The 41,337-nt window shown below is 66.8% G+C and carries 39 protein-coding genes and 1 riboswitch (1 of these 40 cut by a window edge); of the genes, 17 read left to right on the top strand and 22 right to left on the bottom strand.

Annotated features, from left to right (window positions below; all coding sequences use genetic code 11):
* On the top strand, positions 1–245 hold a 245-nt coding region (locus tag AC07VS_RS18755), incomplete at its 5' end, for a hypothetical protein (protein ID WP_494751696.1).
* On the opposite strand, the gene AC07VS_RS18750 is transcribed toward AC07VS_RS18755, so the two are convergent.
* Together AC07VS_RS18750 and AC07VS_RS18745 are read right to left on the bottom strand one after the other, a co-directional pair.
* A complete protein-coding gene (locus tag AC07VS_RS18750; RefSeq protein WP_494751695.1) occupies positions 242–529 on the bottom strand; it encodes a tyrosine-type recombinase/integrase in 288 nt (95 codons plus the stop codon). The genes AC07VS_RS18755 and AC07VS_RS18750 overlap by 4 nt on opposite strands.
* A gap of 123 nt (positions 530–652) precedes the next feature.
* Entirely contained in the window at positions 653–1,030 is a 378-nt protein-coding gene (locus AC07VS_RS18745) for a glyoxalase superfamily protein (RefSeq protein ID WP_494751694.1), read from the bottom strand.
* A 208-nt stretch (positions 1,031–1,238) separates the two neighbouring features.
* Here AC07VS_RS18745 and AC07VS_RS18740 point away from each other — a divergent pair, with 208 nt between their 5' ends.
* From AC07VS_RS18740 to AC07VS_RS18720, 5 genes are all read left to right on the top strand, one after another.
* Complete coding sequence (locus AC07VS_RS18740) at positions 1,239–1,922, top strand: SDR family NAD(P)-dependent oxidoreductase (RefSeq protein ID WP_494751693.1); 684 nt, start codon at positions 1,239–1,241, stop codon at positions 1,920–1,922.
* 136 nt (positions 1,923–2,058) lie between these two features.
* The gene (locus AC07VS_RS18735; protein WP_492348230.1) at positions 2,059–2,256 is read left to right on the top strand and encodes an IPTL-CTERM sorting domain-containing protein; all 198 of its coding nucleotides are present in this window, start codon (positions 2,059–2,061) and stop codon (positions 2,254–2,256) included.
* A gap of 25 nt (positions 2,257–2,281) precedes the next feature.
* Positions 2,282–3,094, top strand: coding sequence for a sterol desaturase family protein (locus AC07VS_RS18730; protein ID WP_492348229.1), 813 nt, complete (start codon positions 2,282–2,284; stop codon positions 3,092–3,094).
* 118 nt (positions 3,095–3,212) lie between these two features.
* The gene (locus AC07VS_RS18725) at positions 3,213–3,917 is read left to right on the top strand and encodes a hypothetical protein (protein ID WP_492348228.1); all 705 of its coding nucleotides are present in this window, start codon (positions 3,213–3,215) and stop codon (positions 3,915–3,917) included.
* 157 nt (positions 3,918–4,074) lie between these two features.
* A complete protein-coding gene (locus tag AC07VS_RS18720) occupies positions 4,075–4,836 on the top strand; it encodes a hypothetical protein (protein ID WP_494656760.1) in 762 nt (253 codons plus the stop codon).
* A gap of 33 nt (positions 4,837–4,869) precedes the next feature.
* On the opposite strand, the gene AC07VS_RS18715 is transcribed toward AC07VS_RS18720, so the two are convergent.
* From AC07VS_RS18715 to AC07VS_RS18705, 3 genes are read right to left on the bottom strand one after another with little or no spacing between them, the layout of a single operon-like run.
* Positions 4,870–5,838 (bottom strand): tripartite tricarboxylate transporter substrate-binding protein, encoded by a 969-nt coding sequence (locus tag AC07VS_RS18715; RefSeq protein ID WP_492348226.1) that lies wholly within the window; start codon positions 5,836–5,838, stop codon positions 4,870–4,872.
* A 51-nt stretch (positions 5,839–5,889) separates the two neighbouring features.
* The gene (locus AC07VS_RS18710) at positions 5,890–7,035 is read right to left on the bottom strand and encodes a CaiB/BaiF CoA transferase family protein (RefSeq protein ID WP_494751692.1); all 1,146 of its coding nucleotides are present in this window, start codon (positions 7,033–7,035) and stop codon (positions 5,890–5,892) included.
* A gap of 37 nt (positions 7,036–7,072) precedes the next feature.
* Positions 7,073–8,014: a hydroxymethylglutaryl-CoA lyase gene (locus tag AC07VS_RS18705; RefSeq protein WP_494751691.1), complete on the bottom strand. Its 942-nt coding sequence runs from the start codon at positions 8,012–8,014 to the stop codon at positions 7,073–7,075.
* Positions 8,015–8,129: 115 nt separating this feature from the next.
* Here AC07VS_RS18705 and AC07VS_RS18700 point away from each other — a divergent pair, with 115 nt between their 5' ends.
* Positions 8,130–9,056 (top strand): LysR substrate-binding domain-containing protein, encoded by a 927-nt coding sequence (locus AC07VS_RS18700; protein WP_494751690.1) that lies wholly within the window; start codon positions 8,130–8,132, stop codon positions 9,054–9,056.
* A gap of 10 nt (positions 9,057–9,066) precedes the next feature.
* Here the strand turns inward: AC07VS_RS18700 and rocF are convergent, their stop codons facing one another.
* Positions 9,067–10,005, bottom strand: a complete 939-nt coding sequence (rocF, locus tag AC07VS_RS18695; RefSeq protein ID WP_494751689.1) for an arginase — start codon at positions 10,003–10,005, stop codon at positions 9,067–9,069.
* A gap of 107 nt (positions 10,006–10,112) precedes the next feature.
* On the bottom strand, positions 10,113–11,237 hold the full coding sequence (locus AC07VS_RS18690) for a 3-deoxy-7-phosphoheptulonate synthase (RefSeq protein WP_492348221.1): 1,125 nt from the start codon (positions 11,235–11,237) through the stop codon (positions 10,113–10,115).
* A 576-nt stretch (positions 11,238–11,813) separates the two neighbouring features.
* On the opposite strand from AC07VS_RS18690, the gene AC07VS_RS18685 reads away from it, so the two are divergent.
* Positions 11,814–14,159, top strand: coding sequence for a membrane-bound PQQ-dependent dehydrogenase, glucose/quinate/shikimate family (locus AC07VS_RS18685; protein ID WP_494751688.1), 2,346 nt, complete (start codon positions 11,814–11,816; stop codon positions 14,157–14,159).
* Between the two features lie 17 nt (positions 14,160–14,176).
* On the opposite strand, the gene tldD is transcribed toward AC07VS_RS18685, so the two are convergent.
* From tldD to AC07VS_RS18670, 3 genes are all read right to left on the bottom strand, one after another.
* Positions 14,177–15,637 carry a metalloprotease TldD gene (tldD, locus tag AC07VS_RS18680; RefSeq protein ID WP_492348219.1) on the bottom strand — a complete coding sequence of 487 codons (1,461 nt, stop codon included), beginning with the start codon at positions 15,635–15,637 and terminating at the stop codon, positions 14,177–14,179.
* A gap of 300 nt (positions 15,638–15,937) precedes the next feature.
* On the bottom strand, positions 15,938–17,092 hold the full coding sequence (gene rodA, locus AC07VS_RS18675; RefSeq protein ID WP_492348218.1) for a rod shape-determining protein RodA: 1,155 nt from the start codon (positions 17,090–17,092) through the stop codon (positions 15,938–15,940).
* Between the two features lie 85 nt (positions 17,093–17,177).
* Positions 17,178–19,292 carry an HDOD domain-containing protein gene (locus AC07VS_RS18670; RefSeq protein ID WP_494751687.1) on the bottom strand — a complete coding sequence of 705 codons (2,115 nt, stop codon included), beginning with the start codon at positions 19,290–19,292 and terminating at the stop codon, positions 17,178–17,180.
* A gap of 157 nt (positions 19,293–19,449) precedes the next feature.
* On the opposite strand from AC07VS_RS18670, the gene AC07VS_RS18665 reads away from it, so the two are divergent.
* The 5 genes from AC07VS_RS18665 (at position 19,450) to mtgA (ending at position 24,657) form a co-directional block, all read left to right on the top strand.
* Positions 19,450–20,037 carry a YqiA/YcfP family alpha/beta fold hydrolase gene (locus tag AC07VS_RS18665; RefSeq protein ID WP_494751686.1) on the top strand — a complete coding sequence of 196 codons (588 nt, stop codon included), beginning with the start codon at positions 19,450–19,452 and terminating at the stop codon, positions 20,035–20,037.
* A gap of 14 nt (positions 20,038–20,051) precedes the next feature.
* Positions 20,052–22,112: a ribonuclease catalytic domain-containing protein gene (locus tag AC07VS_RS18660; RefSeq protein WP_494656751.1), complete on the top strand. Its 2,061-nt coding sequence runs from the start codon at positions 20,052–20,054 to the stop codon at positions 22,110–22,112.
* A 25-nt stretch (positions 22,113–22,137) separates the two neighbouring features.
* Positions 22,138–22,998, top strand: a complete 861-nt coding sequence (locus tag AC07VS_RS18655; RefSeq protein ID WP_492348215.1) for an energy transducer TonB — start codon at positions 22,138–22,140, stop codon at positions 22,996–22,998.
* An 80-nt stretch (positions 22,999–23,078) separates the two neighbouring features.
* Positions 23,079–23,909, top strand: a complete 831-nt coding sequence (gene aroE, locus AC07VS_RS18650) for a shikimate dehydrogenase (protein ID WP_492348214.1) — start codon at positions 23,079–23,081, stop codon at positions 23,907–23,909.
* A 16-nt stretch (positions 23,910–23,925) separates the two neighbouring features.
* Positions 23,926–24,657, top strand: coding sequence for a monofunctional biosynthetic peptidoglycan transglycosylase (mtgA, locus tag AC07VS_RS18645; RefSeq protein WP_492348213.1), 732 nt, complete (start codon positions 23,926–23,928; stop codon positions 24,655–24,657).
* 9 nt (positions 24,658–24,666) lie between these two features.
* On the opposite strand, the gene AC07VS_RS18640 is transcribed toward mtgA, so the two are convergent.
* Positions 24,667–25,287 (bottom strand): hypothetical protein, encoded by a 621-nt coding sequence (locus tag AC07VS_RS18640; protein ID WP_492348212.1) that lies wholly within the window; start codon positions 25,285–25,287, stop codon positions 24,667–24,669.
* Between the two features lie 134 nt (positions 25,288–25,421).
* Here AC07VS_RS18640 and ruvC point away from each other — a divergent pair, with 134 nt between their 5' ends.
* Entirely contained in the window at positions 25,422–25,973 is a 552-nt protein-coding gene (gene ruvC, locus AC07VS_RS18635; protein WP_494751685.1) for a crossover junction endodeoxyribonuclease RuvC, read from the top strand.
* Positions 25,974–26,108: 135 nt separating this feature from the next.
* Positions 26,109–26,417 (top strand): hypothetical protein, encoded by a 309-nt coding sequence (locus AC07VS_RS18630; protein WP_494751684.1) that lies wholly within the window; start codon positions 26,109–26,111, stop codon positions 26,415–26,417.
* A 60-nt stretch (positions 26,418–26,477) separates the two neighbouring features.
* Here the strand turns inward: AC07VS_RS18630 and thiC are convergent, their stop codons facing one another.
* The 3 genes from thiC to lpxC all read right to left on the bottom strand — a co-directional run bounded on the left by thiC (position 26,478) and on the right by lpxC (position 29,728).
* A complete protein-coding gene (gene thiC, locus AC07VS_RS18625; protein WP_494751683.1) occupies positions 26,478–28,343 on the bottom strand; it encodes a phosphomethylpyrimidine synthase ThiC in 1,866 nt (621 codons plus the stop codon).
* 107 nt (positions 28,344–28,450) lie between these two features.
* Positions 28,451–28,573, bottom strand: a riboswitch (TPP riboswitch).
* Between the two features lie 27 nt (positions 28,574–28,600).
* Positions 28,601–28,777 carry a hypothetical protein gene (locus AC07VS_RS18620; protein WP_492348208.1) on the bottom strand — a complete coding sequence of 59 codons (177 nt, stop codon included), beginning with the start codon at positions 28,775–28,777 and terminating at the stop codon, positions 28,601–28,603.
* Between the two features lie 27 nt (positions 28,778–28,804).
* A complete protein-coding gene (gene lpxC, locus AC07VS_RS18615; RefSeq protein WP_019574093.1) occupies positions 28,805–29,728 on the bottom strand; it encodes a UDP-3-O-acyl-N-acetylglucosamine deacetylase in 924 nt (307 codons plus the stop codon).
* A 310-nt stretch (positions 29,729–30,038) separates the two neighbouring features.
* Here lpxC and AC07VS_RS18610 point away from each other — a divergent pair, with 310 nt between their 5' ends.
* Together AC07VS_RS18610 and AC07VS_RS18605 are read left to right on the top strand one after the other, a co-directional pair.
* Positions 30,039–31,826, top strand: coding sequence for a methyl-accepting chemotaxis protein (locus AC07VS_RS18610; RefSeq protein ID WP_494751682.1), 1,788 nt, complete (start codon positions 30,039–30,041; stop codon positions 31,824–31,826).
* Positions 31,827–31,947: 121 nt separating this feature from the next.
* Positions 31,948–32,964, top strand: a complete 1,017-nt coding sequence (locus tag AC07VS_RS18605) for an SGNH/GDSL hydrolase family protein (protein WP_494751681.1) — start codon at positions 31,948–31,950, stop codon at positions 32,962–32,964.
* Positions 32,965–33,024: 60 nt separating this feature from the next.
* Here AC07VS_RS18605 and ftsZ read toward each other — a convergent pair whose 3' ends face one another.
* The 8 genes from ftsZ to murD form a co-directional block, all read right to left on the bottom strand.
* Positions 33,025–34,260, bottom strand: a complete 1,236-nt coding sequence (ftsZ, locus tag AC07VS_RS18600) for a cell division protein FtsZ (RefSeq protein ID WP_492348205.1) — start codon at positions 34,258–34,260, stop codon at positions 33,025–33,027.
* Between the two features lie 225 nt (positions 34,261–34,485).
* Positions 34,486–35,715 (bottom strand): cell division protein FtsA, encoded by a 1,230-nt coding sequence (gene ftsA, locus AC07VS_RS18595; protein ID WP_492348204.1) that lies wholly within the window; start codon positions 35,713–35,715, stop codon positions 34,486–34,488.
* A 48-nt stretch (positions 35,716–35,763) separates the two neighbouring features.
* Complete coding sequence (locus tag AC07VS_RS18590; RefSeq protein ID WP_492348203.1) at positions 35,764–36,549, bottom strand: cell division protein FtsQ/DivIB; 786 nt, start codon at positions 36,547–36,549, stop codon at positions 35,764–35,766.
* 6 nt (positions 36,550–36,555) lie between these two features.
* Positions 36,556–37,533, bottom strand: a complete 978-nt coding sequence (locus tag AC07VS_RS18585; protein WP_494751680.1) for a D-alanine--D-alanine ligase — start codon at positions 37,531–37,533, stop codon at positions 36,556–36,558.
* The gene (gene murC, locus AC07VS_RS18580; RefSeq protein WP_494656746.1) at positions 37,533–38,993 is read right to left on the bottom strand and encodes a UDP-N-acetylmuramate--L-alanine ligase; all 1,461 of its coding nucleotides are present in this window, start codon (positions 38,991–38,993) and stop codon (positions 37,533–37,535) included. Before murC ends, AC07VS_RS18585 begins: the two co-directional genes overlap by 1 nt.
* A complete protein-coding gene (gene murG / locus AC07VS_RS18575; protein WP_492348200.1) occupies positions 38,990–40,054 on the bottom strand; it encodes an undecaprenyldiphospho-muramoylpentapeptide beta-N-acetylglucosaminyltransferase in 1,065 nt (354 codons plus the stop codon). Before murG ends, murC begins: the two co-directional genes overlap by 4 nt.
* Positions 40,051–41,325 (bottom strand): putative lipid II flippase FtsW, encoded by a 1,275-nt coding sequence (gene ftsW / locus AC07VS_RS18570; protein ID WP_492348199.1) that lies wholly within the window; start codon positions 41,323–41,325, stop codon positions 40,051–40,053. The genes murG and ftsW overlap by 4 nt, the downstream gene beginning before the upstream one ends.
* Positions 41,322–41,337, bottom strand: the end of a protein-coding gene (murD, locus tag AC07VS_RS18565; protein WP_494751679.1) for a UDP-N-acetylmuramoyl-L-alanine--D-glutamate ligase. 1,619 nt of this gene lie beyond the right edge of the window; only the last 16 of its 1,635 coding nucleotides appear in the window; the start codon falls outside the window, past its right edge; it ends in the stop codon at positions 41,322–41,324. The genes ftsW and murD overlap by 4 nt, the downstream gene beginning before the upstream one ends.

Here is a 41,337-nt window from a genome sequence, read left to right as displayed (position 1 = left end):
TATTTAACAGCCTTAGCGATGAAGAGCAAGCAGTAGTAGCTGAGTTTGTGAAGGCCGGTGGTTGCGTCCTCACGTGGGGCCAAACAAATCGTGCTCCCATTTCAAGCGCCGCCATTGAATCATTAATTCAGAGAGAGGTCTTGTCGACATCTGTCACTGCAGACTTAATGCGAGAGACATTCGTCCTCGATCCAGCATTATTTGATATAGGAGTCCAACGTGCCAAAGCACTTTCGAACGCCTAACCAGCCACCCCGACACCTAAATAATCCGCCCACCACTGCATCAACTTGATCCGCTCCGCCATGTAGGTTGTTCGGTGGTACGCGGCCCGAATTTCGTTTTGCTCTTTGTGCGCCAGTTGCCGCTCGATCACATCGGGGTTCCAGCCATGCTCATTTGCCACGGTTGAGAACAGCGCCCTGAACCCGTGGGCAGTGGCAATGCTTTTGTACCCCATGCGAGCAAGTGCTGAATTGAAGGTGTTCTCGCTCAGGGGCTTGCTGGGATATACCGGGCTCGGAAGCACCAGATCACGCCCCCACTGAGGGGCTCCATGGCCTTCACTACCGCAACCGCCTGAGACGACAGCGGCACCCGGTGCTCGGCTCTCATCTTCATGCGCTCCGCAGGTATGCCCCCTCAAGGCATTTCAATGACCGGCGACGTCCATTGTGAATACCAACCTGTTGCCAAATGGGTCGAGCACTTGCATGTCTCGGCTGCCCCATGGCGTCACATTCACCTCTGGAACAAAGTTCCCATAAGGGCGCGTCAGCAACTCTGCATGCAGGGCATCCACGTCGGCCGTGGGAATGCGCAATGCGGCCCCAGGGCAAGCATCGCCATGGTGTTCAGAAAGATGCAAGACGCAGCCCTCACGCGACAGTTGCAGGTACAGAGGCAAGTTCTCGGCAAAGCGGTGCCGCCAATCGATGCGAAAACCAAGCCATTCCACATAGAACGCCAAAGCCTTGGACTCGTCGAAACTTCTCAAGATGGGAATCGAGGCTTGCAGGGTGCTTGGCATGGGCGCGATTGTCTGATGGAAGGGGAAAGCAAGGCAATCGGCTCGGTGGCTATGGCGGTCTGCGGGCATCGGGCAGTTTGAGGTTGGCAGCCCCCTTGGCCCTTGGTTTCAATCCCGTTACCCTCTGCTGGCCGCAGCAGCGATGGACCGCCGCCCGGGCGCGCCATGGGCCGTGCTGCGTGATCGACGCCAAAGGAGATCGATAGCCATGACTTCACAACGCCTGGCCGGGCTTCGGGTGCTGATCACCCAGTCCACCGAATTCATGGGCCCCACGCTGTGCGAGGTGTTTGCCGAGCACGGGGCCGTGGTGCTGGCCGATGAGCGCCCCTTGATGGATCCCGAAGCCCCGGCCCGCCTGGTGGCCGAGCACGGGCCCATTGATGTGCTGGTGGCCAATCTGGCGGTGCCGGCGCCCAGCACGCTGGCGCACCAGGTCAGCGAGCAAGAGTGGCGCGACACCTTTGCCGCCCTGGTCGATCCGCTGCCCCGGCTTTGCCAGGCAGTGCTGCCGGCGATGATGGCCCGGCGCAGCGGCCGGATCCTGGTGATGGGCAGCGCGGCGGCCCTGCGGGGCATGAAGCGCGCCTCGACCTACAGCGCCGCGCGGGGGGCTCAACTGGCCTATGTGCAGGCCCTGGGGGTTGAGGTGGCGCCGCACAACATCCAGGTCAATGCCATTGCCCAGAACCTGGTCGAGAACCCGACCTACTTCCCGCCCGAGGTTCAGGCCGACCCGCGCTTTCAGGAGCGGCTCAAACGCGAGGTGCCGCTGGGCCGCCTGGTGAGTGCGCGCGAAGATGCCGAGTTTGCCGCCTACCTGTGCAGCGCGCCCGCAGCCTGTTTTGTGGGGCAGGTGTTTCCGGTGTGTGGCGGGTGGGTGGGGCGCTGAGGGTGACCAATGCCCGATCGAAGGCCACTGAGCCCGCCACGACAGGCCTGGCGACCGAGCCTCGGCGAAGGTGCCCGTCCGGGCATGACATGAAGCCAGCCCCCACATGCCCCCGCCTCATGCCACAATTTGAAACATGAACACGACACTCCCCCTCCGAGCCCTTGGGGTTCTTTTCGGCCTCCTGCTGGTTCGCACCGCCTGCTGTGCGAATGCCGTCAACACCCAGACCCAGTCTGTGCCCACTCTGGATGAGATCGGGCTCACGGGCCTGGTGACCCTGGTCGGGGTGGTGGCCGGCGTGGTGATCCGGCGGCGTGGAAAAAAGAAGTGAGGCGACCGGCCCCTGAGAGCGCACCATGAGTCCGCAGACCCTTGTCTGGGTGCGCGTGCTGTATGCGGGCAGCCTGCTGGGCCTGCTGGCGTTCTTTCTGTTGTGGGAGGACGGCCAGCCACGCCAGGCCTTTGGCACCGCCCGCGCCCGTTGGCGCCATGTGGGGCGCAACCTGGGTCTGTTTGTCTGGGTGGTGCTGGGGGCCGACTACCTCGCCGGCCAGTGGCTGGTGTCCTCTCAAAGCCTGCTGTTGCGCAGCACGGACTGGGGACTGAACCTGGCACAACACCTGCCGCTGGCCGCGCAATGCGGGCTGGCCTGGTTGGCCTCCGACCTGCTGGATTACGGGGTGCATCGGCTGAGCCACCGGGTCGGCCTGCTGTGGCGCTTTCATGCCGTGCACCACAGCGATTCGCATCTGGACGTCAGCTCCGGCCTGCGCACCCACCCGGTGGACACCGCCGTGCATGTGCTGGCCACCCTGGGCCTTTACGCCGTGTTGGGCCTGCCGCTGTGGATCGAGGGGCTGCGCGCCATCGTCTGCAATGCGCTGAGTCTGGTGCAGCACGCCAACGTGCGCTTTCCAGACTGGGTGGAGAAGCTGAGCCCGGTGCTGGTGACCCCCGCCCAGCACCGTGACCACCACGATGCCGACGCCGACGGCCGCGCCTGTCACTTCGGTCTGTGTCTTTCGGTCTGGGACCACCTGCTGGGCAGCACGCGCCAACCCAGCGCCGAGGGCCCCGCCCGCATAGGCCTGGACAGCCAGAGGGACGAGCGCTGGCAAAGCGTCTGGGGCATGCTGCGAGCGCCGTTCCAGCGGATGCCCGAAGCCTGAGCCCAGATCGCCCATCACCAGGCCTTCCATGCCCTCGACGCCCCTCCCCCAGCCAGGCGGAACGCCAACGTCGAGACGCTCCCTTCGGACCCGCGGCCCAATCTCCTGGGCCCTGGGAATGGCCAGCTTGCTGAGCTGCAGCGCCGCCCAGGCTGACCCCAGCTACTACCTGGTCACGGTCTACGACAACGAGGGCGAGACCAACCTCGACTTTCGCTACTGGACCGTCGAATCCAAGCACCGGCGCCAGATTGTCTGGCCCGAGGTGGGCGTGGGCCATGGCGTCACCAGCCGCTGGTACACCGAGGTGTTTGCCAGCGCGATCGGCCCGGACTTCTGGCAGACACGGGCCGAGGCGCTTCATTGGCAGAACGACTACCTGCTGACCCAAGGGCAGTACCCGTTTGACCTGGCCCTGCACAGCAAGCTGATGTTCAACCACGATGCCGCCGATGGCACCGTGTTCCAGTGGGGGCCGGTGCTGCAGACCGAGGTGGGCCGGCTTCAGCTCAATGGCAATGTGTTCTTTGACCGCACCTTCCGAGCGGCCTCACCGGTGCCGGCCGAGATGAAATACCAGTGGCAGGCCAAGTACCACTGGCGGCCTGGGCTGCAGGTCGGGCTGCAGGGCTTTGGTGAACTGGGCCCCTGGGACCAATGGCTGCCCGCCAGCCGCCAATCCCACCGCGTGGGGCCGGTGCTGACCGGCAGCCTGGGCCTGGGCCGCAAAGAGTCGCTGCGCTACAGCGTGGCCTACCTGGTGGGCAAATCGTATGGGCAGCAGGGGCAGATGGTGTCCGTCAGATTGCAGTACGCGTTCTGACGTTCGGCTGGGCGGCCGGCATGCCTCTGACGCACACGGCGCCAGCCGTATGACGGCCCCGAAAATGATCAAGATCAGATATTCAGTTCTGAATTGCCATTTTGAAGCAACGTATCGAATACGATACATATTGTTTCAAATAGGGAGAGAGACTGAAATGAAGAGCCGTTTCGCCGCACTGGCGTCCATCGTCCTGCTGAGCACCGGATGCTCGTCCATCACGGGTACCACAGGCCAAAGCGTGTCATTGCAGACCCGTGACAAGGCCGGCGCTGAAGTGCCGGGTGCCGCCTGCGAGCTGACCAACAACAAGGGCAAGTGGTTTGTGACCACACCGGGCTCGGTGCAGATCCGCCGCTCCAATGACGACATGCTGGTGCAATGCACCAAGGTCGGCCACGAAACCGGTCAGGCCTCCGTGGTGTCGGACACCAAGGGCTCGATGTTCGGCAACATCATCTTTGGCGGAGGCATCGGGGCCGTGATCGACCACAACACCGGCTCGGCCTACGAGTACCCCACCTTGATCCAGGTGGTCATGGGCCTGGTCACCAAGGTGGAAACCCCCAGAACCGGCACCCCGGGCTCGGGCAGCATCCCGGCAGACGCCGCCCCGTCTCACCCCCAGGGCCTGCCGCAGGCTCAACCGCAGGCCGCCGCCCAGCCGGTAGCTGTGGCCCAACCCCAGCCCCCGGCGCAGGCTCAAGCCCAGGCGCCGGCGGCCACCCCATCCCAGCAGGCCTCGGCCATCGACCTGGCCGCCAGTGCGCCCACACCCGCGGCCTACGCCCAGGTCACGGCCAACAACACCCGTGGGACCGAGGCACGCCTGCTGGAACTCAAGCGCATGCGCGACGCCAACCTGATCAGCCCCGAAATCTACCTGGAACGCCAGCGCAGCATTTTGGACGGCCGCTGAGCCGACTGCGCTGCAGGCCCCGCCCCCACCCACTCAATCCAGTTTCACGTTGGCCTTGGCCACGATGTGGGCAAAGCGCTCTTGCTCGGCCTTCAGGAACTGCCGCGCCGCCTCGGGGGTGCCCGGGTTGATCACGTTGTCTTGCTTGGCCATGGCGGCCTTCACTTCGGGGTCGGCAAAGGCCGCCACCACGGCCTCGTGGATGCGTTTGACCTGAGCCGCCGGCAGCCTGGCCGGGCCCACCACGGCGAACCAGCCCATCACGTCCACCTCGGGGAAGCCCTGCTCGGCAAAGGTGGGCAGCTCAGGCAGCGAGGCCACGCGGCTTTTGCCCAGCACGCCGATGGCGCGCAGGCTGCCGCTTTTGAGCTGGCCCTGCACCGCGGGCACCGCAGCCACCCCCATCTCCAGCTGACCGGCCATGATGTCGGTGATCATGGGGCCCATGCCCTTGTAGGGCACATGACGCACCGGCACGCCCAGGGCGTCGATGACCATCTCGCCGGCCAGGTGGATGACCGTGCCATTGCCGGACGACGCGTAGTTGTGCTCTTCGGGCTTGATCTTCAGAAAGGCCTGCAGCTCTTTGGCGTTGCGGGCGGACACCAGCTTGGGATTGACCACCAACAGAAAGGGTGAACCGCCCACCACGCTGATGGGCGTGATGTCGTTCAGGCTGTCGTAGGGCAGCTTCTTGAACACGCTGGGGTTGACCGCATGGTTGTTCGAGATGAAGGCGATGGTGTTGCCATCGGGTGCCGCCTTGACCAGGGCCGAGGTGCCGGTGATACCGCCGGCGCCCGGCAGGTTCTCGATCACCACAGGCTGGTTCAGGGCCTTGGCCAGGGCCACCTGGGCGGCCCGCACGATGGTGTCGACCCCCGAACCCGGGCCGATGGGCAGGATGACGCGCATGGGCGCCGGGTCGGCCCAGGCCGCACCGGCCAGCATCAGGGCAGCCCCCAGGGCCAGGGAGGCGCGGCGTTTCAGATGGAAGTTCATGGTGTTTGTCTCGATTCTGATTTTTGGCTTCTTGTCGGGGCGAATCCGGTTTCAGCGCTTCAGGGTGGCCAGGACTTCGTCGGTGTGTTCGCCCACCCGGGGCAGGGGGTGGCGCACGCCGGGCCGGCGGCCGCCCATCAACAGGGGCAAGAGCACGGCCTGGGTGCTGCCGCCGTCCTCGGTCTGCATGGGGACCAGCCCACCGCTGGCCAGCAGGTGCTCGTCGTGCACCAGTTGATCAGGGCGCACCACCTTGGCGTAGGGCAGGCCGGCGGCCTTGAGGCGGGCGCACAGGTCTTCGATCTCGCACCCGATGGTGCTCTCGGCCAGGCGGGCGAGCAAGTCGGGGCGCACAGCCACGCGTTGGGCATTGGTGGCCAGGGCCGGGTCGTTGGCCAGGTCGGGGCGGTTCAGCACCGCGCACAGGGCAAGAAACTGCTTGTCGCTCACCGCGCCGATGAACAGCTGTTCGCCATGGGCCACGTCAAAGGTGTCGTACACACTCCAGGCCGACACGCGTGAGGGGAAGGGCGGCGGCACCTCGCCGGTCATCTGGAACTGCTGCATGTGCTGCGAGGCCAGCAGGCAGCAGTTTTCGAACAGGGCACTCTGGATCGCCTGGCCCTGGCCGGTGCGCTCACGCTCGCGCAGCGCGGCCAGCACGCCGATGGCGCCGAACATGCCGCCCATGATGTCGTTGACCGAGGTGCCGGCCCGCAGCGGCCGCCCTTTGGGGCCGGTCATGTAGGTCAGGCCGGCCATGTTCTGCACCACTTCGTCCAGCGCCAGGCGGTCTTCGTAAGGGCCGGGCAGAAAGCCCTTGTGCGACACGTAGATGAGGCCCGGAAACGCGGCCCGCAGCGCCTCGGCCCCCAGGCCCAGCTTGTCCATCAGGCCAGGGCGGAAGTTCTCCAGCAACACGTCGCTCTGGCCGATCAGCTCTTTGGCGGTGGCCAGGCCCTCGGGGGTCTGGATGTCCAGCACCACGCTTTTCTTGTTGCGGTTGAAACTGCGGAAAAAGCCGATGCCCAGGCCGGGCAACTGCCGAGTCTTGTCGCCGCCCGGGGGTTCGATCTTGATGACCTCGGCGCCCAGGTCGGCCAGGATCATGCCGCAGGTGGGGCCCATGACCATGTGGGTGAATTCGATGACGCGGACGCCTTCCAGGGGCAGGCCGGTGCCTTGTGCTGTGTTCATGCCAGTCTCGTTGGGGTGGATATGCAGGGGTGGGGGCTCAGCAGGGCATGGCACCGGCTGGCAGAAAGGTCTTGGGCAGGCCGGCCCGGTGCAGGCTGCCGTGCGTGGCCTCGCCGGCCAGCCAGCCCGTGACCTGGGCCCGCAGGGCCAGCAGGCGCGGCAGGTCGATGCCGGTGGCCACACCGCCGGCTTCGAGCAGAAAGGCCAGGTCTTCGCTGGCGGCATTGCCGCTGGCACCGGGCGCGTGCGGACAGCCGCCAATGCCGGCCAGCGAGGCATCGAAGCGGTTCACTCCCAGCGCCAGCGAGGCGTAGACATTGGCCAGCGCCAGCCCGCGGGTGTCGTGGAAATGACCACACCAGAAGCGCTCGCCCACCAGGCGCAGGGCCTGTTCGAACAGGCGGCTGACCGAGGCCGGGTCGGCATAGCCCACCGTGTCGGCCAGGCTCACGCGGTCGGCACCGGCGTCCAGCAGGGCCTGCATCAGGCGCAGTACTTCGGCGGGCTTCACCTCGCCTTGCAGGGTGCAGCCGAAGGCGGTGCCCACGCCGCCTTCGATCAGGGTCTTGCGGCCCGAGGCATCGCGGGCGGCACGGATGCGGCCCAGTTCGGCCACCACCTCATCGGGGGTCTTGCGCAGGTTGGCCAGGCTGTGCGCATGGCTGGCAGACAACGGCAGCAGCATCAGGTCGGCATCGCCGGCCAGGGCGGCTTCTGCGCCTCGCAGGTTGGGCACCAGCACCGAGGCAAACAGCCCGGGCAAGGTCTTGGCATGGGCCAGCAGCTCGGCGGTGTCGGCCAGTTGGGGCAGCAGGCGGGCCGGCACAAACGAGCCCACCTCGATCTCACGCAGTCCGGCGGCATGGGCCAGATCGATCCAGGCGATCTTCTGCGCCGTGGGCAAAACGGTCTGGATGCTTTGCAGGCCGTCGCGCAGGCCGACCTCGCGGATCACCGCGCGGGGTGGAAGTGGGGTCATGAGGGCTGTCTCCGCGTCTCAAGGACGTGTTTTGAAAGTTCTGAGAGTTTCTAAAATTCCGAATAAAACATCAAATGAAAGATCGGCACCGTTTGAATTCCATAATGGAAACCCTATGAGAGACCTTGACCTGAAAACCCTGCGCCTGCTGGTGGCCGTTTGCGACCTGGGCAACATCAAGGATGCGGCGGCCCAGGAGCTGATCGAGCCCTCGGCCATCAGCAAGCGCATCACCCAACTGGAAGACGCCCTGGGCCTGCAGGTGCTGGTGCGCGGGCGGCGCGGCACCGAGCCCACGCCAGCCGGGCAGGTGCTGCTGGAGCATGCCCGCACGGTGTTGTTCACGATGGAGAAGATCGAAGCCGACATGGCCGGCTTCAAAGGGGGCATTCAAGGGCATGTGCGGGTGGTGGCCAGTGCCTCGGCGATTGCCGAATCGCTGCTGGATGACCTGGCGGGCTTCATGCGCGAGCCCCGGCACCAGAACATCCAGATCGCCATCGAAGAACGGGTCTCCAACGACATCGTGGGCCTGGTGCGCGACGGGGCGGTGTCGCTCGGCGTGTGCTGGAGCCAGGTCGATCTGGGCGGGCTGGAAAGCCGCCCCTACCGCCGCGACGAGCTGGTGCTGGCCGTGCCGCAAGGCCACCCATTGGCCGGGCACCCGGCGCTGCACTTTGAAGACACGCTGGATTTCGAGCACGTGGGGCTGCCGCCGGCCACGGCGGTCTACACCCTGCTGCATCGCTGTGCGGTCAAGGCGGGCAAGCCGCTGAGCTACCGGGCGGTGGTGTCCAACTTTGACGCGGCCTTCCGGGTGGTCAGTGCCGGCCTGGGGGTGAGCGTGGTGCCGCTTGAGATCAGCCGCCTGCACACCGCGGCAGGCCGCATCCAGACCGTGGCCCTGCTGGACGACTGGGCCCACCGCACGTTCTCGATCTGCTTTCGGCGCCAGCAGGACCTGACGCCGGCCGCGCAGCGCCTGCTGGCCTATCTGGTAGAACGGGCTGCTGGCGGGTCGGCGCCGCCGACTGCGGCCTGAGCCCGCCTGCTCAGCGCAGCAGCACCGATTTGCCCAGCAGGCTCTCGATCATGGCCACCAGGCACTCGGCGGTCTGGTTGCGCACATCGCAGGCAGGGTTGAGCTCCACCACATCGAGCGAGCCCAGCCGGCCGGTGTCGGCCACCATTTCCATGCACAGCTGGGCCTCGCGGTAGCCCGGGCCCCCAGGCACCGCAGTGCCCACGCCCGGCGCAATGTCGGGGTCCAGAAAATCGGCGTCCAGGCTCACGTGCAGGTGGGTGTGTTCGTCCAGCCCGGCCAGGGCCCGGCGCAGGGTCTCGGCCATGCCATGTTCGTCGATGAAACGCATGTCGTAGGCCTCGATGCCCAGGTGGCGCAGTTCGAGCTTTTCGGCCGGGTCCACGCTGCGCAGGCCGATCTGGCGCAACTCAGAGGGCTGCAGCGCGGGCATCGGGCCGCCCAGGGTGGTCAGGGCCTCGGGGCCCAGGCCGCACAGGCAGGACACGGGCATGCCGTGCAGGTTGCCACTGGGGGTGGTTTCGCCCACATTGACATCGGCATGGGCATCCAGCCACAGCACCCGCAGGCGCTGGCCCTGCTCACGGCAATGCCGGGCCACGGCGCTGATCGAGCCGATCGCCACGCTGTGGTCGCCGCCCAGCAGCACCGGTAACTGCCCAGCACCCAGGCTGGCCAGCGTGGCCCGGTACACGGCGCGATTCCAGGCGATGACCTCGTCCAGGTGGCGGTAGCCCGCCTGCACGAGGCTCTGCGGGTTGGCCGGCCCAGACAGGTCGCCGCCGTCCAGCACCTGCCGACCCAGGCCTTGCAAGGCCGCCGCCAGGCCCGCCACCCGCAAGGCCTCCGGGCCCATCGAGGCGCCCCGGCGGCTGGCCCCCACATCGGTGGGGGCACCAATCAGGCAGACCGGTGCCAGGGGCGTGCAAGCTGCGGTGGGCGGGTTCATGCGGTGCTCCTGGAGGTGGCTGACTGCCCACTATACAAAGCAAGGCCTTGGCCCGCACCAGCAAAAAGAGCACCGCGAGGGTGCTCTTTTCAAAGGCGCAACAGCGCTCAGGCCTTGCGGGCGCGGCGGGTCTTGACGGCGTCGGACAGCAGGGCCAGCACGTCGGCCGAATCGTCCCAGCCCAGGCAGGCGTCGGTGATGCTCTTGCCGTATTCCAGGGCGCTGACCACGTCCTTGCCCGGCGTGAACTTCTGGGCGCCGGCTTGCAGGTGGCTTTCCACCATCAGGCCGAACACCTGGTGCGAACCGGCTTCGATCTGGGTGGCGATGTCACGCGCCACGTCGATCTGACGCTGGTGTTGCTTGCTGCTGTTGGCATGGCTGCAGTCCACCATCAGGGTGGCGGGCAACTTGGAGGCTTCCAACTCCTTGCAGGCCGCAGCCACGCTCTCGGCGTCGTAGTTGGGGGTTTTGCCGCCGCGCAGGATCACGTGGCAGTCCTTGTTGCCCTGGGTCTGCACGATGGCGACCTGGCCGTTCTTGTGCACCGACAGGAAGTGGTGACCGCGGGCGGCCGCCTGGATGGCGTCGGTGGCGATGCGGATATTGCCGTCGGTACCATTCTTGAAGCCGATCGGAGCCGAAATGCCCGAGGCCAGCTCGCGGTGCACCTGGCTTTCAGTGGTGCGCGCGCCGATGGCGCCCCAGCTGATGAGGTCGCCGATGTACTGGGGCGAGATCACGTCAAGGAACTCGCTGCCGGCCGGCAGGCCCAGGCGGTTGATTTCGATCAGCAGTTGTCGGGCAATGCGCAGACCTTCGTCGATGCGGTAGCTCTCGTCGAGGTAGGGGTCGTTGATCAGGCCCTTCCAGCCGACGGTGGTGCGGGGCTTCTCGAAGTAGACACGCATCACGATCTCCAGCGTGTCGGCGTATTTTTCGCGCTCCACCTTGAGGCGGCGGGCGTATTCGACGGCGGCCGCCGGGTCGTGGATCGAGCAGGGGCCAATCACCACCAGCAGGCGGTCGTCCTTGCCGGCCATGATGTTGTGGATGTTGTGACGGGTTTCGGTGATCAGCGACTCGACTTGCGTGCCGTGGATGGGGAAGAAGCGGATCAGATGTTCGGGCGGGGGAAGCACGGTGATGTCCTTGATGCGTTTGTCGTCGGTCTGGCTGGTCTTGTCGACATTCGCGTACCAGGCATCGGCCTTGGTGCTGGGCTTGTTCATGGCGGGGCTCCTTTGGATTTGAAACAGGTTGGAATCGGTTTTCGGTCAGGCAGAAAAAAACCGCCGGGCTTTTCAGCTTCGGCGGTTCCTGGGAGGGGGTGTTCGGGTGCTTACGCGCTCGCCTCTCGTCCGCCGGGGACAGAGAACCAAAAGTAAAAATAAAAGGCTGCGCGAACTTGCATGGCAGGCAATTTAGCACAGCAAAAGCCAAAGTTGCCGTCTGTCGCTCGCACACCACATCGGTTTTTTTGCGCGATAGGCATCGCCAGCGTGCGCAAAGCGCGCGAATGGCGCGACAAGAACGCACTTTTGCCTCAAAAACAGGCAAAAAGGCCGTCGCAACCGTCCTTTGGCGGCACATAAAAATATTTGCTTTTTTGTGTAGCAAGGGGCCGGACGGTACTCACAACCGTTCATCCACCTGCCAGGGTGGCGGCCCGGGTTCCGCCATCCTGGGTGCGTAGCCCACCCTTGCGCAGCCCAGCCCGACCGCCTGACCGAGCACCCGCGCGATTGCCATCCGACGACCCCAAGTGCCTCAAAGAATGGGTTTTCACCTTGCTGAAGGAGTGCGACATGGGTCTGATCGGACGAGCCTGGGCCTTGCTCGTGGCCTTGATGGCGCTGGGTTTGAGCCTGGGGGGCGGCCAGTTGCTGTGGCTGGGCGGCTCGCCCTATTACCTGGCGGCCGGCCTGGTGCTGCTGGGTGCCGCCGGCCTGATGGGGCGCCGACGGGCCAGCGGGGCCTGGTGGGTGGCCGCACTGGCCGTGCTCAGTGTGCCCTGGGCACTGTGGGAATGCGGCTTCGACTTTTGGGCCCTGTTCCCTCGGCTGATGGCGCCGCTGGCCTTGGCCACCGTGTCGCTGCTGCTGGCGCCCCGCCCGGCCCAGGGGCCGGGTGGCGCAGGCACCGCGCTAGCCGGCCTGGGATTTGGGCTGGCCTTCATGCTGGGGCTGGCGCTGGCCTTTGTGCCGCATGGTGAGGTGCGGCCGGATGCGACGATGGCCTATGACCCGCCGCGCGGCGACAACCGGCCTGCGGATTGGCTGGCCTACGGCCGCACGCCTGAGGGGCGGCGCGATGCCCCTTTCGACCAGATCAACCGCGACACCGTGTACCGCCTGCAACCGGCCTGGACCTACCGCAGTGGCGACACCCAGCCCGGGGTGGACCAGAACACCCCGCTGCAGATCGGCACGCTGGTGTACAGCTGCACCCGGCGCGACCGGGTGATCGCACTGGACGCCGACACCGGCCAGCAGCGCTGGCTGTTCGACCCCCAGGCCAGCGCCCCGTTCTGGCAACGCTGCCGCGGCCTGGGCTACTGGCGGGACACCCAGCCTGGCCCGGACAGCGCCCCCGCGACGGCCGCAGGCGGTGCTGCCCACCGCTGCCGCGAGCGCATCGTGCAAACCACCATGGATGCCCGCCTGATCGCGCTGGACGCGCACAGCGGCCAGCCTTGCGAAGGTTTCGGCCAACAGGGCACGGTGTCGCTGGCCCAGGGCATGGGCCCGGTGCAGCCTGGCTTCTATTTCCAGACCTCGGCCCCGCTGGTGGCACGGGACCTGACCGTGGTGGGCGGCTGGGTGGTGGACAACCAGATGCGCGGCGAGCCCTCGGGCGTGATCCGCGCCTTCAGCGCCCGCACCGGCGACCTGGTGTGGGCCTGGGACCTGGGCCACCCGGCCACCACCCGCCTGCCCCCTGAGGGCCAGAGCTACACCCGGGGCACGCCCAACATGTGGAGCACCGCCGCCTACGACGACGAATTGGGCCTGGTCTACGCGCCCCTGGGCAATGCCACGCCCGACTACTACGGGCGCGACCGGCCGGCCCACTCGGACGAATACAACTCCTCGCTGGTGGCGCTGGACATCCGCACCGGGCGGCCACGCTGGTCATTCCAGACCGTGCACCACGACATCTGGGACTACGACCTGCCCTCGCAACCGGCCCTGATCGATCTGCCCGACGGCCAGGGCGGCCAGGTGCCGGCGGTGCTGCAGACCACCAAGCGCGGCCAGATCTTCTTGCTGAATCGCGCCACCGGCAAACCCCTGGCCGAAGTGGCCGAAAAGCCCGTGCCGCAAAACGGTGCCGTCCCCGAAGAAACACTGTCACCCACACAGCCTTACTCGGTCGGCCTGCCCACCGTCGGGGCCGAACACCTCAGCGAACACAAGATGTGGGGCATGACGATGTTCGACCAGTTGCTGTGCCGCATCGAGTACCGCCAGATGCGCTACGACGGAGACTTCACGCCGCCCGGCCTGCAGCGCGCCATTCAGCAGCCCGGCAATGTCGGCGGCATGAACTGGGGCAGCGTGTCGGTGGACCCCCACAACCAACGGGTGTTTCTGAACGACATCCGCGTGCCCAGCGTGTTCCAGCTGGTGCCACGCGCCGACTATGCCGAGTTCTCAAAAGCCCACCCGCCGGTCAGCGATGGGCATGGGCCCTCGGCCCAGCTGGGCACGCCTTACGGCATCTACACCACGATCTGGCTGTCCAAGTTGGGGGTGCCTTGCGTGCAACCGCCCTTCGGCACGCTGACGGCGATCGACCTGAAAACCCGGCGCGTGGCCTGGCAGGTGCCTGCGGGCACCGCCGGTGAGCAGGGGCCCCTGGGCCTGCGGCTGGGGCTGCCCATGCCCATCGGCATGCCCAGCTACGCAGGCACGCTGAGCACGGCGGGTGGGTTGGTGTTCTACTCAGGCAGCCAGGATTTCTACCTGCGCGCCTACGACGCCCAGACAGGTGCCGAGGTCTGGAAACACCCGCTGCCCGTGGGCAGCAGCGCCACCCCCATGAGCTATGTGTCGCCCAAGACAGGCAAGCAGTACATCGTGGTGACGGCCGGCGGGGCCGCGTACTCCAAGCGCCTGGGCGACTATGTGATGGCTTTTGCCCTGCGCTGAGGGGCAGCAGCGCAGGCTCAGGCGGTGCCGCCCACCGTCATGCCATCGATGCGCAGGGTGGGCTGACCCACCCCCACCGGCACGCTCTGGCCTTCCTTGCCGCAGGTGCCCACACCGCTGTCCAGGCGCATGTCGTTGCCGATCATGGAGACGCGCTTGAGGGCCTCGGGGCCGCTGCCCACCAGGGTGGCGCCCTTGACGGGGTACTGGATCTTGCCGTTTTCCACCCAGTAGGCTTCGCTGGCCGAGAACACGAACTTGCCCGAGGTGATGTCGACCTGGCCGCCACCGAAATTGGTGGCGTACAAGCCTTTCTTGATGCTGGCCACGATCTCTTCGGGGGTTTTGTCACCCCCCAGCATGTAGGTGTTGGTCATGCGCGGCATGGGCACATGGGCGTAGCTTTCGCGGCGGCCGTTGCCGGTGGGTTTCACGCCCATCAGGCGGGCGTTCATCGAATCCTGGATGTAGCCCTTCAAGATACCGTCTTCGATCAGCACGTTGCGCTGGGTGACGTGGCCCTCGTCGTCCACGTTGAGCGAACCACGGCGGTCGGCGATGGTACCGTCGTCGAGCACGGTCACGCCCTTGGCGGCCACACGCTGGCCAATGCGGCCGGTGAAGGCGCTCGAACCCTTGCGGTTGAAATCGCCCTCCAGGCCGTGGCCGATGGCTTCGTGCAACAGCACACCGGGCCAGCCCGGGCCGAGCACCACGGTCAGCTCACCCGCTGGGGCCGGGCGGGCTTCGAGGTTGGTGAGTGCCGCGTTCACCGCGTCGGACACATAGGTGTCGATCACGGCGTCGTCGAAATAAGCCATGCCAAAACGACCACCGCCACCGCCCGAGCCCACCTCGCGGCGGCCATTGTGCTCGGCGATCACGGTGACCGACAGGCGCACCAGCGGGCGCACATCGGCCGCCAGGGTACCGTCGGCACGGGCAATCAGCACCACGTCGTACTCACCGGCCAGGCCGGCCATCACCTGCACCACGCGCGGGTCGCGGGCCCGGGCGCGCTGCTCCACCTTTTCCAGCAGGCGCACCTTGGCGGTGCTGTCCAGGGTGGCGATCGGGTCGAGCCCGGGGTACAGCGAACGGCTGGGCGCCACCTTGCGGGCTGCCGCCCGCACCCTGGCGTTGCCGCCCTGGCCCGAGATGGTGCGCACTGTGTGGGCCGCGTCCAGCAGCGAGGCCAGCGAGATGTCGTCGGAGTAGGCAAAGGCGGTTTTCTCGCCGCTGACGGCGCGCACGCCCACCCCTTGGTCGATGCTGAAAGAGCCTGTCTTGACGATGCCTTCTTCCAGGCTCCAGCCCTCGGCACGGGTGTACTGGAAGTAAAGATCCGCGTCGTCCACCCGGTGCGCCCGGATCTCGTTGAGCGCCTTCGTCAGATGGGTCTCGTCCAGACCAAAGGGTTCAAGCAGCAATTGCCGGGCAATGGCCAGGCGCTCGAGGGTGGGTTCGCGTGAAATCATGCGGCCATTTTAGGGCTCGCCCGCCGCCCGACCGACCTGTGGGGGCAAGGCCCAGGCCGGCGCCGGGCCGCCCCAAGCCGGCCTGCGCCCCCTTGGGGGGCTGAGCCCTGCGGCTCCAGGCCTGCCTGCGCAGGGCTGGACAGGGCGAAGAGCGTCCGCGTCTCGCGGCCGCACGTGGGAGTGACACGAAGTGCACGACCGTGGGGGCCACATCAGCCCGACGCCGGGCCGCCCCAAGGCGGGCTGGGCCCCCTCCGGGGGGCAGCGACCACACGAAGTGAAGGAGCGTGGGGGCCACATTCAGGTGGGTACCAGGCGCTTGGCCCGCGCCACCGACATCAGAATCCCCAGCCCCATGCCCAGTGTGACCATGGCCGTGCCGCCGTAGCTGATGAAGGGCAAAGGCACGCCCACCACGGGCAGGATGCCGCTCACCATGCCCATGTTCACAAAGGCGTAGGTGAAGAAGATGCAGCACACGGCCCCGGCCAGCAGGCGCGAGAACAGGGTGGGCGCCTCCAGCGCGATCATCAGACCGCGCCCGATCAGGAACAGGAACGACACCACCAGGCACAGGTTGCCGATCAGGCCGAACTCCTCGGAGAACGCTGCAAAAATGAAGTCGGTGGTGCGCTCGGGGATGAACTCGAGGTGGGTCTGGGTGCCTGCCATGAAGCCCTTGCCGAACACCCCCCCCGAACCAATCGCGATCATGCCCTGGATGATGTGAAAGCCCTTGCCCAAGGGGTCCCGCGAAGGGTCGAGCAAGGTGCAGATGCGCTGCTGCTGGTAATCATGCAGCACCGGCCAGCGCACGCCATCGGCGCACAGCCGGGGCTCGAACCACACGATCAGGGCCACGCCGATCACGCCGAGCAACACCGGCGGCAGGATCAGGCGCCAACTGAGCCCGGCAAAAAAGATCACCGACAGGCCCGCGGCCAGCACCAGCAGCGAGGTACCCAGGTCGGGTTGCTTCATGATCAGGCCCACCGGCAGCACCAGCAACAGACCGGCCACCAGAAAATCAAGGGGTCGCAGCTGCCCCTCTCGGCGCTGAAACCACCAGGCCAGCATCAGTGGCATGGCAATCTTGAGGATCTCGCTGGGCTGGATGACCACCCCCAGGTTGATCCAGCGGCGCGCGCCCTTCTTGGTCAGGCCGAACAAGGCCACGGCCACCAGCAGCGACACCCCCAGCACATACAGGGGCACGGCGAAGGTCATCAGGCGTTGGGGCGGCACCTGGGCCACCACGAACATGATCATGCCCGCCAGGATCATGTTGCGCCCATGGTCGACAAAGCGCGTGCCATGGTCATAGCCAGAGGAATACATGGTGAGCAAACCTGCGCACACCAGCAGGAAGACGGCAAACGCCAAGGGCCCGTCGAAGCCCTGGAACAGGGGCATCAGACGCTGGCGCAAGGACGGCTTTTCAAAGACGGCGGACATGGCGCGATTATCGGCCCAGCGACAAGTCTGACCGACCGGCCTGGCTACTGAGTGCGCCGCACGCTGGCCGCGGGGCAGGTGCCGCTCAGGCCGCCTTGTCGGGGCGCGCCTGGCGCAGGCGGAACAACTGCACCAGTTGCGCGCCCAGTCTGCGCAGCAGTTCGCGTGAACCCGGGTCCATCAGCAAGGTGCCGGGCGTGGCGGTGTCGGCATACAACAGGGCAAACACGTTGTCGCGGTGCAGCAGGGGCAGCAACCAGTAGGCGGCAGGTGCCGCGGGTTCGCACAACCAGGCCGGCAATTGCCGGCGCAAGGCCGGGTCGGAGGCCACATCGGGCACCACCGTGAGTTCGCCGCTGCGGCAGGCCTGGCCCAGCGCGCCGCCCTGCCCCGGTCCCAACTCGACGCGGAAAACCGCCTGCAGTGGCGCCGCCCCCACCCCAACGGCCAGGCGTGCCGACACGGCAGCGGCCTGGGGGTCGCGCAGGCAAAACACCACCCGATCGGTCTCCAGCGCGCCGTGCAGGCCGGTGACCAGCTTGCGCAAGCCTTCCGCCAATGGCACCTGGCGGGCCGCATCGGGCTCGTCCAGCCAGGACTGCAGGCTGCGCTCCAGCGCGCGCAGGGCCTCGTGCTGACGGCCCAGCCGGCTCGTGCGCGCCTGGGTGGACGAGGACCCGGCTGCCGGCCCCAGGGGTGCGGGCCGCGAATGAGCGACTGCCGGGGCGGGTTCGCCGGCTGGTGGCCGCACCACAGGTGCCGCGGCCATGGCCGCCTTGGGCGCCAGGACCACGGGCGTTGGTGCAGCCCCCTGCGCAGGCGCCGGTGCGGCAAGGGCCCCGGGGGCAGCCGGGGTTGGCCAAGAGGGTGGTCCCCCTTGTGGAGCAGGCTGGGGGGCGGGCTGGGGGGCGGGTTGAGGTACGGGTTGGGTGAGGCTGCGCGTCTGGCTGGCCGGAAAGCCCAGGGCGTCGGCCATGCCCTTGAGGCGGGCCTGGGCCTGGATCACGCCGTCCTGGAAATCTTCGGCCCCCAGGCCCAGTACCCGGGCATAGCGGTCGGTGACGGCCTTGAGGCGCTGCGCCGGCTCAACGCTGTCAGGGCCAGCCAGCGCGGCCGTGAGGTCGTTGGCCGCCACGGCCAGCCAGCGCAGGTACTCGCGCCCGGTCTGCGGGCGGCGGGCCGGGGGGCGGCCGAAAGGTCGGCGCATGCAATACAGCAGGTCGGTGGGCAGGCCCCAGCTGCGCGCCACACCGCAGCCGAAGTCTTCCAGGCTCAGGCCCAGGTAATGGATGGCTGCCGTGACCTCGCCGCCCGAAAAGCGCTCTTCGGCCACGGCCCGCTCCAATTGCACCGCTTCGGCTGGAAAGTAATAGCCCAGCAGCATGCGACCGAGGTTCTGGAACAGCGCAGCCAGAAAAGCGTCTTCGCGCAGGTGCTGTACCGCGCACAGCTCACTGGCCAGCGAGCCCGCCATGAGCGCGCGCAGGAACTGCGTCTTGAGCTGGACCGCGTGCGCCTGGTCGGGCATGCGCTCCAGCAGCTTCAGGCTCAAGGCCAGGTTACGCACCCCATTGAAGCCCACCAGCCCCACGGCCCGCGACACCGTGGTCACCATGCCGCTGACCTGGGCGTACTGCGCGCTGTTGACCAGGCGCAGCAACTGCTGCGTCAGGGCCACATCGCGCAGGATCTCGCGGGCCAGGTCTTCCAGGCTGTGATCGTCGGAGCCGGCCACCTTGAGGATGCGGCCCATGGAGTCGGCCAGGGCCGGAAAGTCGCCCTGGCGGCGCATGCGCGTCAGCAAGGTCTCGAGCGTGCGTGCCGCCGTCGTGCCGGCCCAGGCCGACAGGGCGGCCTGGAACTCGGTGACCTGGGCAAAGCGCAGCTCGGGCTCGGGGTTCAGGGCACGGGTGATCTGGGCCTGCAAAGGCGGGTCGAGGTTGCGCCCCCAGTCTTCGGGCAGGTCCTGGAAGCGGCGCTCCAGCGCGTCGTGCGAGCGGCCCGCCGCACGCTGCTCGGAGGCCGTGCCGGTGAGCATTTCAGCCAGCAGCACCCCCGCGGCAAACACGCCCTCCTCGGGGGTTTCGGCCAGGCCCTGCTCCCAGCGCGCCTGGGGCCAAGCCAGCGCGGCAGCCACTGCCTCGTGGGGCAGCAGGATCCCCGCCTCGGGCGGTGGCGCAGCAGACTTGGGCTCACTCATGTCGCAAAATAGAAGAATCGGGGCGTTTCAGGGCGGGCAGGCATGCGCCCGCCATGCCGCCCAGTTTAGGGCCTGTTGACCGGCCGTGATCTCAACTGCAACCCCAACTTCAGCCTTCCAATTCGCCGTGAATCCGTCCACAGTGCCTATCCAGCCCATGCCCTGCACCACCCACCTGCTGTACCTGCACGGATTCCGATCCTCCCCGCAATCGGCCAAGGCCCGCCAGATGGCCGCAGCAGTGGCCGAACGGCACCCCCAGGTGCACTGGTGGTGTCCCCAGTTGCCCCCCTCGCCCCGTGCCGCCGCCGAACTGCTGAGCGAAGGCCTGCGCGACTGGCCGCAGGCCCGCATGGCCGTGGTGGGCTCGTCGCTGGGTGGGTTTTACGCCTCGTGGGTGGCGCGCCAGACGGGCTGCCGATCGGTGCTCATCAACCCGGCGGTGGATCCAGCACGCGACCTGGCACGCTACATCGGCGAGCAGACCTTCTGGCATCAGCCCGAACAGCGCTTTTATTTCGAGCCCCGTTTTGTCGACGAATTGCAGGTCATGGCCGGGGAAGGCTGCTGCGCTCCAGGCCCCGAACTGGCCCTGATCGCCCAGGGCGACGAGGTGCTGGACTGGCGAGAAATGAGTGCGCGCTACGCCGGTGCGCGCCTGCATGTGCTGGAGGGCGGCGACCATGCGCTCAGTGATTTTCCGGCCCACCTCGATGAGGTGCTGGGTTTTCTGGATCTGGTCTAGGGGACAATCGCGGCATGTACGCACTGTTTGATGAAGCCGGCAAATTTCAGGCCGGACGCATTCTGTCGGAAGCCGATAGCTCCCTGCAGGTGGAACTGGAATCGGGTAAGCGGGTCAAGGTCAAGGCCGCCAACCTGCTGCTCAAATTTGACAAGCCCGCCCCTGGCGAGCTGATCGCCCAGGCCCAGGCTGCAGCCGAAGGCATCGAGCTGGAGCTGGCCTGGGAGTTTGCGCCCGAAGAAGACTTCGGCTTTGCCGAGTTGGCCCGCGACTATTTCAGCGAACAGGCCACCCTGGTGCAGCAGACGGCGGCCCTGTTCCGCCTGCATGAGGCCCCTCACTACTTCCGCCGCGCTGGCAAGGGCCGCTACAAGAAGGCCCCGGCCGAGATCGTGCAGCAGGCGCTGGCCGCGATCGAGAAGAAAAAGCTGTTGCTGCAACAGATCGCCGACTGGGCCGCCGAACTGGGCCAGGGCGCATGCCCGCAGCCGATCCGCGATCAGCTCTACAAGATCCTGTTCCGCCCAGACAAGAACGCGCCCGAGTACAAGGCAGTGGTCGAGGCCTCACGCGCCACCCAGACCGCGCCGCTGGACCTGCTGCGTCAGGCGGGTGCCATCGACTCGGCCTACCAGTTCCACTGGAAGCGCTTTCTGTTCGACAACTTCCCCAAGGGCACGGGGTTTCCGGTCCTGCAAGCGCCCGAAATCACCGACGAGCTGCCGTTGGCCAGCGTGCAGGCCTATTCGATCGACGACTCGCAGACCACCGAGATCGACGACGCGCTGTCGGTTCAGGGCCTGGGCAGTGGCCAGGTGACCCTGGGCGTGCACATTGCAGCGCCCGGCCTGGCACTGCAGACCGGCACACCGATCGACCAGGTGGCCCGGCATCGCCTGTCCACCGTCTACATGCCGGGCTACAAGATCACCATGCTGCCCGACGAGGTGGTGCAGCGCTACACCCTGTCCGAGGGCCGCGCCTGCCCGGCGGTGTCGCTGTACGTGACCTTTGACGAAGCCAGCCTGGAGATCCAGGCCAGCGAAACCCGGCTCGAACGCGTGCCGATCGCGGCCAACCTGCGCCACGACCAGCTCGACAAGGTGGTCACCGAGGCCTGGATGGAGAGCGACAACCCGGGCCAGACCGAACTGCCCGGGGGCATGACCCACGCCACCATGGCCTTTCTGTGGCGCCTGGCCAAAACCCTGAAGGCCCGCCGTGAGGTGGTGCGCGGCAAGCCCGAAACCTTCAACCGACCCGACTACAACTTCCGCCTGGTCGGCAACGACGGCGCGGAGCCCAGCGGACACGAAACCGTGCAGATCAGCGTGCGCCAGCGCGGCGCCCCGCTCGACCTGATCGTGGCCGAGGCGATGATCCTGGCCAACAGCCATTGGGGCCTGTGGCTGGCCGAATGCGGCGTGCCCGGCATCTACCGCAGCCAGGCCAGCCTGGCCCCCGGGGTGAAGGTGCGCATGGGCACCAAGGCCCAGCCGCACGCGGGCATCGGCGTCAAGGCCTACGCCTGGAGCACCTCGCCCCTGCGCCGCTACACCGACCTGGTCAATCAATGGCAGATCATCGCCTGCGCCCGCCACGGCAAGACGGCGGCCCTGGCGGCCCCGTTCAAGCCCAAGGACGCGGAACTGTTCTCGATCATCAGTGGCTTCGATGCGGCCTACAGTGCCTACAACGGCTACCAGGCCGGCATGGAGCGCTTCTGGACGCTGAAGTACGTGCAACAGAACGCCATCACCGAGCTGACCGCGGCCGTGTTCAAGGAAGGCCCCAACGGCAGCGTGCTGGTGCGCGCCGACGAGCTGCCCCTGGTGCTGGCGGCCCACGGCATGAACGGGCTGCCGCGCGGCGCCCGGGTGCGGGTGAAGCTGGGTGAGATCGACGAGATCGCGCTCGACGTCAGTGGCACCATCGTGGAGCGGCTCGATGCCGAACTGCCGCTGGACGCTGGCGACGAGGACGAGGGCGACGACGAGCCCGTGGCCGGCCCGATCGCGATTGCGGTGGATGTGAACGAAGCAGAGCCCGCTGCGGGCGAAGCGAGCACCGCCTGAGTCCCTGACCCGACCCGCTCTCACCGTGCGAGCCCTCGCCTTCCTGCACCACCTCAGCACCCTGCAGATCACGCTGGCCGTGTCAGCGCTGGTGCATGCCGGCCTGCTGACGCTGCGCATCGTCGACCCGGAATCTTTCAACCGGGTGTTCCAGGACACCCCGCTCGAAGTGATTCTGGTGAACGCCAAGTCGGACGCCCGGGCCGAGCGGCCCACGGCCATCGCCCAGGCCAGCCTGGCGGGCGGTGGCGAGGCCAGCCGGGGCCGTGCCACCTCGCCCCTGCCGAGTTCGGCACTCAACAGCGTGGGCGACACCCTCGAAGAAAGCCAGCGCCAGCTGGCTGCACTGGAACAACTGCAGGCCCGCATGCTGACCAGCGTGCACCAGCAACTCGCCAGCCTGCCCCGGCCCGACCCGACCCGCAGCAGCCTGACACCCCAGGAGCAGGCCCAGGAGGAGAAGCGCCGCCAACTGCTCAAGCTGCTGGCCGAGATCGAACGGCGCATCAACGAAGAGAATGCCCGTCCCAAAAAGCGCTACATCAGCCCGGCCACACGCGAAGAGGTGTATGCCACCTACTACGACCAGTTGCGCCACAAGGTGGAAGACAAGGGGACCGAGAACTTCCCCGAGAAAGACGGCAAGAAACTGTATGGCGAGCTGACCATGACGCTGACCATCAATGCCAGCGGGCGCCTGCTGTCCACCGAGATCGTGCAAAGCTCAGGCAATCGCACGCTGGACCGGCGAGCCGAGGCCATTGCGCGCTCGGCCGAGCCTTTTGGCAACTTCAACCCGGCGATGCGTCGCCAGGCCGATCAGATCGTGGTGGTGTCGCGCTTTCGCTTCACCCGCGATGAAACCCTGGAAGCCAACGTCCGATAATCGCGCTGAAATTCTGAGACGACCCGAGACACAACCGAGACAAACCCGGCCTGCGCACCAGGCCCCAGCCAGCCCTCTTCATGAGCCAAGACCACTATTGCGTGTTGGGCAACCCGGTTGAACACAGCCGCTCGCCCTGGATCCACACCCGTTTTGCCGAATTGACCGGCCAGCGCCTGCAGTACGGGCGCCGGCTTGTCGAGCTCGACAAGTTCCACGAAACCCTGCACCAGCTGCAGCTTGAAGACTGCAAGGGCTGCAACGTGACCGTGCCCTTCAAGTTCGAGGCGGCTCAGGCGGCCAAGGTGCGGAGCCCTCGCGCCGAGTTGGCCGGCGCCGCCAATGTGCTGACCCTGCGCGCCGATGGGCTGTACGCCGACAACAGCGACGGCATCGGGCTGGTCAACGACCTGCAGAACAACGCGGGCGTGCCGCTGCGAGGCCAGGATCTGTTGCTGATCGGTGCCGGCGGGGCGGCCGCCGGGGTACTGGGCCCCTTGCTGGAGGCAGGCCCAGCCCGCCTGACCGTGGTCAACCGCACCCACGACAAGGCCATCGCCCTGGTGGCCCGGCATCAGGCCCTGGCCCGCAGCCACGGTGTGGCCCTGGAGGCCCCGGCGCTGGAGACACTGACAGGCAGCTTCGACGTCGTCATCAACGCCACGGCCAGCAGCCTCAGCGGTGCCGGCGTGCCCGTGCCCGCCAGCGTGCTGCGCCCCGGCTGCCTGGCCCTGGACATGATGTACGGCCCGGCGGCCCAGGGCTTCCTCGACTGGGCGCGTGCCCACGGAGCCCAGGGCCGCGACGGTCTGGGCATGCTGGTGGAACAGGCGGCCGAGGCCTTTGCCCTGTGGCGCGGCGTGCGCCCGCCTTCAGCCCAGGTTCTGGCTGAGTTGCGCCAGCAACTGTGAGGCAGCACGCCAGGCCATGAAAGCCCTGCTGCGCTGGAGCGCCTGCCTGTTGCTGGCCTGGTTGGCGCTGGAGCTGTTCTTTGTGCTGCGGGTGGCGACGCTGACGGTTCTGGACCCGGCCTCCACCGCGTTCCAGCGCTCTGAGGCGGTGCGCATCCGGCGCGAAACCGGGCACCTGCGCTGGCAGCAGCAATGGGTGCCCTATGGCCAGATTTCAGACCACCTCAAGCGGGCGGTGATCGCCTCCGAGGACGATGGCTTCACCCAACACGACGGTGTGGACTGGGACGCCATCCAGAAGGCCTGGAAACGCAATGCCCAGGCCGAGGCCCGCGTGCAGAGCCTGCGCCCTGGCAGCGCCAGCAAGACGCGTTCGCCCAAGGTGGTGGGGGGGTCGACCATCACCCAGCAACTGGCCAAGAACCTGCTGCTGTCGGGCGAGCGCACCCTGCCGCGCAAAGCCCAGGAGCTGATGCTGACCCTGTTGCTGGAGGCCTTTCTGGACAAGCAGCGCATCCTGGAGATCTACCTCAACAGCGTCGAATGGGGTGAAGGCGTGTTTGGGGCCGAGGCTGCAGCCCAGCACTACTTCCGCAAGCCGGCGGCCCGCTTGAGCCCCGCCGAAGCCGCCCGTCTGGCCGTGATGCTGCCGCGGCCCAAGTACTTTGAACAGATGCCCAACTCGCCCTACCTGGCCAGCCGCAGCAGCGTGATCCAGGGCCGGATGAGCAACTCGATCCTGCCCTGAAAGGGGCGCTCACAACATCGTCTGCCCTGTGGGCGGCAAACCGCGCAGGCGGCGCTCGCGTCGCTCCAGGTTGCGGCGCCAACGTTCGATGCCCAGCACCAGACGCCGAGCCCCATAGCGCAAGGTCACCTCTGCAACCTCCCGCAGGGACAGACGCCGCCACGCGATGCCCAGGTCATGGCGCCACATGGCGCTGCACACCGAGCTGAGAAAGGTCAGGGGCAGGCGCCCGCGCCGGTGCAGGGCCACCCGGGCATAGGTGGGCAGAAACAAGCTGGCCGGGTACTCACGGCGGTCCACGAACTGCGTGGGGTACAGGCCGATCGGTTGCAGCAGGCGGCCGGCCGGATCGAATTGCACACTGCTCAGGTCCAGGGCCTGCTTGTCATCAAAACGCACGGCCCAATGGTCGACAAAATCGTCCTGCCCCACCACGCGCCAGCGCAGCAGCGTGACGGCCAGACCCCGCTTGTGGGCGTCCAGGGCCAGATCCAACGACGCCGAGAAGCAGCGCCCACGCGCCTGCACCAGAGAGCGCTGGCGATGACGGGCGGCCAGACGCAGCAGCAGACGTTGCTGCTGCGTGGCAAGGCCTTTGTCCGCGCCCGAGCCCCCTGCTCTCAAGTTCATGGAGGATGTCCCATCGGAGGTAAAGGTAACAATTGTAAATCTGCGATCACATTCACACGATCTGACCCTGGTCAGGGTTTGCCAAGTTGGTCCTGAACCAGTCCCTGCGTGAGACCCTCTACACTGGCGGCCTCATGAGAATTCTTGGCATCGACCCCGGTCTGCAGACCACCGGCTTTGGCGTGATCGACGTTCAGGGTTCACAGCTGAGCTACGTGGCCAGCGGCACCATCAAGACCACCCACCTGGCCTTGGGCGACCTGCCCGGGCGCCTTAAAGTGCTGTACGACGGCATCCGCGAGGTGAGTGCCCGCTACCAGCCAGAGGTTGCCACCGTTGAAATCATCTTTGTCAACGTCAACCCCCAATCGACCCTGCTGCTGGGCCAGGCGCGTGGCGCCTGCGTGACGGCCCTGGTGTCATGCGACCTGCCGGTGGCCGAGTACACCGCCTTGCAGATGAAGAAGGCGGTGGTCGGCCACGGACGGGCGGCCAAGTCGCAGGTACAGGAGATGGTGCGCCGCCTGCTGCGACTGCCCGGCCTGCCCGGCACGGACGCCGCCGACGCCCTGGGCATGGCCATCACCCACGCCCACGCGGGCCAGGCCATGAACCGCCTGAACGAGGCTGGCGGCACCCTGCAGCGCAAGACCCACGCGATGTACAAAAGCGGGCGCAGTTACTGATGCCCTGGGCAGGGGCCCGGGAATGGAGGGCAATTTGCCGCCTGCTCGACGGTTTTCACCCGCCCGACTGGGTTACGCTCGAACTACCGCTGGCGGGGATCCTCCTGCCGGCCGGCACCGGCCAACCCATCACCCATGTTCTCCACCCTTGACGAGGCTTTCGAGCTTCCAGCTGCCGATGCAGCCTCTGCTGCCCAGGACCGCCCGGAACCGAACGCCCCAGTGACTGCCGCGCCCCCCGTGGCGCCGCTGACCTACAGCCTGGCCTTGTACAAGCCAGGCTGCGGCGTGGGCTGGCAAGGCCGGGACATGACCGTCAGCCACGTGCTGCTGCGGCGCGGACGCCTGATGGTGTACCTGCAGGGGCACCCTGACCCGGTGGAGCCCGAAAACCTCACCATGCCCCTGACCCGGCTGGTATTGCAGCGCACCGAGGACCGTTGAGCGCCGGCCGGACCCAGCCGGTGCGCCCCGCCCTCCGTGGCCACTCAAGGGCCTGCGCGATCAGGCCACCGGCTTGATCGGCACGTAGAGGTCACCCCCGGCGCGCTTGAACTCGTCGGATTTCTCGGCCATGCCCTGAGCGGCAAATTCGCGCACCTCCTGGGTGATCTTCATCGAGCAGAACTTGGGCCCGCACATCGAGCAGAAGTGCGCCACCTTGGCCGAATCCTTGGGCAGGGTCTCGTCGTGGAAGTTGCGCGCCGTGTCAGGGTCCAGGCTCAGGTTGAACTGGTCCATCCAGCGGAAATCGAAGCGCGCCTGCGACAGCGCGTCGTCGCGGGCTCTTGAACCCGGGTGCCCCTTGGCCACATCCGCCGCGTGCGCCGCGATCTTGTAGGCAATGATGCCCTGCTTGACGTCTTCACGGTCGGGCAGGCCCAGGTGCTCCTTGGGCGTGACGTAGCACAGCATGGCCGTGCCCATCCAGCCGATCATGGCGGCACCGATGGCACTGGCAATGTGGTCGTAGCCCGGGGCGATGTCGATGGTCAGCGGGCCCAGGGTGTAGAACGGGGCTTCGTGGCAGTGCTTGAGCTGCTCGGTCATGTTGGCCTGGATCATGTGCATGGGCACGTGGCCGGGGCCTTCGATCATGGTCTGGACATCGTGCTTCCAGGCCACCTGGGTCAGCTCGCCCAGGGTGTGCAGCTCGGCAAACTGAGCCTCGTCGTTGGCGTCCGAGCCCGAGCCGGGCCGCAGGCCGTCGCCCAGCGAGAAGCTCACGTCGTAGGCCTTCATGATGTCGCAGATGTCTTCGAAATGCTCGTAGAGGAAGCTTTCCTTGTGGTGTGCGATGCACCATTTGGCCATGATCGAGCCCCCGCGCGAGACGATGCCGGTGCGCCGGTTGGCGGTCAGGTGGATGTGGGCCAGGCGAATGCCAGCGTGGATGGTGAAGTAGTCCACGCCCTGTTCGGCCTGTTCGATCAGGGTGTCGCGGAAGATCTCCCAGGTGAGGTCTTCGGCCACACCGCCCACCTTCTCCAGGGCCTGGTAGATGGGCACGGTGCCGATGGGCACCGGGCTGTTGCGCACGATCCAGTCGCGCGTGGTGTGGATGTTGCGGCCGGTGGACAGGTCCATCACGTTGTCTGCGCCCCAGCGGATGGCCCAGACCAGTTTCTCGACCTCTTCCTCGATGCTGGAGGTGACGGCCGAGTTGCCGATGTTGGCGTTGATCTTGACCAGGAAGTTGCGGCCGATGGCCATGGGCTCGACTTCGGGGTGGTTGATGTTGGCCGGGATGATGGCGCGGCCCCGGGCCACCTCATCACGCACGAACTCGGGCGTGATGATCTTCGGGATCAACGCGCCCATGGGGTTGCCCTGCAGGCGTTTTTCGCGGGCCTCGTCGGCCAGGTACTGGGCCATCCATTCACGGCGGCCGTTTTCGCGGATGGCCACAAACTCCATCTCTGGCGTGATGATGCCCTGGCGCGCGTAGTGCATCTGGCTCACGTTGCGGCCCGCCTTGGCACGGATCGGTCGGCGTTGCAGGCCCGCGGCCTCGGCGCGCAGGCCTTGCAGGCGCAGGTCCTCGGCATCGCCCTTCTGGCCGTCGTCCAGGGCCACGCGGGCCCGGCCTTCGTAGGTTTCGGTGTCGCCGCGGCGGGCAATCCACTCGCCACGCACGCTGGGCAGGCCACGGCGCACGTCAATGGACGCACTGGGCTCGGTGTAGGGGCCCGAGGTGTCGTACACCGTGACCTGCTCGCCATTGCTGAGGTCAATGCGGCGCATGGGCACACGCAGGTCCGGGTGAAGGGCCCCTGCCTCGTAGACCTTGGTGGAGGCAGGGAAGGGTTCGCGGGTGAGCGACAGCAACTCGGCGAATTTTTCGCGGGCTTGGAGATCGGGGGCGTTCATGGTGTGGGTCCTTTCCGGCAGGCTGACTGAAAGCCCCGGAGTGAACCCTGCAACCGAGCCCCTGGCGGGGGTGTTGCGGCCTGCCGCCCTCCGCAGGGAGGACCAGAGGCCTGAAGTTCAGCTCTTCTTACGCCGGTATTAACCGGATCAAGTTCGTCGGGTTCAGCGTGCCTGCCGGATTCGATCCAACAGCCGCCGTCTCAGCACATGGTGCACCCCGGAGCAGCGCGAAGTATACGCGGCGCAGGGTGTCGGCGTCAGGCCAGTCGTTCGAGAATCAGCACCGCAAAGAAGACAAAGGCCGCGATCAGCGTCCACTTCAGCACAGCCCAGCCCCAGCGCTTGAAGCGGGGCTGGCCGGTGCCAACATAAAACGCAAAGCAAACGGCGGCCCCCAACAGCAGCAACAGGACCAACCAGCGAAACAGCAACATGGGCGTGATCAGCGGTGGGGGACTGGCCTACCAGGCCCGGGCAGGTTGGGCAAAGCCGGCCGGCGCCTGGCGCTCGTCCTCGAAAGTGACCATGTCCCAGCACTCGGGGTGGGCCAGCAGTTCGCGCAGCAAGCGGTTGTTCATGGCATGACCCGAGCGGAAGGCGGTGTACTCAGCCAGCAGCGGCTTGCCGATCAGGTACAGATCGCCCATGGCGTCGAGGATCTTGTGCTTGACGAACTCATCGTCGTAGCGAAGGCCGTCGCTGTTGAGCACCTTGTAGTCGTCCATCACGATGGCGTTGTCCAGCCCGCCGCCCAGGGCCAGGCCATTGGAACGCAGCATCTCGAAGTCACGCGTGAAGCCGAAGGTGCGAGCGCGGGCGATGTCACGGCTGTAATTGCCACTGCCCAGGTCAAAGGCCACATACTGGCCCGTGGAATCCACCGCAGGGTGACCAAAATCGATCTCGAAATTGAGCTTGTAGCCGTGGTAAGGCGTCAGGCGGGCCCATTTGGCCTGCGCGCCCTCGCCTTCTCGCACCTCGACCGGGTGCTTGACGCGGATGAAACGCCGCGGCGCCTTCTGCAGCTCGATGCCGGCACTCTGCAGCAGAAACACGAACGAGGCCGAGGAGCCGTCGAGAATGGGCACCTCTTCGGCGGTGATGTCGACGTACAGGTTGTCAATGCCCAGACCGGCACAGGCGGACATCAGGTGCTCCACCGTGTGAACCTTGGCCCCACCAGCCGAGATGGTGGAGGCCAGCCGGGTGTCGGTCACCGCCTGAGCGGTGATGGGGATGTCCACCGGCTCGGGCAGATCGATGCGACGGAACACAATGCCCGTGTCGGGTTGCGCAGGCCTCAGGGTCAGTTCGACCCGTTGCCCGCTGTGCAGGCCGACGCCCACGGCGCGGGTCAGGGTCTTGAGGGTTCGTTGCTGCAGCATGGCTTCATTTTAAGTCCAGGCCATGCGTCGCAAGGTCGAGAGGGGTATCCAACGGATACAGCCCCCCCCAGGACACGGCGCCCTCTGACGACGCAGTGAACTCAGCCTGCAGCGGCCCCGTCACGACCGCACAGCGAACACAGGTCAAGCCGCACCATGACCCAGATCATAGGGTCTTTACTTAATGGCCCGACCCGACTCCTCAGCCTCGGAAGTCGCGTCGAAAATACCCCTCATCCGTGTGCAAAGCGCGTCCATCGGACCGAAGAATTCATTCGGCCCCTCACTTCAATTTTCAGCCCCCTCCACCATGAACAAACTCAGTTTCAAAACTAAGATCCTGCTGCTGATGTCCATGGCCCTGCTGGCCATCGCTGTGCTGGCCATCGGCTCGCTGCTGCAGCAGCGGCGCATGATCATCGACGCCCGCCAGGAACAACTGACCACGGCCGTGCAAGGGGCCTACAGCATTGTGGCGGCCTACCAGGCCAAGGCCGCCAGCGGCGCCATGTCGCTCGAAGACGCCCAGACCGCTGCCAAGGACGCGCTGCGCGTGTCGCGCTACGGCGGCCCCGAAGGCAAGACCGAGTACTTCTACATCTGGACCCTGGACGGCAAAGGTGTCATGCACCCGATCAAGCCCGAATGGGAGGGCAAAGACATGGCCGGCCAGATCAAGGACGGTGCCGGCACCGACATCATCAAGCTGCTGGCCGACGCCATCCGCGCCAGCAAGGACGGCCGCGCCTTCGTGCCCACCCAGTTCGCCCGCCCGGGCCAGCAGACCCTGGTGCCCAAGACGCTGTATGCCATCCGCCTGGACGCCTGGAATTGGATGGTCGGCTCGGGCGTGTACACCGATGACGTGGACAAGATGGTGCGTGACACGCTGCTGTTCGACCTGGGCATCGTGGCCTTCGTGATCCTGGCCGTGGGCGGCATCGGGGTGATGGTGTCGCGCTCGGTGATCCAGCAGATCGGTGGCGACCCGACCGTGGCCATGGCGGCCATGTCGGAAGTGGCCGAAGGCAATCTGGACGTGCAGATCCCCCCCTCGCCGGCGGGCTCGTTGCTGGATGCGCTGGAGCACATGGTGGTGTCCTTGCGGCGCCTGGTGACCGAGGTGCGTTCAGCCACCGACAGCATTGCCACCGCCTCCAGCGAGATCGCCCAGGGCAACACCGACCTGTCACAACGCACCGAACAGACCGCCAGCAACCTGCAGGCCGCCGCCGGCAGCATGGAAGAGCTGACCAGCACGGTGCAACAAACCTCTGACTCGGCCCAGACGGCCAACCAGATGGCCAACTCGGCCGCCGAAGTGGCACAGCGCGGGGGTCAGGTGGTGTCGGAAGTCGTGTCCACCATGGAAGAGATCAACACCAGCAGCAAGAAGATCTCCGACATCATCGGTGTCATCGACGGGATCGCCTTCCAGACCAACATCCTGGCCTTGAATGCGGCGGTGGAAGCCGCCCGCGCCGGTGAGCAAGGCCGCGGCTTTGCCGTGGTCGCCGGTGAGGTGCGCAGCCTGGCCGGTCGCAGTGCCGAGGCAGCCAAAGAGATCAAGTCGCTGATCGGCGCCTCGGTCGAGAAGGTGGAAAGCGGCACCCGCCTGGTGGGCAACGCCGGCAACACCATGACCGAGATCGTGGCCAGCGTGCAGCGCGTGACCGACATCATCGGCGAGATCCGCGCCGCGACCTCGGAGCAAAGCCAGGGCATTGCCCAGGTGAACACCGCCGTCAACCAGCTCGATCAGATGACCCAGCAGAACTCGGCCCTGGTCGAGCAATCGGCCGCAGCGGCGGACAGCCTGCGCGAACAGGCCATGCGCCTGACCGAGGTGGTGGCCCGCTTCCGCGTGCATGGCAGCGAAGTGGCCGCGCCCCGCCTGCGGCCCGCGGCCCCCCTGCGCCCGGCCGCCCCCCGCGCCGCGCCGGCCCCGCGGGTGAGCGCCGCGCCCGCCAAGGCCCTGCCTGGCAAGGCGGCCAGCAAGGCCACCACGGCACCCGCCCCTGCGCCAACACCCGCCGCCACGCCGCGCATCAGCGCCGCACCAGCCCCCAGCGCCGAGGGCGATTGGGAATCTTTCTGAGCGGTTGTCAGGGGCCGCGAAACCGCCCGTGCCCCTTGCGCCAACCGTCCAGCCGGCCCCGCTCCGGCTGACCGGCGGGCCTTCCTAGAGTGGCTGCTTTCTGTTTACAGGATGCAGCCCCATGAAAACACCGACCTCACCCCGCCTGAGCCTCTGGCTCTCACTGGCCCTCTTGCTGTCCAGTTGTGGCGGCAGCGACGCCCCCTCGCCCCCCCAACTGCACGTGCAGCAGGTCACTGTGTTCGGCGACAGCCTCAGCGATGTGGGCACCTATGGTCCTTTTGCTGGGGATTCCTCCCAACCCGGCAAGTTCACGGTCAACCCGGGCCAGGTCTGGGCCGAAGTGGTGGCGGCCCGTTATGGCGTGAAACTGACACCTCGGCGCCTGGTGGGCGACGGCGCCCAGGCCCAGGTGGTGGGGGGCAACGACTACGCCGAGGGCGGTGCCCGCGTGGCCCTGCTCCCCGGTGTGAGCGCCCTGGGCCGAAATGATGACGTGACACCGGTGCGGGCTCAGATCTCGGCCCGCCTGGCCCAGGGGCCGATGGCCAAGGGCGAGCTGGTTCTGCTGGCGGCCGGTGGCAACGACCTCTTTGCCCAGTTCGATGCCGCGTTCTGGTCGCGCCCGCCCGGGCTGGACGAAGACCAGGCACTGGCCCAGGCCACGGCGGGTGTCGAGCAGGCGGCCGACGATCTGGCCGCCGAGGTGCAACGCCTGCTGCAACACGGTGCTCCGCTGGTGGTGCTGGGCCTGGCCCTTGACTTTTCCAACAACCCATTTGCGCAGCGTTGGCTCGATGAGAAACAGCGGCGCCAGGTGCGCGCCTGGGCGCAGCGCTTCGAACAGCGCCTGCAGGCCGCCCTGGGTCAGCCACCCGGCCTGGTCTGGGTCGACTGGGGCCCGCTGGGGGAACGCCTGCTGACCCAACCCGCCACCTATGGCCTGATCGACGTCCAGACCCCCGCCTGCACCAACACCGTCCCCTCGGCCAGCGCCGTCTTTTGCTCGGCCCAGACCCTGGTGCAGCCCGATGCGGCCGAACGCTTTCTGTATGCGGACGATTTCCACTTCACGCCCCGAGGCCACGCCCTGCTGGCTGAAGAGGTGCTGAAAAAACTCGAGGCCCTGGCACATTGACGTGCACAGGGCCTCGTGGCTTGGGTCGCAGACCACCCAGGGTGGCCTGTGAGGGCTTGATCAGTCGGCTTGCTTGCGCAGGAAGGCCGGGATCTCCAGGTCGTCCATGCCGCCCGACACCAGGGCATCGACCTTGGCGGCGGCCTGGGTGCGGTTGGTGCGCCACACGCTGGGCACGCTCATGCTGCCGTAGTCCGAGCCCCCCACGGTGCTGCCCATGCCCACCTGGGCCACACCGGCCACGCTGCCGCCCGACGAGGCCACGGGCAGGTTGAAGCCGACGTTGTCGGTGCCAGTGCGCAGCACTTGCAGCGGAGGCGCGGCACGGCGGGCGTTCTGACGGCTCAGGCCGGTGGCGACCACGGTCACGCGGATGTTCTCACCCAGCGAGTCGTCGTAGGCGGCGCCGTAGATCACATGCGCATCGGGCGATGCGTAGGCATTGATGGTGCTCATGGCCAGCTTGGACTCGGACAGCTTCAGGCTGCCCTTGGCGGCGGTCACCAACACCAGCACGCCCTTGGCACCCGAGAGGTCGATGCCTTCGAGCAGCGGGCAGGCTACAGCCTGCTCGGCAGCGATGCGGGCGCGGTCAGGACCGCTGGCCACGGCCGTGCCCATCATGGCCTTGCCGGGCTCACCCATCACGGTGCGCACGTCTTCAAAGTCGACGTTCACATGGCCGTACTCGTTGATGATTTCGGCAATGCCACCCACGGCGTTCTTCAGCACGTCGTTGGCATGGGCGAAGGCTTCGTCCTGGGTGATGTCGTCACCCAGCACGTCGAGCAGCTTCTCGTTGAGCACCACGATCAGCGAATCGACATTGGCCTCGAGTTCGGCCAGACCGTCGTCGGCATTGGCCATGCGGCGCTTGCCTTCCCAGTCGAAGGGCTTGGTCACCACGCCGACGGTGAGAATGCCCATTTCCTTGGCCACGCGGGCGATCACAGGCGCGGCGCCAGTGCCGGTGCCACCGCCCATGCCGGCGGTGATGAACAACATGTGTGCGCCCGAGATGGCGGCACGGATGTCTTCCAGGGCCGCCTCGGCGGCATCGCGCCCCTTGTCGGGCTTGCTGCCGGCACCCAGGCCGCTCTGGCCGAGCTGGATGGTGCGATGGGCCGCGCTGCGGCCCAGGGCCTGAGCGTCGGTGTTCGCACAGACGAATTCAACGCCCTGCACATGACGCTGGATCATGTGCTCCACGGCGTTTCCGCCCCCCCCGCCAACACCAATCACCTTGATCTGAGTGCCCATGTTGAACTCTTCAACTTCGATCATTTCGATGGTCATCTTGTTGCTCCTGAATCTGCCTGCTTTGCAATTGCCAAAAATTTTTACTGACGGAATTGTGACTTGCCTTGAGCGTCTTATGGCGGTCCTGTAGAGTGCCAGCGCTCCTTTTTTTGCAGTGGCGGGCTACCTCTGGCCAGCCAGGGTTTGCGAGGCGGCGGCCCCAGGGCCGGCACCCCTGAATACAGGGTGCTGCCAGCCATGAGAAAGGGCCGCAGGGCCATGTCAGAAGTTCCCCACGATGAAGTCCTTGAAGCGACCGAAGGCCGTCTTCATGGAGCCACTCTTCTGCGCCACCTTGAAGCCGCGGATACGGGCCTGGCGGGCTTCTTCCATCAGGCCCATCACGGTGGCCGCGCGCGGCTGGGCCACCATGTCGGACAGGGCGCTGGCGTACTTGGGCAGGCCACGGCGCACGGGCTTCAGGAAGATGTCTTCGGCCAACTCGACCATGCCCGGCATCACGGCGCTGCCGCCGGTGAGCACGATGCCCGAGGACAGCACCTCTTCGTAGCCCGACTCGCGGATCACCTGCTGGACCAGCGAGAAGATTTCCTCGACACGCGGCTCGATCACGCCGGCCAGGGCCTGGCGGCTCAGCATGCGCGGGCCGCGATCGCCCAGACCCGGCACCTCGACCTGGGTCTCGGCGTCGGCCAGCAGTTGCTTGGCATAGCCCGACTCGACCTTGATGTCTTCGGCATCCTTCGTCGGCGTGCGCAAGGCCATCGCGATGTCGCTGGTGATCAGGTCGCCCGCGATCGGGATCACGGCGGTGTGGCGGATCGCGCCATTGGTGAAGATGGCCACGTCGGTGGTGCCGGCGCCGATGTCGACCACGGCCACTCCGAGCTCGCGCTCATCATCGGTCAGCACCGCCTGGCTGGAGGCCAGCGGGTTGAGCATCAGCTGCTCCACGTCCAGGCCGCAACGCCGCACGCACTTGATGATGTTCTCGGCCGCACTCTGGGCGCCGGTCACGATGTGCACCTTGGCCTCCAGGCGCAGGCCGCTCATGCCGATCGGTTCCTTGACGTCCTGGCCGTCGATCACGAACTCTTGCGGCTCGACCAGCAGCAGGCGCTGGTCGGTCGAAATGTTGATGGCCTTGGCGGTCTCCACCACCCGAGCCACGTCGGCCGGGGTGACCTCCTTGTCCTTGACGGCCACCATGCCGCTGGAATTGAGGCCGCGGATGTGGCTGCCGGTGATGCCGGTGTAGACACGCGTGATCTTGCAGTCGGCCATCAGCTCGGCTTCCTTGAGCGCCTGCTGGATGCTCTGCACGGTGGCATCGATGTTCACCACCACGCCGCGCTTCAAGCCATTGCTGGGGGCCACACCCAGGCCGGCCAGCTTGAGCTCGCCCCCAGGCAGGACCTCGGCCACCACCGCCATGACCTTGGCAGTGCCAATGTCCAGGCCCACCACCAGATCCTTGTATTCCTTTGCCATATGTTTACCTGTTCTATTCTGTGTTGGTTGGGTCGGTGTTCTTTGTTCTTATTTCTTGGGCTGTTCGGCGCTGACCGTGGTCACGCCGCGCAAGCGCAGGGCATAGCCTTCGGTGTGGCGCAGATCGGCCGATTCAAGCGAGCCCGGGTGCCGCCCGTAGCGCGAGGTGACCTGGGTCAGGGTGGCCACAAAACGGCGCGTGCGGGCCAGCACTTCATTGATGCTGCCACTGCCCAGCTCGATCGCAGCGCCCGAATCGAGCGTGGCACGCCAGCCCCCGCGCGGGGTCAGTTCGAGTTCAGCCAGGTCGAGCTCGACCTGCTTGAGGATGGGGCGCAGGCGGCCATACATGTCGAGCACCTCGACCGACTGGCCGGCCGGGCCGTACAGGCGCGGCAGGTCGTCCTGATCCACATCGTCCACATTGGCTTCGAACACCTCGCCGAAGCTGTTGAGCATGCCCGAGCCGCTTTCCGGGCCCCACAAGGCCACCGGCACGTGCTCTTCGAGGGTGATCTGCAACTGATTGGGGAACTGGCGCCGCACCGCCGCATGGCGCACCCAGGGCACCCCCTCGAAGGCCTCGCGCACCTGACGCAGGTCGACGGTGAAGAAATTGCCCACCAGCTTGTGCGCCACATTGGCACGCAGCGTGACCGCGTTGTTGTGCGTGAATTCGCCCTGCACCGACAGGCTGCCGATGGAGAACGCCGGGTGCCGCAGCACCCACCAGCCGCCCGCAGCCACGACCAGGGCGACACAGCCCATGAACAGGACCGAAGCGGTCAGGTTCATCAGCTTGACGTCCAAGGGTACGGCCAGGGGATCACTCATGGCGCATCAGGCTCCGGCCAGAGGTTTAGCGGGGCTGTCGAGCGTGGCCGTGGCCAGCACCTGCAGGCACAGGTCTTCATAGCTCAGACCGGTGGCACGGGCCGACATCGGCACCAGCGAATGGCCCGTCATGCCCGGCGAGGTGTTCATCTCGAGCAGGAAAGGCTTGCGGTCGCTGGCGCGGATCATCAGATCAGCACGGCCCCAACCCCGGCAGCCCAGGGCACGGTACGAGGCCAGCACGATGCGCTGGATCTCAGCCTCTTCCTCGGGCGGCAGGCCGCTCGGGCACTGGTACTTCACGTCGTCGGTGAAGTACTTGTTCTGGTAGTCGTAGGCGCCTTCGGGGGCGACGATGCGGATCACCGGCAGGGCCCGGGCCTCGGCACCGGTGCCCAGCACCGGGCAGGTCACCTCTTCGCCCTCGATGAACTCCTCGCACAGCACATCGGGGTCGTAGCGGGCCGACAGGGTGACCGCGTCCTGCATCTGCGAGTAGCCACGCACCTTGGTCACGCCGATGGACGAGCCTTCGCGCGGGGGCTTGATGATCAGGGGCAGGCCCAGCTCATCAGGCACCTGACGCACCAGCTCGCGGGTCTGCTGCTCGGGCGAGAGCCACACATAACGCGGCGTGGGCAGGCCCTCGGCGCTCCACAGGCGCTTGGTCATGACCTTGTCCATGGCCACACTGGAGGCCATCACACCCGATCCGGTGTACGGGATGCCCAGCAACTCAAGGGCCCCCTGCACCGTGCCGTCTTCGCCGTGGCGGCCATGCAAGGCGATGAAGCAGCGTTGAAAGCCGTGCTTCTTGAGCTCGCTGAGATCGCGCCCCGCCGGATCGAAGGGGTGGGCGTCCACACCACGCGACAACAAGGCCTGCAGCACGCCCTGGCCCGACATCAACGACACCTCACGCTCGGCCGAGGTACCGCCCAGCAGCACCGCCACCTTGCCCAATTCATTTGCCTGGATGTTCATCACCCCTGCCCTCCGACATCGCTCACCACACCCTGCACACCCGCGGCACCCTGAGGTGCCTGCTGTTGCAGCCACTCGACCACCTTGGCCGGCACCCCGCCGATGGAGCCCGCACCCATGCACATCACCACGTCGCCGGCGCGGGCGTTGCGGGCAATGGCCTGGGGCAGTTCTTCAACCCGGTCGACAAACAGCGGCTCGACCTGGCCCGCCACGCGCAAGGCGCGGGCAAGGGCTCGGCCGTCGGCCGCCACGATGGGGGCCTCGCCGGCGGCATACACCTCGGTCAGCAGCACGGCGTCAGCGCGGCCGATGACCTTGATGAAGTCCTCGAAGCAGTCGCGCGTGCGGGTGAAGCGGTGCGGCTGGAAAGCCAGCACCAGGCGACGGCCCGGAAACGCGCCGCGTGCGGCCGCCAGGGTGGCCGCCATTTCCACCGGGTGGTGGCCGTAGTCGTCGATCAGGGTGAAGCGGCCACCGTCAGCCGAGGGCAGTTCGCCATAGCGCTGGAAGCGCCGGCCCACGCCCTTGAACTGGGCCAGGCCGCGCAGCAGGGCCTCGTCTGGAATGCCCAGTTCGACGGCCACCGCGATGGCCGACAAGGCATTGAGCACGTTGTGTTCACCGGCCAGGTTCAGCACCACGGGCAGGTCCGGCAGGGTCACGCCATTGCGGCGCTGCACGGTGAAATGCATCTGGCCGTCCACGGCGCGCACATCGACGGCGCGCACCTGGGCGTCCTCACCGAAACCATAGCTGGTGATGGGGCACTGCACGCGGGGCATGATCTCGCGGATCGCCGGGTCGTCGGAACACAGGATGGCCGTGCCGTAGAAGGGCATGCGGTGCAGGAAATCCACAAAGGCCGACTTCAGCTTGTTGAAGTCGTGGCCGTAGGTCTCCATGTGGTCGGCATCGATGTTGGTCACCACCGCCATCACCGGCAGCAGGTTCAGGAACGAGGCATCCGACTCGTCGGCCTCAACCACGATGTAGTCGCCGCTGCCCAGCTTGGCATTGGCGCCGGCGCTGTTGAGGCGGCCACCAATCACAAAAGTGGGGTCCAGGCCGGCTTCGGCCAGCACGCTGGTGACCAGGCTGGTGGTGGTGGTCTTGCCGTGGGTGCCGGCGATCGCGATGCCGCGCTTGAGGCGCATCAACTCGGCCAGCATGACGGCGCGCGGCACCACCGGAATGCGTTTTTCACGGGCCTTCAGCACCTCGGGGTTGTCGGCCTGCACCGCGGTCGAGGTGACCACGCAGTCCACCTCGTCGAGGTGGGTCGCATCGTGACCCACGAAGGTGCGGATGCCCAGGCCCTGCAGGCGGCGCAGGGTGGCGCTGTCGGCCAGGTCGGAGCCCGAAATGGTGTAGCCCAGGTTGTGCAGCACTTCGGCAATGCCGCTCATGCCGGCCCCGCCGAGGCCCACGAAATGGATGTGACGGATGGCGTGCTTCATCGGGCCAGCTCCTCACAGGCGCTCACCACCTCAGTGGTGGCTTCAATTTTTTGCATCTTCTTGGCTTGCTCTGCCCGCGCCAGCAGGTCGGCGCGGGTGGTTTGGAGAATCAGCCCGGCCAGGTGCTCGGGCGTGAGTTCGGTCTGCGGCAACAGCCAGCCCCCGCCCGCTTCGACCAGGAAGCGGGCATTGGTGGTCTGGTGGTCGTCCACCGCATGGGGGAAAGGCACGTACACCGCTGCGGCGCCCACGGCCGCGATCTCGGTCACGGTGCTGGCGCCAGCGCGGCAGATGATCAGGTCGGCCTGGGCAAAGGCGGTGGCCGTGTCGTCGATGAAGGGCGTGAGCTCGGCCTGCACGCCGGCGGCGCGGTAGGCCTCGCGCAGGGCGTCGATCTGCTTGGCGCCGCTTTGGTGGATCACCTGTGGGCGCTCGGCCTCGGGGATGAGGGCCAGCGCCTGCGGCACGGTGTCGTTCAAGGCCTTGGCGCCCAGGCTGCCGCCCACCACCAGCACCCGCAGGGGGCCGTTGCGCCCGGCAAAACGCTCGGCGGGGCTGGCTTGCGTGGTGAAACCCGCGCGCAGCGGATTGCCCACCCAGCGGCCCTTGGCCATCACTTTCGGGAAGGCGGTGAACACGCGGTCGGCCACACCGGCCAGGATCTTGTTGGCCATGCCGGCCACCGAATTCTGCTCGTGCAGCACCAGGGGTTTGCCCAGCAGCACGGCCATCATGCCGGCCGGAAAGGTGATGTACCCGCCCAGGCCCACCACCACATCAGGCCGCACGCGGCGTACCACCTGCAGGCTTTGCCAGAAGGCCTTGAGCAGGCGCAGGGGCAGCAGGACCAGGGTCTTCAGGCCCTTGCCGCGCACGCCCGAGAAGTCCACCGTCTCGAAGGTGAAACCACGCGGCGGCACCAGCCGGCTTTCCATGCTGTCGGGCCCGCCCAGCCAGTGCACGCGCCAGCCGCGCTCGCGCAGGGCTTCGGCCACGGCCAGGCCGGGGAAGATGTGGCCACCGGTGCCACCCGCCATGATGAGGGCGGTCTTGGCGCTCATACGCGGCCTCCCTTCATCATCACCTTGTTCTCGTAATCGATGCGCAGCACCACTGCGATGGTCACCAGGTTCATGAGCACCGCCGAGCCGCCATAGCTCATCAGCGGCAGGGTCAAGCCCTTGGTGGGCAAGGCGCCCAGGTTCACGCCCATGTTGATGAAGGCCTGGAACCCCATCCAGATGCCCACGCCCTGCGCCACCAGACCCGGGAACACCCGGTCGAGGGCGATCGCCTGGCGGCCGATGTGCATCATGCGGCGCGTCATCCACAGGAACAGGCCGATCACGCACAACACGCCCACCAGACCGAATTCTTCGCCGATCACGGCCAGCAGGAAGTCGGTGTGGGCCTCGGGCAGCCAGTGCAGTTTCTCGACACTGCCGCCCAGACCGACGCCAAAGATCTCACCGCGGCCAATGGCAATCAGCGAGTGCGACAGCTGATAGCCCTTGCCCAGGGCGTTGTGCTCGCTCCAGGGGTCGAGGTAGGCAAAGATGCGTTCGCGCCGCCAGGGTGAGGCGGCAATCATCAGGCCGAAGGCGCCCACCAGCACCGCGGCAATCAGGAAGAACATGCGCGCGTTGACGCCGCCGAGAAACAGAATGCCCATGGCGATCACGGCGATCACCATGAAAGCGCCCATGTCGGGCTCGGCCAGCAGCAAGGCCCCCACCAGGGCCACGGCGGCCCCCATGGGCCAGACGGCCTGGAAGAAGCGCTCCTTCACTTCCATCTTGCGCACCATGTAGTCGGCCGCATAGAGCAGCACCGCGAACTTGGCCAGCTCAGAGGGCTGAAAGCTCAACGGGCCCAGTCCGATCCAGCGGCGCGCGCCATACACCACCTTGCCCACGTGCGGGATCAGCACCATGATCAGCAGCAGCAGCGAGACCACGAAAAGCCAGGGCGCGGCCTTTTCCCACACCTTCATGGGCACCTGGAAGGTCAGCAGTGCGGCCACAAAGCCCATCACCAGCCACAAGGCGTGGCGGGTCAGAAAGTAGGTCGGTGTGTAGTTGGCAAAGCGCGGGTTGTCGGGCATGGCCACCGAGGCCGAATACACCATCACCAGGCCCCAGGCCAGCAGGGCCACCGTGACCCAGACCAGCGCCTGATCCACCCCCAGCATGCTGGCGCGCATCGGCTCGCCACGCCCCTCGTCGGCCGACCAGGTGCGCACGGGCAGCACCTCGCCAGCGGCTTTGGAGACGCCGCTGAACCAGCCCGAAAGCCGGCCCGACAGGCTGAGGGAGGCGTTGCGCGTGTTCATGCGAAGCCGCCC

It is taken from the genome of Curvibacter sp. GW821-FHT01G03, assembly GCF_059422285.1.
The sequence above is the reverse complement of the archived record's forward strand: the minus strand, read 5'-3'. Positions and strand labels throughout refer to the sequence as shown.

Coding starts and splice junctions, on each gene's coding strand:
- AC07VS_RS18665 (WP_494751686.1), top strand. CDS start 19,450: ATGCCCTGCACCACCCACCTGCTGTACCTGCACGGATTCCGATCCTCC.
- AC07VS_RS18605 (WP_494751681.1), top strand. CDS start 31,948: ATGAAAACACCGACCTCACCCCGCCTGAGCCTCTGGCTCTCACTGGCC.
- aroE (WP_492348214.1), top strand. CDS start 23,079: ATGAGCCAAGACCACTATTGCGTGTTGGGCAACCCGGTTGAACACAGC.
- rodA (WP_492348218.1), bottom strand. CDS start 17,092: ATGTCCGCCGTCTTTGAAAAGCCGTCCTTGCGCCAGCGTCTGATGCCC.
- lpxC (WP_019574093.1), bottom strand. CDS start 29,728: ATGCTGCAGCAACGAACCCTCAAGACCCTGACCCGCGCCGTGGGCGTC.
- AC07VS_RS18725 (WP_492348228.1), top strand. CDS start 3,213: ATGGCCAGCTTGCTGAGCTGCAGCGCCGCCCAGGCTGACCCCAGCTAC.
- AC07VS_RS18620 (WP_492348208.1), bottom strand. CDS start 28,777: ATGTTGCTGTTTCGCTGGTTGGTCCTGTTGCTGCTGTTGGGGGCCGCC.
- AC07VS_RS18740 (WP_494751693.1), top strand. CDS start 1,239: ATGACTTCACAACGCCTGGCCGGGCTTCGGGTGCTGATCACCCAGTCC.
- AC07VS_RS18610 (WP_494751682.1), top strand. CDS start 30,039: ATGAACAAACTCAGTTTCAAAACTAAGATCCTGCTGCTGATGTCCATG.
- AC07VS_RS18660 (WP_494656751.1), top strand. CDS start 20,052: ATGTACGCACTGTTTGATGAAGCCGGCAAATTTCAGGCCGGACGCATT.
- AC07VS_RS18730 (WP_492348229.1), top strand. CDS start 2,282: ATGAGTCCGCAGACCCTTGTCTGGGTGCGCGTGCTGTATGCGGGCAGC.
- AC07VS_RS18585 (WP_494751680.1), bottom strand. CDS start 37,533: ATGAACATCCAGGCAAATGAATTGGGCAAGGTGGCGGTGCTGCTGGGC.
- AC07VS_RS18640 (WP_492348212.1), bottom strand. CDS start 25,287: ATGAACTTGAGAGCAGGGGGCTCGGGCGCGGACAAAGGCCTTGCCACG.
- murC (WP_494656746.1), bottom strand. CDS start 38,993: ATGAAGCACGCCATCCGTCACATCCATTTCGTGGGCCTCGGCGGGGCC.
- AC07VS_RS18720 (WP_494656760.1), top strand. CDS start 4,075: ATGAAGAGCCGTTTCGCCGCACTGGCGTCCATCGTCCTGCTGAGCACC.
- ftsA (WP_492348204.1), bottom strand. CDS start 35,715: ATGGCAAAGGAATACAAGGATCTGGTGGTGGGCCTGGACATTGGCACT.
- mtgA (WP_492348213.1), top strand. CDS start 23,926: ATGAAAGCCCTGCTGCGCTGGAGCGCCTGCCTGTTGCTGGCCTGGTTG.
- AC07VS_RS18715 (WP_492348226.1), bottom strand. CDS start 5,838: ATGAACTTCCATCTGAAACGCCGCGCCTCCCTGGCCCTGGGGGCTGCC.
- AC07VS_RS18745 (WP_494751694.1), bottom strand. CDS start 1,030: ATGCCAAGCACCCTGCAAGCCTCGATTCCCATCTTGAGAAGTTTCGAC.
- AC07VS_RS18710 (WP_494751692.1), bottom strand. CDS start 7,035: ATGAACACAGCACAAGGCACCGGCCTGCCCCTGGAAGGCGTCCGCGTC.
- murG (WP_492348200.1), bottom strand. CDS start 40,054: ATGAGCGCCAAGACCGCCCTCATCATGGCGGGTGGCACCGGTGGCCAC.
- AC07VS_RS18590 (WP_492348203.1), bottom strand. CDS start 36,549: ATGAGTGATCCCCTGGCCGTACCCTTGGACGTCAAGCTGATGAACCTG.
- rocF (WP_494751689.1), bottom strand. CDS start 10,005: ATGAACCCGCCCACCGCAGCTTGCACGCCCCTGGCACCGGTCTGCCTG.
- ruvC (WP_494751685.1), top strand. CDS start 25,422: ATGAGAATTCTTGGCATCGACCCCGGTCTGCAGACCACCGGCTTTGGC.
- tldD (WP_492348219.1), bottom strand. CDS start 15,637: ATGATTTCACGCGAACCCACCCTCGAGCGCCTGGCCATTGCCCGGCAA.
- AC07VS_RS18685 (WP_494751688.1), top strand. CDS start 11,814: ATGGGTCTGATCGGACGAGCCTGGGCCTTGCTCGTGGCCTTGATGGCG.
- thiC (WP_494751683.1), bottom strand. CDS start 28,343: ATGAACGCCCCCGATCTCCAAGCCCGCGAAAAATTCGCCGAGTTGCTG.
- AC07VS_RS18735 (WP_492348230.1), top strand. CDS start 2,059: ATGAACACGACACTCCCCCTCCGAGCCCTTGGGGTTCTTTTCGGCCTC.
- ftsZ (WP_492348205.1), bottom strand. CDS start 34,260: ATGACCATCGAAATGATCGAAGTTGAAGAGTTCAACATGGGCACTCAG.
- AC07VS_RS18700 (WP_494751690.1), top strand. CDS start 8,130: ATGAGAGACCTTGACCTGAAAACCCTGCGCCTGCTGGTGGCCGTTTGC.
- AC07VS_RS18690 (WP_492348221.1), bottom strand. CDS start 11,237: ATGAACAAGCCCAGCACCAAGGCCGATGCCTGGTACGCGAATGTCGAC.
- AC07VS_RS18630 (WP_494751684.1), top strand. CDS start 26,109: ATGTTCTCCACCCTTGACGAGGCTTTCGAGCTTCCAGCTGCCGATGCA.
- AC07VS_RS18670 (WP_494751687.1), bottom strand. CDS start 19,292: ATGAGTGAGCCCAAGTCTGCTGCGCCACCGCCCGAGGCGGGGATCCTG.
- AC07VS_RS18705 (WP_494751691.1), bottom strand. CDS start 8,014: ATGACCCCACTTCCACCCCGCGCGGTGATCCGCGAGGTCGGCCTGCGC.
- ftsW (WP_492348199.1), bottom strand. CDS start 41,325: ATGAACACGCGCAACGCCTCCCTCAGCCTGTCGGGCCGGCTTTCGGGC.